This is a genomic window from Oceanobacillus locisalsi (genome assembly GCF_042675985.1).
GTDB classification, from domain to species: domain Bacteria; phylum Bacillota; class Bacilli; order Bacillales; family Amphibacillaceae; genus Oceanobacillus; species Oceanobacillus locisalsi.
In genome coordinates, this window is the sequence record NZ_JBHTKK010000008.1 from 1 (window position 1) to 57,671 (window position 57,671).

Annotated in this window: 50 protein-coding genes, 1 tRNA gene, 2 pseudogenes and 1 riboswitch (1 of these 54 running past the window's edge); of the genes and pseudogenes, 37 read left to right on the plus strand and 16 right to left on the minus strand. The window is 37.7% G+C overall.

From position 1 onward, the window contains the following. Nucleotides 1–253 precede the first annotated feature (253 nt). Nucleotides 254–473 (minus strand): annotated as a pseudogene (locus ACFQ19_RS08165) (XRE family transcriptional regulator); the annotation flags it as partial. A gap of 1,120 nt (nt 474–1,593) precedes the next feature. Here ACFQ19_RS08165 and ACFQ19_RS08170 point away from each other — a divergent pair. The 16 genes and pseudogenes from ACFQ19_RS08170 to ACFQ19_RS08245 all read left to right on the plus strand — a co-directional run bounded on the left by ACFQ19_RS08170 (nt 1,594) and on the right by ACFQ19_RS08245 (nt 22,115). Continuing rightward, a pseudogene (locus tag ACFQ19_RS08170) lies at nt 1,594–2,607 on the plus strand (dicarboxylate/amino acid:cation symporter). Nucleotides 2,608–3,509: 902 nt separating this feature from the next. Beyond that, a complete protein-coding gene (locus ACFQ19_RS08175; RefSeq protein ID WP_379591590.1) occupies nt 3,510–5,504 on the plus strand; it encodes an oxidoreductase in 1,995 nt (664 codons plus the stop codon). Between the two features lie 207 nt (nt 5,505–5,711). Further along, a complete protein-coding gene (locus tag ACFQ19_RS08180) occupies nt 5,712–6,140 on the plus strand; it encodes a GlcG/HbpS family heme-binding protein (protein ID WP_379591591.1) in 429 nt (142 codons plus the stop codon). A 653-nt stretch (nt 6,141–6,793) separates the two neighbouring features. Beyond that, a complete protein-coding gene (locus ACFQ19_RS08185; protein ID WP_379591592.1) occupies nt 6,794–7,876 on the plus strand; it encodes a zinc-binding dehydrogenase in 1,083 nt (360 codons plus the stop codon). Between the two features lie 130 nt (nt 7,877–8,006). Further along, the gene (locus tag ACFQ19_RS08190; RefSeq protein ID WP_379591593.1) at nt 8,007–9,983 is read left to right on the plus strand and encodes an oxidoreductase; all 1,977 of its coding nucleotides are present in this window, start codon (nt 8,007–8,009) and stop codon (nt 9,981–9,983) included. A gap of 547 nt (nt 9,984–10,530) precedes the next feature. Next, nucleotides 10,531–12,090 carry a BCCT family transporter gene (locus tag ACFQ19_RS08195; protein WP_379591594.1) on the plus strand — a complete coding sequence of 520 codons (1,560 nt, stop codon included), beginning with the start codon at nt 10,531–10,533 and terminating at the stop codon, nt 12,088–12,090. 135 nt (nt 12,091–12,225) lie between these two features. Continuing rightward, nucleotides 12,226–13,683, plus strand: coding sequence for a Na+/H+ antiporter NhaC (nhaC, locus tag ACFQ19_RS08200; RefSeq protein ID WP_379591595.1), 1,458 nt, complete (start codon nt 12,226–12,228; stop codon nt 13,681–13,683). Between the two features lie 93 nt (nt 13,684–13,776). Then, the gene (locus ACFQ19_RS08205) at nt 13,777–14,895 is read left to right on the plus strand and encodes a saccharopine dehydrogenase NADP-binding domain-containing protein (RefSeq protein WP_379591596.1); all 1,119 of its coding nucleotides are present in this window, start codon (nt 13,777–13,779) and stop codon (nt 14,893–14,895) included. 57 nt (nt 14,896–14,952) lie between these two features. After that, nucleotides 14,953–16,500 (plus strand): L-glutamate gamma-semialdehyde dehydrogenase, encoded by a 1,548-nt coding sequence (pruA, locus tag ACFQ19_RS08210; protein ID WP_379591597.1) that lies wholly within the window; start codon nt 14,953–14,955, stop codon nt 16,498–16,500. A 97-nt stretch (nt 16,501–16,597) separates the two neighbouring features. Beyond that, the gene (locus tag ACFQ19_RS08215; RefSeq protein WP_379591598.1) at nt 16,598–17,356 is read left to right on the plus strand and encodes an aspartate/glutamate racemase family protein; all 759 of its coding nucleotides are present in this window, start codon (nt 16,598–16,600) and stop codon (nt 17,354–17,356) included. A gap of 188 nt (nt 17,357–17,544) precedes the next feature. After that, nucleotides 17,545–18,312 carry an IclR family transcriptional regulator gene (locus ACFQ19_RS08220; protein ID WP_379591599.1) on the plus strand — a complete coding sequence of 256 codons (768 nt, stop codon included), beginning with the start codon at nt 17,545–17,547 and terminating at the stop codon, nt 18,310–18,312. A 157-nt stretch (nt 18,313–18,469) separates the two neighbouring features. After that, nucleotides 18,470–18,676 carry an SDR family oxidoreductase gene (locus ACFQ19_RS08225; RefSeq protein WP_379591600.1) on the plus strand — a complete coding sequence of 69 codons (207 nt, stop codon included), beginning with the start codon at nt 18,470–18,472 and terminating at the stop codon, nt 18,674–18,676. A gap of 264 nt (nt 18,677–18,940) precedes the next feature. Then, nucleotides 18,941–19,330, plus strand: a complete 390-nt coding sequence (locus ACFQ19_RS08230) for a hypothetical protein (protein ID WP_379591601.1) — start codon at nt 18,941–18,943, stop codon at nt 19,328–19,330. A gap of 434 nt (nt 19,331–19,764) precedes the next feature. Further along, complete coding sequence (locus ACFQ19_RS08235) at nt 19,765–20,373, plus strand: GTP pyrophosphokinase (RefSeq protein WP_379591602.1); 609 nt, start codon at nt 19,765–19,767, stop codon at nt 20,371–20,373. A gap of 20 nt (nt 20,374–20,393) precedes the next feature. Further along, nucleotides 20,394–21,197: an NAD kinase gene (locus ACFQ19_RS08240; protein WP_379591603.1), complete on the plus strand. Its 804-nt coding sequence runs from the start codon at nt 20,394–20,396 to the stop codon at nt 21,195–21,197. 3 nt (nt 21,198–21,200) lie between these two features. After that, entirely contained in the window at nt 21,201–22,115 is a 915-nt protein-coding gene (locus tag ACFQ19_RS08245; RefSeq protein ID WP_379591604.1) for an RluA family pseudouridine synthase, read from the plus strand. On the opposite strand, the gene prpE is transcribed toward ACFQ19_RS08245, so the two are convergent. Further along, nucleotides 22,108–22,848, minus strand: a complete 741-nt coding sequence (gene prpE, locus ACFQ19_RS08250) for a bis(5'-nucleosyl)-tetraphosphatase PrpE (RefSeq protein ID WP_379591605.1) — start codon at nt 22,846–22,848, stop codon at nt 22,108–22,110. The genes ACFQ19_RS08245 and prpE overlap by 8 nt on opposite strands. Before the next feature lie 146 nt (nt 22,849–22,994). On the opposite strand from prpE, the gene mgtE reads away from it, so the two are divergent. Together mgtE and ACFQ19_RS08260 are read left to right on the plus strand one after the other, a co-directional pair. Beyond that, entirely contained in the window at nt 22,995–24,374 is a 1,380-nt protein-coding gene (gene mgtE, locus ACFQ19_RS08255; protein ID WP_379591606.1) for a magnesium transporter, read from the plus strand. 136 nt (nt 24,375–24,510) lie between these two features. Beyond that, the gene (locus tag ACFQ19_RS08260; protein WP_379591607.1) at nt 24,511–24,957 is read left to right on the plus strand and encodes a CotO family spore coat protein; all 447 of its coding nucleotides are present in this window, start codon (nt 24,511–24,513) and stop codon (nt 24,955–24,957) included. A gap of 81 nt (nt 24,958–25,038) precedes the next feature. On the opposite strand, the gene ACFQ19_RS08265 is transcribed toward ACFQ19_RS08260, so the two are convergent. Further along, nucleotides 25,039–25,509, minus strand: coding sequence for a CotY/CotZ family spore coat protein (locus ACFQ19_RS08265; RefSeq protein ID WP_379591608.1), 471 nt, complete (start codon nt 25,507–25,509; stop codon nt 25,039–25,041). Nucleotides 25,510–25,728: 219 nt separating this feature from the next. Between ACFQ19_RS08265 and ACFQ19_RS08270 the strand changes: the two genes are divergently transcribed. After that, nucleotides 25,729–25,977 (plus strand): hypothetical protein, encoded by a 249-nt coding sequence (locus tag ACFQ19_RS08270; RefSeq protein ID WP_379591609.1) that lies wholly within the window; start codon nt 25,729–25,731, stop codon nt 25,975–25,977. Nucleotides 25,978–26,027: 50 nt separating this feature from the next. Here the strand turns inward: ACFQ19_RS08270 and ACFQ19_RS08275 are convergent, their stop codons facing one another. The 5 genes from ACFQ19_RS08275 to ACFQ19_RS08295 form a co-directional block, all read right to left on the minus strand. After that, nucleotides 26,028–26,741 carry a YetF domain-containing protein gene (locus ACFQ19_RS08275; protein WP_379591610.1) on the minus strand — a complete coding sequence of 238 codons (714 nt, stop codon included), beginning with the start codon at nt 26,739–26,741 and terminating at the stop codon, nt 26,028–26,030. A gap of 111 nt (nt 26,742–26,852) precedes the next feature. After that, entirely contained in the window at nt 26,853–27,278 is a 426-nt protein-coding gene (locus ACFQ19_RS08280; RefSeq protein WP_379591611.1) for a GNAT family N-acetyltransferase, read from the minus strand. Between the two features lie 7 nt (nt 27,279–27,285). Then, the gene (locus ACFQ19_RS08285) at nt 27,286–27,798 is read right to left on the minus strand and encodes a YjcG family protein (RefSeq protein ID WP_379591612.1); all 513 of its coding nucleotides are present in this window, start codon (nt 27,796–27,798) and stop codon (nt 27,286–27,288) included. Between the two features lie 87 nt (nt 27,799–27,885). Continuing rightward, nucleotides 27,886–28,611 carry an alpha/beta hydrolase gene (locus ACFQ19_RS08290; protein ID WP_379591613.1) on the minus strand — a complete coding sequence of 242 codons (726 nt, stop codon included), beginning with the start codon at nt 28,609–28,611 and terminating at the stop codon, nt 27,886–27,888. 166 nt (nt 28,612–28,777) lie between these two features. Further along, nucleotides 28,778–28,849: transfer RNA gene (locus ACFQ19_RS08295), tRNA-Val, on the minus strand. Between the two features lie 1,061 nt (nt 28,850–29,910). Here ACFQ19_RS08295 and ACFQ19_RS08300 point away from each other — a divergent pair. The 4 genes from ACFQ19_RS08300 (at nt 29,911) to ACFQ19_RS08315 (ending at nt 35,304) form a co-directional block, all read left to right on the plus strand. Beyond that, nucleotides 29,911–30,897, plus strand: coding sequence for a sugar-binding transcriptional regulator (locus tag ACFQ19_RS08300; RefSeq protein WP_379591614.1), 987 nt, complete (start codon nt 29,911–29,913; stop codon nt 30,895–30,897). Between the two features lie 111 nt (nt 30,898–31,008). After that, nucleotides 31,009–32,583, plus strand: a complete 1,575-nt coding sequence (locus tag ACFQ19_RS08305; RefSeq protein ID WP_379591615.1) for an FGGY-family carbohydrate kinase — start codon at nt 31,009–31,011, stop codon at nt 32,581–32,583. An 80-nt stretch (nt 32,584–32,663) separates the two neighbouring features. Further along, complete coding sequence (locus tag ACFQ19_RS08310) at nt 32,664–33,758, plus strand: zinc-binding dehydrogenase (RefSeq protein ID WP_379591616.1); 1,095 nt, start codon at nt 32,664–32,666, stop codon at nt 33,756–33,758. A 310-nt stretch (nt 33,759–34,068) separates the two neighbouring features. Further along, on the plus strand, nt 34,069–35,304 hold the full coding sequence (locus tag ACFQ19_RS08315; RefSeq protein WP_379591617.1) for a dicarboxylate/amino acid:cation symporter: 1,236 nt from the start codon (nt 34,069–34,071) through the stop codon (nt 35,302–35,304). A gap of 186 nt (nt 35,305–35,490) precedes the next feature. Here ACFQ19_RS08315 and rpsD read toward each other — a convergent pair whose 3' ends face one another. Both rpsD and ACFQ19_RS08325 read right to left on the minus strand, forming a co-directional pair. Next, nucleotides 35,491–36,093 carry a 30S ribosomal protein S4 gene (gene rpsD, locus ACFQ19_RS08320; RefSeq protein ID WP_379591618.1) on the minus strand — a complete coding sequence of 201 codons (603 nt, stop codon included), beginning with the start codon at nt 36,091–36,093 and terminating at the stop codon, nt 35,491–35,493. A gap of 352 nt (nt 36,094–36,445) precedes the next feature. Beyond that, nucleotides 36,446–36,925 (minus strand): GAF domain-containing protein, encoded by a 480-nt coding sequence (locus ACFQ19_RS08325; protein WP_379591619.1) that lies wholly within the window; start codon nt 36,923–36,925, stop codon nt 36,446–36,448. Between the two features lie 149 nt (nt 36,926–37,074). Here ACFQ19_RS08325 and refZ point away from each other — a divergent pair, with 149 nt between their 5' ends. The 5 genes from refZ (at nt 37,075) to ACFQ19_RS08350 (ending at nt 42,711) form a co-directional block, all read left to right on the plus strand. After that, nucleotides 37,075–37,686: a forespore capture DNA-binding protein RefZ gene (gene refZ, locus ACFQ19_RS08330; protein ID WP_379591620.1), complete on the plus strand. Its 612-nt coding sequence runs from the start codon at nt 37,075–37,077 to the stop codon at nt 37,684–37,686. Between the two features lie 173 nt (nt 37,687–37,859). Continuing rightward, complete coding sequence (gene ezrA, locus ACFQ19_RS08335; RefSeq protein WP_379591621.1) at nt 37,860–39,560, plus strand: septation ring formation regulator EzrA; 1,701 nt, start codon at nt 37,860–37,862, stop codon at nt 39,558–39,560. A 137-nt stretch (nt 39,561–39,697) separates the two neighbouring features. Continuing rightward, a complete protein-coding gene (locus ACFQ19_RS08340; RefSeq protein WP_379591622.1) occupies nt 39,698–40,840 on the plus strand; it encodes a cysteine desulfurase family protein in 1,143 nt (380 codons plus the stop codon). Nucleotides 40,841–40,845: 5 nt separating this feature from the next. Next, nucleotides 40,846–42,048, plus strand: a complete 1,203-nt coding sequence (thiI, locus tag ACFQ19_RS08345; RefSeq protein WP_379591623.1) for a tRNA uracil 4-sulfurtransferase ThiI — start codon at nt 40,846–40,848, stop codon at nt 42,046–42,048. Nucleotides 42,049–42,513: 465 nt separating this feature from the next. Beyond that, a complete protein-coding gene (locus ACFQ19_RS08350; protein ID WP_080874946.1) occupies nt 42,514–42,711 on the plus strand; it encodes an alpha/beta-type small acid-soluble spore protein in 198 nt (65 codons plus the stop codon). 66 nt (nt 42,712–42,777) lie between these two features. On the opposite strand, the gene ACFQ19_RS08355 is transcribed toward ACFQ19_RS08350, so the two are convergent. Further along, nucleotides 42,778–43,575, minus strand: a complete 798-nt coding sequence (locus ACFQ19_RS08355) for an NAD kinase (RefSeq protein ID WP_379591624.1) — start codon at nt 43,573–43,575, stop codon at nt 42,778–42,780. Between the two features lie 217 nt (nt 43,576–43,792). Here ACFQ19_RS08355 and ACFQ19_RS08360 point away from each other — a divergent pair, with 217 nt between their 5' ends. The 3 genes from ACFQ19_RS08360 to tpx all read left to right on the plus strand — a co-directional run bounded on the left by ACFQ19_RS08360 (nt 43,793) and on the right by tpx (nt 45,502). Then, nucleotides 43,793–44,359 (plus strand): DUF2953 domain-containing protein, encoded by a 567-nt coding sequence (locus tag ACFQ19_RS08360; RefSeq protein WP_379591625.1) that lies wholly within the window; start codon nt 43,793–43,795, stop codon nt 44,357–44,359. Then, the gene (ytfJ, locus tag ACFQ19_RS08365; RefSeq protein WP_379591626.1) at nt 44,356–44,907 is read left to right on the plus strand and encodes a GerW family sporulation protein; all 552 of its coding nucleotides are present in this window, start codon (nt 44,356–44,358) and stop codon (nt 44,905–44,907) included. Before ACFQ19_RS08360 ends, ytfJ begins: the two co-directional genes overlap by 4 nt. A 94-nt stretch (nt 44,908–45,001) precedes the next feature. After that, nucleotides 45,002–45,502 (plus strand): thiol peroxidase, encoded by a 501-nt coding sequence (gene tpx / locus ACFQ19_RS08370; RefSeq protein ID WP_379591627.1) that lies wholly within the window; start codon nt 45,002–45,004, stop codon nt 45,500–45,502. A gap of 50 nt (nt 45,503–45,552) precedes the next feature. Here the strand turns inward: tpx and ade are convergent, their stop codons facing one another. Both ade and ACFQ19_RS08380 read right to left on the minus strand, forming a co-directional pair. Further along, nucleotides 45,553–47,325 (minus strand): adenine deaminase, encoded by a 1,773-nt coding sequence (gene ade, locus ACFQ19_RS08375; RefSeq protein WP_379591628.1) that lies wholly within the window; start codon nt 47,323–47,325, stop codon nt 45,553–45,555. 37 nt (nt 47,326–47,362) lie between these two features. After that, a complete protein-coding gene (locus ACFQ19_RS08380; RefSeq protein WP_379591629.1) occupies nt 47,363–48,679 on the minus strand; it encodes an NCS2 family permease in 1,317 nt (438 codons plus the stop codon). A gap of 360 nt (nt 48,680–49,039) precedes the next feature. Continuing rightward, nucleotides 49,040–49,143: riboswitch (purine riboswitch) on the minus strand. 181 nt (nt 49,144–49,324) lie between these two features. Between ACFQ19_RS08380 and ACFQ19_RS08385 the strand changes: the two genes are divergently transcribed. After that, the gene (locus ACFQ19_RS08385; RefSeq protein ID WP_379591630.1) at nt 49,325–50,317 is read left to right on the plus strand and encodes a class I SAM-dependent methyltransferase; all 993 of its coding nucleotides are present in this window, start codon (nt 49,325–49,327) and stop codon (nt 50,315–50,317) included. A gap of 20 nt (nt 50,318–50,337) precedes the next feature. Continuing rightward, nucleotides 50,338–51,522: an acetate kinase gene (locus ACFQ19_RS08390; protein WP_379591631.1), complete on the plus strand. Its 1,185-nt coding sequence runs from the start codon at nt 50,338–50,340 to the stop codon at nt 51,520–51,522. A gap of 298 nt (nt 51,523–51,820) precedes the next feature. On the opposite strand, the gene ACFQ19_RS08395 is transcribed toward ACFQ19_RS08390, so the two are convergent. Both ACFQ19_RS08395 and ACFQ19_RS08400 read right to left on the minus strand, forming a co-directional pair. Continuing rightward, complete coding sequence (locus ACFQ19_RS08395) at nt 51,821–52,249, minus strand: universal stress protein (RefSeq protein ID WP_379591632.1); 429 nt, start codon at nt 52,247–52,249, stop codon at nt 51,821–51,823. 223 nt (nt 52,250–52,472) lie between these two features. Beyond that, the gene (locus ACFQ19_RS08400) at nt 52,473–53,570 is read right to left on the minus strand and encodes an aminopeptidase P family protein (RefSeq protein ID WP_379591633.1); all 1,098 of its coding nucleotides are present in this window, start codon (nt 53,568–53,570) and stop codon (nt 52,473–52,475) included. Nucleotides 53,571–53,761: 191 nt separating this feature from the next. Between ACFQ19_RS08400 and ACFQ19_RS08405 the strand changes: the two genes are divergently transcribed. The 4 genes from ACFQ19_RS08405 to ACFQ19_RS08420 all read left to right on the plus strand — a co-directional run bounded on the left by ACFQ19_RS08405 (nt 53,762) and on the right by ACFQ19_RS08420 (nt 57,251). After that, complete coding sequence (locus tag ACFQ19_RS08405; RefSeq protein ID WP_379591634.1) at nt 53,762–54,430, plus strand: PspA/IM30 family protein; 669 nt, start codon at nt 53,762–53,764, stop codon at nt 54,428–54,430. A 94-nt stretch (nt 54,431–54,524) separates the two neighbouring features. After that, a complete protein-coding gene (locus ACFQ19_RS08410; RefSeq protein WP_379591635.1) occupies nt 54,525–55,211 on the plus strand; it encodes a metal-dependent hydrolase in 687 nt (228 codons plus the stop codon). Between the two features lie 431 nt (nt 55,212–55,642). Continuing rightward, nucleotides 55,643–55,870: a hypothetical protein gene (locus tag ACFQ19_RS08415; protein ID WP_379591636.1), complete on the plus strand. Its 228-nt coding sequence runs from the start codon at nt 55,643–55,645 to the stop codon at nt 55,868–55,870. Nucleotides 55,871–55,943: 73 nt separating this feature from the next. Next, on the plus strand, nt 55,944–57,251 hold the full coding sequence (locus ACFQ19_RS08420) for a DRTGG domain-containing protein (RefSeq protein WP_379591637.1): 1,308 nt from the start codon (nt 55,944–55,946) through the stop codon (nt 57,249–57,251). A gap of 130 nt (nt 57,252–57,381) precedes the next feature. On the opposite strand, the gene ACFQ19_RS08425 is transcribed toward ACFQ19_RS08420, so the two are convergent. Next, nucleotides 57,382–57,671: the 3' portion of a YtpI family protein gene (locus ACFQ19_RS08425; RefSeq protein WP_379591638.1), read on the minus strand. Its footprint extends 4 nt past the window's final position; only the last 290 of its 294 coding nucleotides appear in the window; its start codon lies beyond the right edge, outside the window; the stop codon is at nt 57,382–57,384.

Here is a 57,671-nt window from a genome sequence, read left to right on the forward strand (position 1 = left end):
GCAGCTTGCATACCACTAGCTTTCCAAGCATCATATCTTGCTTTCCATTCTGTTCTTTTTTCTGCATTTGTCATCGCATAACCTCCGTATGATTTTCTATGGAGATTATCTCATGCGTGGTTTATAAAGAGTAGGTGGGAATTATTTGACGCTTACATTTAAAGTAACTGTAATAACAGAGCCAGACGCAAAGACGCAGAGCCAATAATTTGAGGTTTTTATATCTCATTTTATCGGCTCTTTCTGTTATGTATTATTCTTCGATGTATCTAACTTCTTTGATATTGTTCACCAATGCTTCTATGATCATTAACTCTTTATCCATAAAACTATCCATTTGCTTTTCCTCTTGTATACTTCTGGTACTTATTTGACAGACCGTTTGTAGGTAAGAAAAACTCATCTACAGACACATTGAGTAACGATACAAGATAATAAAGAACCTGTATACTTGGGTGCTGCCCCTTATTTTCTTACTGAATTAGGCGAATCCATTATCCCTATTTATTAATGGAATGTATGAGTGGAGAGAGAACAGAATGAAACAATTAAAAATTAAAGCTAATTTTAATATTAATACGTCTAAAAATAGATTTTAATATCAATTAATAATTAAGGAGTACTCTCACATATAAAATGTGAACTCACGGAATTGTAATACAGTAAAATCCATTAAGTTACAATGATGAAAATGATGCCTATCGATTAACTATTTAGAAGGGGACAATCGAATACTGTAAAATAAGGGCCTGTTATCATAACAAGTGCCTTATTTTTTGTGTAGATTTAATTGTTAGAGAGTCGTAGTAATGAAACGGCTGAGAATATAATAAATTATAGTTGATTTGTTTATTACTTTTCTTGTTTTTGGATTAGGGCTTCATCACGTACTTCAAAATGAATTGCATCGATAGAGATAATTCCATTTGCGATAAACCGTTTCTGTGATGGCTGCCAGCGTTACATGTTTGAAGAATTTTTCTAAAGTATCCATTTCGTTACCAGTCAGGGATAGAGAACCTCTGATAGCGGAGAATCAGATACAAGAAATTCGCGGTTCAATTAAAAAATAAATCCATTATTAGGGTAGAAATTATTGCATGTAAATAAAATTTATATTGTCTATTACTTTGAATGGTTTCTTAAATTTATCATAAATTAATATATTCTTATTTCTTAAAAGATTGAGGAATTAAAATGAATGATAATATTATAGATGTATTAGGTGAAGAATTAGTATAAGGAAACTATTTTTGTTTAACATTATCTGGTAAATTTGACAAATAATTATTTACTTTAAAATTATTCATTTTTCGAATTATTTAGAATATAAGAAGCTTAGTAATCAACGATATTAATGGAGGCTAAAGTATGAATCTAACTATAAAAGTTTTGATTGCTCTTGGTCTTGGTGCCGTAGTGGGCATAACATTATACCATTACATTATTTATCTCCGAATCTGTTTGCTACACTTGAAAATTACCTGTTTGGTCCGCTTAGGGAAATATTTCACAATTTAATTCAAATGATAATTATACCTCTAATATTTTTTCTCTTGTCTTAGGTGTATCTTCTTTAGGTGATCCGAAAAAATTAGGAAGAATTGGAGTGAAAACAGTCACTTTTTTCTTGGTACAACTATTTTTGCGATTGTGGTAGGAATAAGTTTAGCATCTATTTTTCGGCCGGGAAATGTGGATGTTGATACTTCTGCATTAAGTTTCAGCGGGGAAACCACTAATCTAAAAAGTAACTATTTAGATTTAATCCCATCTAATCCAATACAAGCGATGTCTGAAGGAAATATATTACAAGTTCTAATGTTCTCCATTTTTATTGGGCTTGCAGTGGCACTGCTAGGGAAAAAAGTGGAAGGACTAAGAAATTTAATGGAACAAGGGAACGAAATTGTAATGACTTTGGTTAATCTGATTATGCGATTTGCTCCGTATGGTGCCTTTGGTTTGCTAACTTCATCGATAGGTCAGATGGGTTTAGATGGTGCAAGAGCTATGGTTTCTTATATGCTGGTTGTTATACTAGGTTTACTTTTGCATGCTCTTGTTTTCTATGGGGCAATTATATATTTTCTGGGTAAAATGAATCCGATACGGTTCTACAAGAGTTTTTTACCTGCAATACTAATTGGGTTTAGTACGGTAAGCAGTGTTGCGGCACTTCCTGTCTCTCTAAAAATGGCCCAAGAAAAAATAGAGATTCCTAAACAAATCAGTAGGTTTGTTCAAACCTTAGGGGCAACGATGAATATGGATGGAACTGCTATTATGCAAGGGACGGCAACAATATTTATAGCCCAAGTGTATGGAAGTAATTTAACTTTCTTTTAGTTATCCATGATTGTTATATTTGCAGTATTAGCCAGTATTGGTACGACAAGTGTTCCGTATTCTGGATTAATTATGTTAACCATGATTCTTAGTCAGGTTTCTTTGCCAGTAGTAGGTATTGCACTTATTATTGGGATTGATCGCCTTCTTGACATGATGCGTGTTTCCGTAAATATTTCTGGTGATACAGTATGTGCCCTGGTAGTTTCGGAATCCGAAAAGAGACGTCAATTAAAAAAATCTGCAAAAGTAGGTTAAAGCTTTTATTTTTAAATTATGAATCATGTGGCTATACGTAAAAATGTATCAAATTTTATATTTTAAGCACAATCCAAGAAGCTTAATTTCGAACAGTTTTATGCAAGGTATCGAAATAAATGATACCAAATATTAAGTAGAAGGACTTCTAATAGTAAAATAATGCATTATAAAATGAAACGGTAATAATAAAAAATAACATTAATTAAGACAACATTAATCAGCAAAAAATATCAAAAAGACTAAAAAACAGCCATTGCTATTTTTTAATATTTATTGTAACATAAGTCCAAACGGGACTAAGTCCTAAAAATGTTCGTATGAAGTTCAAACACATGTTTTACGTTTCCTGTTTGAAATTCTAAATGTTCAGAAGTGATTAATAGCGACTTTAATAAGGAGGTGTTCAGAAAGTTGATAATACACTTTTCGTAGCAGCCATCTGTAGAGTTTATTACAAATTCATATTTAAATGAATATACGGCGGAATTAGTTTCAAATCTAAACCAGATGTTGTAATTAATTGGACAACGTGCCAAGTCTGGCATTAGATTATTTCGAATCATTAAAAATAACAAGTATGAAAGATGAAGTTTGACTATTTGGACACATAACAGAAGTGTCAATAATATTTATTATCTTTTTATGAAAACGCTTAAATAAATGAATGAGTGAAATCTTGTTTCTAGTCGTTTTAAATGTATTATTTTGTTTGAAAATCAGGTTGCATCACAGAGTTGATGACCAATGAGGTCCTGTTATAAGTCTATAAATCTGAAAGGTGATGGTATAAAAATATGAATTAGAAGGTAGTAACAAAATATGATTATTACAGTATTTCATGGGAAAGAAGGTATTTGTGATTCTGTGTGTACTACTAATTTTTATAGGAGGCTTTTATAATGGCAAACGTTAATAGTGAGAAAAAAACAGACTTTAAAAGCTTATTTAGCACACTAGATATTGGTAATCGCACTGTGAAAAACCGAATTGTAGTTTCTGCACATGCAACAGGATTTGAAACGGATGGGATACTGAGTGATCGACATGTTCGTTATTTGAAAAGAATGGCAGTAGGAGGGGCAGGGTTAATCATGACTTTTGGGTCGGCGAGCGTTTATAAAGAATCGTCAGCTTCATATGGCTCTATAGATTTGTGGAACCCCAAAAATGAACCGAGGTTAAGGGAACTTGCGGAACATGCTCACGAACATGGAGCGCTTATTATGTCTCAGGCTACACACATGGGAAGACGTGGTGATTCAGCATTAAGTGGAAGGCCCTTACAGGCTCCATCTGCAGTTCCTGAAGGAGTTCATCGTGAGATTCCGCATGTATTGCGTACGGAAGATATACCACCTATAGTTGATGCTTTTGCAGAAGCGGCCGCACGTTTAGAGAGATGCGGATGGGATGGAATTGAAATTACGTCCTTTGGAGGACACTTGATTGAACAATTTTGGAGTCCAACCATTAATGACCGCACGGATCGTTATGGAGGAGATTTGGAAGGCAGGATGCGCTTTTCTGTTGAGGTTGTTGAGGCAGTAGCTAAAGCGGTTTCTGATGATTTTATCATAGGCTTTCGGATGACTGGAAATCCGCTGACTGATAAATTAGGTCTTGATAAAGACGATATGATTGAAATAGCAAAGGAACTTGATGAATTAGGACATATCGACATGTTTAATATTGCTGGAGGAACCAAGGTTGACATGATTGTTCAAGCAGCAGGAGTACCAGGGGATACTTTCAAACGAGGCACTTATGTTGAGGACGCCCGTAGAATGAAAGAACACCTTTCTGTGCCTGTATTAGTAGCAGGAAGGATCTTGGATCCAGACCAGGCTGATGAAGCTTTGAATCAAGGTAACAGCGACCTTGTAGCTATGACTCGGGCAATCATGGCTGATCCAGAATTACCACGAAAAGCAGAGGAAGGGAGAGTTTCTCAAATTCGTCCAGATATCGCATTAACTGAAGACAGTATTGGGAGACTTTATTCAGGGAGGCCGATTGTTTGTGCTGTTAATCCAGCTGTTGCAGATGACTCATTAGCCCATTTTGAGAAGGCGAAAAATAAACGTAGAGTAGTTGTTATTGGAGGAGGACCTGCAGGAATGGAAGCAGCGCGTGTGGCTGCTGAACGTGGACATGAAGTTATTTTGTTGGAAGCTGCCGAACATCTCGGAGGACAGGTTGCAACTGGAACAGCTGCATCTGAACGTCCACACTTTGGAAGGCATATAAAGTGGCTTGAACGAGAATTAAAAAGATTCCATGTTGATGTACAATTAAATGAGAAAGCTGGAGTAGAAGAAATATTGAATCTTAATCCAGATGCAGTAATTCTGGCAACAGGGTCAAATGCAGAAATTCCACCTGAAGTGAAAGGTATAACAGCCCGTTGTACGACAGATGTTGAACTTCTTGATGGGCAGATTTCTATTTCGCCTGACTCTCGTGTTTTGGTGTACGATCGTGAAGGCAAATTCCGTGGGGCAAGCATCGCTAAATTTGCAGCCGAAGCAGGAGCGTCACAAGTAGAAATTGTTACCCCATTATGGTCGGTTAGTGAGGATCTAGATCAGATGCAAAAGCCGCGATTATATCTTTTATTGGCGAAAAATAATGTGATATTGACGCCAAACCAGACACTTGTTGGTCAAAAAAATCAAAATTTTCTGTTGGAAGAAGTATGGTCCGGGCGTGAGCGAGTTGTAGAGGATGTAGATGTTATTGTTTTTGTCGGTTACCAAAAAGCCCAAGATGAACTTTATGAACAACTTTTGAAGGCTTCCCCCAATTTAGATGTTCACCTTATTGGCGATTCGATTGCTCCAAGAAAACTTAGTGACGCAGTTGCTGAAGGGGTTCGTATTGGGAGCATTCTATAGTTTTATTTGCGACAGATTGTCTATATCAACTCTATAAATGATTAGCCTTATTGAATCAGAGAACTGCAAAATAAAACATCAATCTTAATTAGTTAAAATGATTCAACTGTTAAAAGATTAGACTGCGATTTTAAAATAAGGTAATAATTAACTAGCCTAAAATGAGGCTGCTAATATCATTTAAATTTACAAAAGAGGTGGAAAATAATGAGCAAAATCAACTTGGAAATTGCAAAAGAAGTTATTAGTGGAGCAGAGGATGAAGCTTCAAAAGTCGGTGTCCAGATGGTGATTTCTATTTTAGATGAAGGTGGAAATCTCATTGCAACGCATCGTATGGATGATGCATGGCTAGCGAGTATTGATATCGCACAAAATAAGGCATGGACCTCTGTAGCTTTAAAAATGCCTACTTCTAATCTTGCTGAAGCGACTGTACCTAACGCCGAACTATACGGTTTAAACACAACAAATCAAGGACGTTTAGTTGTTTTTGGAGGTGGTATTCCTCTCGAAAAAGACGGCAGGGTAGTGGGCGCTATTGGTGTGAGTGGAAGTAGTGTTCCTAATGATGTACGAGTAGCCGAAGCAGGAGTTAAAGCATTCGAAGAACTTGATTTAGAAAAGGTTAAATAGGTACTACCATATCTAAGAAAATATAGTAACTGGAAATAGAGAATGGCAATAAGCGGATTCGGTGTTTATATAAGTTGTAATGCTTAAACATGTGCTGCATATTTATGTAACTGTGGCAGAAAGATTTATGCTCATTCATAAAGTGAATCATAAAAAAGAAGAGATTGTCTCCAATGAAATCGTAAAACAAATTTCATTGGAGACATTCAATAAATTTCATTTGTGGTAATTTTATAAGATTACATATTGCAAAGAGTATTATTTGATACATATTAATTCCTTGTTTATAACAGTTATTGCAGATTCTAATTTTATTTTAATGAATTTTCAAACCATTTACAAATTTAAAAAAATATGGTTGACGTTTCTGGATGATTATAGTAATATTTTAAAAAATGGGACTATGTACTAATATTTTGAAGTTTGATTAAACTTAGTGTTTTACAAGAAATATTTGATGGGAGAGGGTTTATATGTTCCTTAAATTTACTCAAAAAATATTTAATTAATAAAGACTATTTGAGTAATTTTGAAAGCGGTTACTTTTGTAGGTACCAAACTATTTCCAGTATATGAGTATTAATTATAGTAGGGTTATTACTACAGAAAACAGAATTGAAATTATTAATGAAAATATGAGGGAGGAAGTTTGTATGAAAGGAAAAATAGCAGTAATGAATCAACCGGGAGAGTTAACAGTTAAGGAGTATACTTTGCCAAAAGCAGAAGAAGGGTCTGTTTTAGCAAAAATTCTGCGTACTAATGTTTGTGGATCTGAAGTGCATATTTGGAAAGGAACCGATCCATCAGAAACATCAGGTTTATTAGGTCATGAAATGGTTGGTGAAATTATGGATTTGGGAACTGATGTCTATACTGATAATGCAGGCACTCCAATAAAGGTTGGTGACCGCATATCCGCTCTTTATTATTTGACATGTGGCAGATGTTATTACTGTACGAATCATCAGGCGCATCTCTGTGAAAACGCTCATAATTTTTATTCTAAGTTACCGGATGAATATCCACATTTCCATAAAACATTTGCTACTCATTATTATATTCATCCTGATCAGCATTTTTACAAAGTACCAGATAATATTCCGGATTCCGTTGCTGCAAGTGCAAACTGTGCTATATCACAAGTATATTTTGGAATTGAAAAAGCAAATCTTAAGTATGGTAATTCAATAGTCATACAAGGAGCCGGTGGTTTAGGACTAAATGCTTCAGCTCTCGCTAAAGAATTTGGTGCCAAGACGATAGTAATTGACAGCGTGCAAAATCGTTTAGAAATGGCAAAAAGATTTGGCGCGGACTATGTCATAGATATGAATGAGTACGATACAGTTGAAAAACGTTCAGCCTTGGTTTATGAATTGACAAATGGTAGAGGTGCAGATATAGCAATGGAATTAACCGGTGTAGCTCCTGCTTTTAATGAGGGCCTTCATTTAATTAGAATAGGGGGTCAATATGTCAGTATTGGAAATCTGGCAGAAGGATCGATTCCTTTTGATCCAAGTTTGCCTATAAAAAAATCAATCCAGATAATATCACTTTCTCGTTATGATCCTCAGTATTTAAATAAATCCTTGCAGTTTTTATCTGAAAATATTGACAAATATCCATTTGAGGAGATAGTTGGTAAGCCATTCAAATTTGAAGAATTGGAAACAGCTCTTAATAAGTCTGTGTCCAGAGAAATAACAAGAGCTTCTATAATTATGAATTAAATACATTTTTACGTGTTTTCAAGAAAGTTCTCTATTCAAGAAGTAGTAAGTGATAAATAGTTCGCTAGCTAGTATTATTTTATTTTTCTTGATAAAAATTTTAAACAGATAGAGGGAGGCATATACAAAGATGAATATTACAACAGAAACAAAGTTAGAGAAGTTATTTAGTCCTTTGACAATCGGTAAAAAAGAGTTGAAGAATCGAATTGTTTCTGCTGCACATGCAGTAGGGTGGGAAGCAGATGGATTGTTATATGAAGAACATACCCGTTATCTCGAAAGGAAAGCGGAAGGAGGAACAGGGCTTATTATTGCATTTGGATCCGCTTCTGTACAAAAAGATTCTTCAGCTTCTTACGGTTCAATAAGTCTTTGGGATGAACGAAATGAACCAGCGTTTAAAGATCTTGCCGATCGTGTACACAATCATGGTGCGCTACTTATCTCTCAAGCAACTCATATGGGAAGACGTGGAACATCTGTTATTGACGGAAAACCCATTTCCGCTCCCTCATCAGTTCCAGAAGGAGTTCACAATGAGATCCCACATGTTATGCGTACGGATGAAATTCCTTCTTTGATTCAAGATTTCGCAAACGCAGCCAAACGTTTAGAATCGTGTGGATGGGATGGTATTGAAGTTACTTCTTTCGGAGGACATCTGATTGAACAGTTTTGGAGTCCAAAATTAAATAATCGTACCGATCGTTATGGTGGGGACTTCGAAGGAAGAATGCGATTTAGTATTGAAGTAGTTGAAACTGTGAGATCTGCGGTTTCTGAAGATTTTATTATTTGTTTTCGTATGACTGGAGATCCTATGACTGATGCATTGGGCCTTGATCGAGAAGATATGCTAAAAATTGCCACAAGGCTGGATCAATTAGGATGTATCGATTTGTTTAATATTGGCAGAAGTACAAACGCAAATTATAAAACACAGGCTGCAACAGTGCCTGGAGATACTTTTGAACGAGGACTTAATAATGAACTTGCTGAAATGATGAAAGAGCATCTTTCCGTTCCTGTAATGGTAGCTGGAAGGATTCTTGATCCGTACCAAGCAGAAGAGGCATTGCTACAAGAAAAATGTGATTTAGTCGGAATAACACGAGCAATCATCGCAGACCCAGACATGCCAAAATTAGCAGAACAAGGAGAGTTTTCCCGAATACGCCCATGTATTGCTTGTAGTGAAGGATGTATTGGAAGGTTATATTCAGGAATGCCTATGATTTGCACAGTGAACCCTGCTATTGCAGATGATTCTCTCGAAATTAAAAAGACATCTGCGCAAAAGCAAAAAGTAATAATTATTGGTGGAGGACCTGCAGGTATGGAAGCCGCACGTATTTCAGCTGAAAAAGACAATGAAGTTATCCTCTTAGAGAGTTCTGATCAGTTAGGTGGAAAAGTATTATTGACTTCCGTTTCTAAAGAGAGACCGCATTATGGATTACATGTAAATTGGTTGAAGGAAGAACTAGTCAGACTAGGAGTTCAAGTAAAAACAAATTTTAATGGAACAACAAAATCTATCCTTGATTATAATCCAGACGTGGTAATATTGGCAATTGGTTCAATACAATTTAATCCATTCCAGAAAAACACTAATGTTGTGACAGAAACAGAAATATTAAGTAGAAAAATTCCTATTTCTTCTGATAAGAAGGTAATTGTTTATGATCGTGAAGGGGTTTATCGAGGTTCGAGTGCAGCACTTTTTGCAGCAGAAGAAGGGGCTAAAAAAGTAGAAATTGTTACACCACATTGGTCTATTAGCGATAAATTAGATGATATGCGAAAAGCTGAGATGTATAGTCTTTTAGGGAAGAATAAAATTATGCATCTTCCGAATAAGGAATTAACTGTTGATCAAAATGATCAGCTTGTGATAAAAGATATATTTTCGAATGAGGACAGAATAGTAGAAGATAATGCACTCGTTGTTTTAGTTGGTTTTGAAGAAGGAGATAATATCCTGTATGAAAATATAAAATCTTCTTTACCTGAAGTGAAATTACACCAAATTGGAGACAGTGTTGCTCCGAGGCGATTACACGATGCTATTAGTGAGGGAGCGCATGTTGCTGCAAATTTATGATAAATTTGTTGTAATGGATATTCAAGTATGATAACCAATAATCTCAAGTGAATCATTCAAATACAATTTTTAATCAATGGTAAATAAAGTAAAATAATACGGATGGTTTCGAATTCACAAAATATTATTTTCTGTTTTGATTAAATAATAATGAAATTTCGTTCTCATGGCTTGGGGATTGAGCTGTTACCTACAAGAAACAAGGGAAGATTGATATGTAAATTATTGATTTCCTCATAAATCTCCGAGCCTTTATAAATTATAGAATTAAGAATATTCTATTCAATTTTACTTAAACGGTTTATTTTCTATGAATCAATATTTTATATAGTAACTTTTTCCTTTCTGTTTCATAAGACTATTGGACTTTGGTAAGTATCTTGAAACCTAGATTTCGAATGATAAATAAGAGGAGAGAAGATTTAATAAATTAGTTTACTCCCTGTGTGTTGAATATGTAAATCTAAATGTGGTTTGACAATTACCTGTCAGTACCAATAATAACTAATACTGTCACATACTAAAAGTCAAAAGCTGGAGGCTTTCGATGAATAAAAAAGTAGATGTAAGAAGTAGAAAAGGGATATCAGACTATAGGATTCTTGTACCTTCTATTTTAATTATTTCTATTGTAAGTATACTTTTTTCAATATTTGAATCTAAATCTCTTAACATATTAAATAGTATTTTTGATTATATTGTACAAGTATTTTCTTGGGGTTATATTTGGTACGCAGTTATATTATTCATTGCTACTTTATTCTTTTCATTTTCTAAATATGGAAATGTTGTTTTAGGTAAACCTCAGGATAAGCCGAGATTTACCCTCTTTCAATATGCTTCTATATTAATAGCCACTGGTTTGGGGTCTACCGTCATGCGTACGGGTATAATTCAATGGACGGATGTGACATTGGATCCGCCAGCAGGGGTTACCCCCGAGTCAACAGAAGCACTCTTGTGGGGAAGTTCATACAGTATGTTTATTTGGAGTCCTTTAATCTTTTCTATCTTTGTAGTGGCTGCGCCAGCCATAGCCTATGTATTACATGTTCGTAAGAAGCCCCTATTGAGAATTTCTGAAGCTTGCCGTCCTGTTTTAGGAGATAAAATTATTGACGGAATAGGAGGAAAAATTCTTGATATAATTTTTCTTTTGAGTATTTTATCCGGAGCTTCTGTTACTTTAGGGTTTTCGACTCCACTTGTTACTTACAGCTTGGCTTCACTTTTTGATGTGGAAGTAACATTTGGATTAACGTTACTGGTAATTATTGTATGGGTCCTATTGTTTACTATAAGCGCTTATTTGGGGATTGATAAAGGAATTAAAAAATTAAGTACTTTTAATATGTATCTGGCTGGTGTTTTTGCATTGTGTATCATGATTGTAGGTCCTGGCATTTTCATTATCAATTATTTTACAGAAAACATCAGTTTTTTATTTAAACATTACATTGATATGTCTCTATATACAAATTCATTAAATTTAGGAGAAACTTCTTTTATGGAAAGAAATACAGTGTTTTGGATTGCTTACAATTCAACATGGGGGATGTTAGGGAGTGTATTTATAGCGAAAATATCCCGAGGCAGGACAATTAAAGAGATGATTTTAACGTATTTATTAGCACCAACTCTTGTTTCTTGGGTTGTTACTGGAGTGCTTGGAGGCCTTGGTGTTCATAGATATATAAATGGAGATATCCCCGTCTTAGATATTGCCAAAGAGGATCCAATGTTAGCTATTCCAGAAATCTTATCTTCTTTACCATTAGGAATAATAGCTATTATTGTCTTTATTTTTATAACAACCATTTTTTTAGCTACAACTTTAGATTCTACAACCTATACAATCGCATCGTACACAAGTACTAAAAATATGAGTGAAGAAGAACCTTCGAAAACATTAACCATTATCGTAGCGATCATTTTAACAATGGTTACGTTAATTCTTATGAGAATAGGTGGTTTAGCTCCGCTTGAAGTTCTATCAGGTCTAATGGGAATCCCGATTATCTTTGTACAGTTTTTAACTATTTATTCTGTAAAAAAAATGATGGATGAAGATAAAGCTTGGAAATATAACATAAGAGATAAACAATAGGTCGGTGGAAAAATATAAATTAAAATAAGGGAATTTTTTGTGATTTTTTAGAATTAGTATTGTAAGTTAAACAATCAGTTATAAAATATATGCTTGAATATTTGAGAATAAAAAACATAGGCAGGTGTAATAAACATGAAGTCACCTAAAAAAGAGGCACGTATACCAAACGGTTTAGAAATCATCGGAATGTTATTGGTTTTTACCGCCATAATGCTTTTATCGATAATGGTTTTTGAAATCCCGGTAGCAATGGCTTTGATACTCGTTTGGACATTTATGATACTGTTTGGGTTATATCTCGGAAATAATTATGATTCATTACAGGAAGGGATACAAGAAGGAATTTCAAAAGGTCTCCAAGGTGTTTTGATATTAATAACCGTTGGGGCTTTAATTGGAACTTGGATTATTGGTGGTATAGTGCCTACTCTCATTTATTACGGAACCAATTTCATTCATCCATCAATATTTCTTTTCGCGGCGATGATATTATGTATGGTTACCAGTATTGCTACTGGTACGTCTTGGGGGACGTTAGGTACTGCTGGTATCGCAATGATGGGAGTTGCCCAAAGTTTCGGGATCCCTCTTCCACTTGCTGCTGGGGCACTGATATCGGGTGCTTTTATGGGGGATAAAATCTCTCCGTTATCTGATACAACCGTTTTAACATCCAGTTTAAGTAATGTAGATATCATAAAACATATTAAGTCAATGTTTTATGTTACCATTCCTGCATTCGTTATAACTAGTATTCTATTTATAATCGTCGGCTTTTTTTATGTCGACGGATCGGTGAGTATGGTACAAGCTGAAGAAACTCAAGCGGCTCTTCAGGAGTTTTTTAACATTCAATGGTATATGTTAATACCTGCGCTGATTGTTATCGTTTTGTTAATGATGAAAAAACCATCAGTTCCAACAATCGCTTTTGGTGCATTATTAGGATCCATATGGGCTGTACTGTTTCAAGAGAAATCAATAAATGAATCATTCATGGCTATCTATGAAGGCTATTCAGCAGAATCTAATTATTTAATCATTAATGAGCTTTTAAACCGAGGTGGGATTATGTTCATGCTTGATGTAATATTAATTATCTTATTAGCACTTGGGTTAGGAGGGTTAATGGACAAGATAGGTATTCTTCAAGTGCTTACTAATATTATGTCATCATGGATTAACAAGCGTAAAGGAAGGCTAACAACAGCAACTATGAGTACTGCATTATTCGGAACTGCTTTCGGAGGATCTACTTATGTGGGAATAATAACTGGCAGTAAGATTACAGAAAAAAATTATGAAGAAATGAAAATAGATAAGACCGTGTTGTCTAGAAATACAGAAGCAGGAGCTACAGTTACATCTCCACTATTTCCATGGGTGGACGGAGGGGTATTTGTATCGGCTGTACTAGGTGTTAGTACTTTATCTTACTTGCCTTTTGCCTGGTACAATCTTTTAGTTATCTTTATTTCCATTGTATATGGGTATACAGGTTTGTTCATGTGGAATACAAATGAAGTAAATCAAACAGATAATGAAATGCAGAATGTGACAGAAGAAACTGAAAAAGTAAATATTAATTAACAGAAATAAATAAAAGACTTGCTATTTTCGGAAAATTATTGTAGTATAAAATAAAAATAGGACGCTGTCCTAAAAATAAATGGAGGTTAAAAAATGAGTAAAGTAATGCTTTTTGGATTGGGAGAAGTTGGAACTCACATACTGGAATTTTTAGTAAGAGATCCCAAATGCCCAGAATTAGTAGTTTGTGATGTTAATAAGGAAGTTAGTGAAAGGAGAGTCAACAATGCTGTAATTGGAGCGGCAGTATTTAAGCTATATCCTAAAGTAACATTTAAACAAGTGGACTTAGTAAATGTTGATACTACTGCTGAATTGATTAAAGAAGAAAAGCCAGATCTTATTATTAATTGTGCTGTTTTACAGACGTGGCATGTAATCAGAAAACTTCCAGAAGAGCAATATAAAAAACTTAGTTCAGCAAGTCTTGGTGCATGGCTGCCTGCTCAACTCGGTTTAATTCATCAATTAATGAAAGCGGTTAAAAAATCTGGTGTAAACCCTCATGTTATCAATACAGCTTTGTCCGATATGACAAACCCTGCTTTAGATAAAGTAGGTTTGGCGCCTACTATTGGTATAGGGAACGTTGATGTAATTGAAGCTGCCGTACGTACAAAAGTATCTCGTGATTTAAATGTATCCATTGATGTTGTAAAAGTATATCTGGTAGCTCATCATGTTTGGTGGGTTTATCCAAGAGAAGCTGGATATAAAAAAGGTCCTTATTATGTAAAAGTACTTGTACAGGATAATGATGTTACAGAGCAATTTGATACAGATCAGTTATTATGGGATGCCGTGAAGTTATATCCTCCTTACACGGAATTTACAACTGTATCTGCAAATTCAACAATAAGAAATATGTATGCGTTACTTAATCCAACACCGACATTTATGCATGCACCCGCACCACATGGACTTCCAGGCGGTTATCCAGTTATGTTAAGTAAAGAAGGTGCAGAATTGGCACTGCCTGATGATATTACAGTTGATGAAGCAATAAAAATTAATGAAGACTGTAATAAAATTGATGGAATTGAACGTATCGAGGATGATGGAACAGTCGTTTATCCGGAATACACACAAAAAATTTTAAAAGAGATGTTAGGTTTTGATCGTGCCTCTTTTAATGTGGAAGATAGTTTAGAAGTAGCGTTTGAACTGATGGGTAAATATAAAGAATTCTCGAAAGGACTCATTGTAACTTGATGGAATAAAAGGCTAAAACAATGTAAATAGATTATTATATTCTGAAGGAGTGATCTTATGGTTGCCCCATATACTGCGGAACCTTCAACAGACTTTCAAGATGCCAAAAATATAGAAGCATTTGAAAATGCATTGACTTATGTAGCGAGTGAGTTAGGTAAGGATTATCCATTGATTATTGGAGGAGAGCGCATTACAACAACTGATAAAATTACATCCGTCAATCCAGCTAAACATGATGAAGTGATTGGTACAGTATCCAAAGCTACGCAAAATCATGTAGACCAGGCGATGGAAGAAGCAGAGCGTGCATTTAAAAAATGGAGTGCATGGGATCCGGGCGCTCGAGCCAATGTATTGTTTCGTGCAGCAGCAATCACCCGTCGTCGTAAACATGAAATTTCTGCATGGATTGTCTATGAGTTAGGAAAACCTTGGAAAGAAGCAGATGGTGAAGTATCGGAAGCCATTGATTTTATGGAGTATTATGGACGGCAAATGATTCAATATAAAGATGGAGTAGATGTTAAAAATCGGCCGATTGAAAATAATCAGTTTACTTATTTGCCTATGGGAGTAGGCGTTACAGTTTCTCCATGGAATTTTCCTTATGCCATCCTTGCGGGAACAACCGTTGGCCCGATGGTAGCTGGAAATACAATCCTTTTAAAACCAGCTAGCTTAACTCCGATTACAGGGTTTAAATTTATCGAAATACTTGAAGAAGCAGGCATGCCGCCGGGTGTTGTAAACTTTCTTCCTGGCAGTGGAGGAGAGATTGGAGATTATCTTGTTGAACATCCTAAAACTCATTTTGTTAACTTTACCGGTTCAAAAGAGGTGGGCATAAGTATATATGAAAAAGCGGCAAAGGTTCAACCGGGACAAAATTTCTTGAAAAAAACAGCAATTGAAATGGGCGGAAAAGATACAATCATAGTAGATCGTGAAGCTGATTTAGATCTTGCTGCTGAATCAATTGTTCAATCTGCATTTGGATTCAGCGGCCAGAAATGTGCTTCTTGCTCAAGGGTTGTTGCTCACGAGGATGTTTATGATACAGTACTTGAGAAAGTAAGAATATTGACAGAAGAGTTGACGGTCGGTGTCCCTGAAAGTGTTGATATTTATATGGGACCTGTATGTGATGTTGGAGCTTTTGATAAAATCAGTAATTATCTTGAAGTTGGAAAGCAAGAATCCCGCCTTGTATTTGGGGGAACCAGCGATAAAGAAAAAGGATATTTTATTAAACCAACAATCTTTGCAGATGCAGATCCTGAATCACGTATTATGCAAGAAGAAATATTTGGACCAGTAGTCGCTTTTACAAAAGGGACTTCTATCGATGAGCTTATTGACATTGCAAACAATACAGATTATGGATTGACAGGGTCTATTATATCTAATAATCGCACCAATCTTGAAAAAGCACGCAAAGAATTCCATGTAGGAAATCTATATTTTAACCGTGGATGTACAGCAGCAATAGTAGGCTATCATCCATTTGGCGGGTTCAAATTATCTGGTACGGATTCAAAAGCAGGTGGACCAGGTTACATTCTTCATTTTATGGAGCCTAAAACAGTCTCTGAACAGTTTTAAAGCATTATAGAATATAAATTTGTGTGAATAATGTAGATATCAGGAAAAATCACAAAAGATTAAAATTTAAAGTTTTATAAAAAGGCGGGGTGTAAAATTGAAATTACTCGTAATTAACCCATTTGCTACGGATGCTTATGATGAGAAAATATCTAATGTTATAGAGAGTGTTACACGTGAAGACACTTCCATTGTTGTTGAACATTTAGATAGGGGTCTTCCTTTTATCCGGCATGCATACTTTCAATCATTAATAGTACCTGATATTGTAGAAAGAATTTATCAAGCAGAAAAAGAAGGTTTTGATGGAGTATTTGTTTCCTGCATTTTTGAACCTGGGGTAAAAGAAGCTAAAGAACTTGTTGATATACCAGTTATAGGCGGTTCCGTCCCTAATATATTTTTGGCCAGGCAATTGGGGCAACGCTTTGCATTCTTAACAGATACACCACGAGCTGATGCAATAACGTATGATTTATTTAAACAAAATAAATTAGATACGGAATGTGTTGGAATAAAATCTGTTGATATGGGAGTAGAAGATATTAAAAAATACCCAGAGAAAAGTCAAGAACGTATTATAGAGCATATTAAAGAATTCAGGAGTCAAGGAGCAGATGTAATCATCAATGGATGCACGGTTTTAGCAGCATTTTTTGAAAAAGAAAATATACCAAGTGAATTGCAAAATATACCTATCATCGATACAAATGTTGGGTCAATTAAAACATTAGAAATGATGGTTGATTTACATCAGAAATATAATTTGACAGTAAGCAGAGATGTTTCTTATCAAAAACCGCAAGATTTGGAACCGTCAGCATTTGAACAAGTAAGAAAGACTTATGGCTATTAGTATAAAGAGGAAACTTAATGCTACTTTCTAAACTTGCTTAATTGAGTTTATACACTGTATACTAACCCTTATAAGGAGTGGTGTTTCACTGCTTAGAGTTTCCCTTGGTAATTCTTTTCTTGATGATATTTATAAAGATGGGCCAAGGGAAACCGTGGGGGAGTATGTTTTGAAAAGGGTGATAATCTATGAGTGTAAAAAAAGAAAAACAAACAACTGTATCCTCCGTAGATAAGGCGATAGATATATTAATAGCATTAGGTCAGTCAGATATTAAAACAATAAGAGAGTTAGGTCAGCAATTAGATATTACAAAAAGTACATTACATCGATTATTACAAACCTTAGAAAGCCGTGGTTTGGTAAAGAAAGATATTACTACAGATAAGTATTCATTGGGCTATAAGATTCTTGAGTTAAGTTCTAATTTGAAAAAAGAGAATGAAATAAGAGAACTTGCGATAGGACAAATGGAAGAGTTAAGCAGACTTACAGGAGATACGGTTCAGCTAGCTATTTTAGAAAATAATGAAATTATAATTATTGAAACAGTAGAAGGGACAAATACGTTGAGAGTATTTGCTCAGCCTGGGCAAAAATACCCGATAACATATGGTAATTTCGGAAAAGTTTTCTTAGCTTATCAATCTACATCAAATATTGTTAATCATATTAACGCTACCCCGTTATTGAAGTATGCTTCAGCCACGATAACTGATCAAGAAAAATTCATAGATGAAGTAAATGAAGTCAAAAAAAATAATATTTCAGTTGGAATAGACGATCCGATAGAAGGTGCTATAAGTATGGCAGCACCAATAACAGATTCAAATAACAATATCGTAGCTTCATTATCTATAGCAGGCGTTAAAACCCAACAAAAAATAAGTGAAATTGAAAAGTTTAAAATGTATATAATGGATTATGCAGATAAAATTTCAAACGAATTAAAATAATGTTGGCTACCCTATTCAATATTTTGAGTTGTGTATAATAGATGTATCGATGAATATCCGTATAAATTGTTTGTCCATATCGTGTTCAACAATTCTCGTTTACCAAAAAACTACAATTTAAATATAATAATTCGGTATTTTCTGGAGGATCATCCGCATGATTTTAATCACAGGAGCGATCGGGCAAATTGGCAGTTTAGTTGTTGAACATCTCTTAAACATGAATGTGCCTGTACGAGTTTTTGTGCGAGATAAAAATGCTTTTAAAGATTTTCACAATTCATCACTAGAGATGACAGAAGGTACATTTGAAGATAGGAAAACTTTGAAAAAGGCAGTTAAAGGTGTGGAACTTCTTTTTTAGCTGGCCGGGATAATCCTGACCAAGTTGAACAACATGAAAACGTAATAAAAATCGCTGAGTTATCTGGCGTCAAGCATATAGTGAAATTGTCAGCTTTTACTGCCTCTGAAGATTCGCCAATCAGTTTAATGTGCTGGCACGCAAATATAGAAAAAAATTAAGAAATTCAAAGATGGATTGTACATCCCTTCGTCCGCAACTGTATATGCAAAATTTGTTGCGTTCAAGTGATTCAGTTGCAAAAAAGGTGCTTTTTCAGCTCTTATGAGTTCTGATAAATATGTTTTAGTTGACATACGTGATATTGCAGAAATAGCTGCTAAAGTTTTAACGGAAGACGGTCATATTTCAAAAATATATACATTAACAGGATCTGATGCAGTTTGTTATGAGGAAATTGCAAAATATTTATCGGATATTCTAAATCAGTCAATTTATTATAATCAAGTCCCACAAAAAGAATATTATGAAATTCTTCTGGAAAGAGGGACCCCATCATGGCGAGCATATGACCTTGCTAATATTGCAGGTGCATACCTAGAGGACAGCAATAAGCTTGTAACAAACGATATTAAAAACTTGTTAAATCGTTCCGCTCTTAGCGTTCAAGTTTTTTTAAATGATTATCAAGCAAACTTTGAAGGAGATATCTAAATTCTCTAAAGTAACCAAAGAGAACTGCACAGTAACTGTTTTAAAAATAAATAAGTTCATCATTAAGCATCGTAAGAGTATTAGGAGGCTATTTTGGAAATAAAATTTAAAAATAATACCTGCTATCGAAATTATTACGATTGAGCATTTTTTTATAGTTACTTATTATGGAATGGATTTACAATAGACATTTTGAGGCATTTTGTAATGAATCTTAAAATCTTATGGTTAGTATTTTCAACAAAAGTATACAGAGGACATCAAAAAGTAAAGAATTATTTTATATTTGATTTTTACTATGCAGTAATTAGTCATATAATATTTAATTGAAGCGGGAGTATTAAATAAGAGGTACTGTCGCTTTTCTTTGTTGTACGGGCACTCTGTGATAAAATAAAGAAGATGATATTAGTTTACATATAGGGTGATGTTCGATGGATTGGGGAAAAACGTTGGCGCCGTATAAACAGGCGGTCGAAGAATTAAAAGTGAAGTTAAAAGGAATTCGATCAGAATATGAGAGAGAATCCAGTAATTCACCAATTGAATTTGTTACAGGAAGAGTCAAGCCGATACCGAGCATTATTGAAAAAGCGCGTGAACGGCAAATTCCTCTTGAGAATTTAGATACATTACAAGATATCGCAGGAATTAGAGTGGTATGTCAATTCGTTGATGATATTTATCCCATCGTCGAAATGCTCAGAAAGCGTAATGACTTTCAGATTATTGATGAGAAAGATTATATTTTTCATAAAAAGGAAAGTGGCTACAGGTCTTATCATATGATTATTGAATATCCGGTAGAAACAGTAACCGGAAGAATTATTGTTCTAGCAGAAATACAAATACGTACACTTGCGATGAATTTTTGGGCAACCAATGAACACTCATTAAATTATAAATATGAAGGGAATTTACCTTCAGAGGTTAAGCTGCGGCTGCAAAAAGCTGCTGAAGCTGCATTTAAGCTGGATGAAGAAATGTCAAAAATCAGAAGTGAAATCCATGAAGCGCAACGTGTTTTTCATCGGAAATCATAGATAAAGGACGGGAAAATATAATGAAGTTTAAAATTGTTGCCAGAGGAGACAAGCGGTCCAATAAATTAAAAAATATGATGCGCCATTATTTGGAGTCTTTCGGATTGGAGTATCATAAAGAAGAACCTGACCTGGTTATTTCTGTGGGCGGTGACGGTACCTTTTTGGAGGCTTTCCATCGCTATCTCCATCGTTTGCAAGAGACGGCTTTTATCGGTGTGCACACCGGGCATTTAGGATTCTATACAGATTGGACGCAGGAAGAAGTAGAGAAGCTCTTGGTTGAAGTTGCCAATACGCCATTCCAAACAGTGGAATATCCATTAATGGAAGTCATTATCCGTGATGATTTAGGCAAAAAAGAAGACAGGCACCTTGCTCTGAATGAAGCAATGATTAAAACAGCAGATGGTTCTTCTGTTGTCTTGGATGTGGAATTAAAGGGAGAACATTTCGAAACGTTCCGGGGAGATGGTATATGTATATCCACGCCATCTGGAAGTACTGCTTATAATAAGGCCCTTGGAGGAGCGATTATTCACCCGTCTTTGGAGGCAATTCAAATAACGGAAAACGCTTCTATTAATAACCGTGTTTTCCGTACAATCGGTTCGCCGTTAGTTTTGCCGAAACATCATACATGTTTTCTAAAACCGATGGTGGACAATTCCTTTTTAATTCAAATTGACCATTTCACGAAAAATTATCATGAAGTAAAATCCATACAATGCCGTGTAGCAGATGAAAAAATCCGTTTTGCCCGTTTTAGACAGTTTCCTTTCTGGCATCGTGTGAGAGATTCCTTTGTGACCGAGGTAGAATAAATAATGACAGCAAATATACAAAAAAGCTGGGTGATTGATGATGCAGGCGCCCAGATGACAATGAAGAATTTTTTACACAAGAAACTGCATTTTTCAAGAAGATTGCTGACTGCTATAAGAAAACAGGGCGGCAAATGTTTGCTCAATGAAAAAGAAGCGCATATGAAAGAAATACTTCATTTACATGATCAATTGACGGTCATTTTTCCGGATGAAACTTCCGGCCATATTGAAGCAACGGAGATGGAGTTGACTATTGTTTACGAGGATGACGACTATTTAGTTATTGACAAACCTGCCGGTCAGGCTTGTATGCCAGGTATGAATGACCGTTATACTTCTTTAGCAAATGGTATTCAAAGCTACTACAATGCTTCAGGTCATCCAGCCACTGTACACATCGTGACAAGGTTGGACAAAAACACGTCTGGTCTTGTTCTGGTTGCAAAAAATCGCTATGCCCATGCTTTATTATCAGAAGCGCAGAAAAAGCACCAGATTCATCGTGTCTATGAAGCAATGATAACAGGAAAAATAGAGCCTTCTGCCGGAACAATCCAAGCACCGATTGCCCGCAAGGAAGCTTCCATTATTGAACGGGAAGTGAATAAGGAGAAGGGCAAGGAGGCCATCACCCATTACCGAACCGTTTCTTCACATACAAGGGCTTCTTCCTTACGTGTGCAGCTGGAAACTGGAAGAACACATCAAATCCGTGTTCATTTCAGTCATCTTGGTCATCCGCTTCTCGGAGACGACCTCTATGGGGGCAAAACAGATGACATACAGCGGCAAGCTCTCCATTGTGCAGCATTGGAATGGGTACATCCATTTACGAAAAAAAGAATGCGTTTTGATTGTCCACTCCCATTAGATATGGTCAACTGTATGAAAAAACTGACTGTTCCTCCTACGTAAAATCCGTAAAACGATCAGACTGAAACGGCTGTTTAGAAGGTACGGAAACAATGTTTTGTTTTGGAAATTGAAAAGCGGTCAGCCTATTTCCAAAGACACAGCCTGTATCTATATTGATGGTCTGGTTGATTTGACGCGGTTCTAAAACAGGTGTATGCCCATAAATAATCCAGAATTCTCCATGATAATGCTTAGCCCAGTCCCGGCGAACCGGTTTCCCGTGATGATCCGTTTTACCGGTAACGTCTCCATAGAGAACAAATGACTTTACGCGGGAATTGTTCTGTCCGATAAAGCCTTCTTTTATTCCAGCATGGGCAACGATAAACTTCATATCTTTACAATATAAATATAACGGTGCTTTTTCATAAAGGGTCATAAACTTCTCCTGGACATCTTCTTTTTGATTTATATCCAATTTCTCCCATTCAGCGACGGTTGTTTCCAGCCCATGTTTTTTCTGCACTTGATTTCCTAAAAAATAACGGTATAGTTTATTACAATGATTTCCCGGTACATAATAAGCTATTTTTTGTTCGATGACTAACTGATAGACAAGCTGGATAACTGCGATGGAGTTTGGTCCGCGGTCTGTCAGATCTCCTAAAAATACAAGCTTATTTCCTTCCGGATGAGAATATTGCCCATTTTTCTGCTGATAGCAAAGCTGCTTGAGCAGATCCAAAAGTTCATCGTAACACCCATGTATATCACCGATTATATCAAATTGCATCGTAGATCCTCCTTCATTTTGTGTGTAAGTAACAGTATAACGTATTCTTTTTCATATTGCTTGGACTTGCTATTTGTTTCGCATCTTGTAAAATAGGGTAGGATGTGTAAGAATAAACAAACCGTTGAAAGAAAGGAGGATTTGCGATGAGAACCGATCAATACGATGCTCAATATAAAGAGCAATTTCAGGAACATATTGATAAAGTGCAAGAAGCACTGGATATGGAGAACTTGGAGGAGTTTCGGACAGAATTTCTGGAAATTCATCCATATGATCAGGCTGTATTTTTCCAGCAGCAGGAGGCAGAATATAGAGCGCAGATATACACGTATTTATCTCCTGAAGAAATGTCAGAGATATTAATTAATATTGATTTAGATGATGTAACGGCGTTTTTTGAGGAGATGGATCCGAGATATGCTGCGATGATTTTTGCAGAGATGCCTGTCGATGATGCCGTCGATATTTTAAATGAATTGGATAAAGAAAAAGTGGTCAGTTATTTAACCATCATGGATAAAGAATCTGCGGATGATATTAAACAGCTGCTGCATTACGAAGAAAAAACTGCCGGCAGTATCATGACCACAGAATATGTTGTCCTTTTTGAAAAGCAGACCGTTGCTGAGACAATGGGGCAGTTGAAAAAAGAAGCGCCAGATGCAGAAACCATTTATTATTTGTTTGTCCTCGATGATGATAAACATTTAGTCGGTGTTTTATCTATCCGGGATTTGATTATTGCGGATAGCGATACACAGATTAAAGAAATCATGAGTACAAAAGTGGTTGCTGTATCTGTTGCAAAAGACCAGGAAGATGTTGCACAGATGTTTAGAGATTATGATTTTCTTGCACTTCCAGTAGTTGATTTTCAAGACCATCTTCTTGGTATTATTACTGTCGATGATATTTTAGACGTTATGGAAGAAGAGGCAAGTGAGGACTATTCCAAATTGGCGGCGGTATCTAACACGGATATTAAAGACGACACAGCGATTCGTTCTGCAAGAAAAAGATTGCCTTGGCTGGTTATCTTGTTATTCTTAGGTATGTTAACGGCTACTTTGATTGCCAGTTTTGAAGAAACCTTAGAACAAGTAGCTATTTTAGCTGCTTTTATACCTTTGATTGGAGGAACAGCTGGTAATTCAGGAACACAGGCACTTGCTGTAGCTGTACGCGGAATGGCAACTGGTGAGTTTGAAAACACAGGTAAATGGAAACTTTTGGGCAGGGAAGCTTTAACAGGGTTAATCAATGGATTATTCTGTGGACTTATTCTTGCTGCTATTATTTTTATCTGGCAAGGCAATATTTATTTAGGCATTCTTTTAGGTTTATCTATTACGGGTTCTCTTTTAGTAGCAACATTGGCAGGTGCAGTGATTCCGATGATAATGAATCGGTTGCATATTGACCCTGCGGTAGCGTCAGGACCTTTTATCACAACTATTAATGATCTTATCTCAACCCTGATTTACTTTGGAATGGCAACAGCATTTATGAGCTATTTAATTTAAACGTTTCGTTGAAAAGGATTGTCCTGTATTGGGCAGTCCTTTTTCTCTGGAAAAAAGAGCAATGACGCGTTTGACACAAAACAAATTATAGGTTCATACACTATACAAGATAAGCTGAGAAAGGGTGTCAGGACCGATGACCAATAAAAATAAAGCGCAATCTCCTTTACTTTATATTAGTCAACCTCAATTGAAAGAATCTGCAGCACCAATGCAGGAGCATTATTTTGGTGATTCCGGAAGAGAAAGAAAAACAGATTCAAGTCATGTACCGCCTGTAAAAAAAGCTCCTTCCAAACCTAATAGAAGCCATGTTGATAACGCTAAACCAAAAGAGGAACAACAATCAAGTAAGAAGAAATTTATGGAAATGACAATCAGCGAAAAAATTGATTATTTAACAAACCGCTCTGAGTTTGCTCCGCCAATAAAATGTGAAGTCACTGTAAATTCTAAGAAGAAATATCGGGGAATTATCCGAGAAAAAGAAAAAGATATTTTGCTTTTGCAATTAAGTACCCGGAAAAACAGCATTAAAATCCCGATGCAAGATATTGAAAATATTCAATTATTGGGTTTTTAAAAGACACCGTCCAGGCTGCTATTACCTGGATGGTGTCTTTTTCGTTTTACTATTGTCTGTTACAAACATGTTTCCTTGTGTTTAGTGAAATGCTCTGATTGCCGGCAAGCAGGTAACATGGCAGAAACAGTTTAGATCGACAGTAATACAAATACCTGTTGCTTCCAAATCCTCTGTATTTTGCTCTGTCGGATCCTTCATTTGGTCATAACCGCAGCTTTCCCCATCACTGAGTAATAATTCAAGAATAGCACAATTATCTTTATCTACTTTCTTTACTCTGAAAATAAAGCTGGATAAGATTGGATTCATTTTGTTGTGATGGTTTTTTGTTGTGCCGAAACCTTTAAAAGGTTTACAATCCTTGCAGTATAAAATAACAGGTACGGTGTCTAAATCATTGGTTACCTCATTGGTACATAAAAGGTCGTTAATTGATTGTTCGCAGCTCGTATCACAGCAATTTTCTACAATGTCATTTTGAGCATCAACAATATCTTTTAAAATATCTACAACACAACTTCCGGTATCGTAACTTTTTCCACAACCCATGAGAAATTGCTCCTTTCACAATTTGAATTTACTTTCCTTACAGGATATGTGTCTTTACTATGTTGGTGTGGGCGTGTGTAGCCAAGGTGAATAACTAAATCAATTAAAATAAAATTCTGACTATACAAACGGAAAATATTTGTATATAATATATAAAAAACGGTTTCAATTTTCTGAGAAAGGGTATATATAGGTGACTACACGAAGGAGGTGGAGAGGATGGGATATATACTTCCGGTCCAGACTTCACAGTATGTTGATTATCATCAGAGAATACAGCCGGCCCAGAAAAAAGCTGATCATGTGGAAGCTCCTTTTAAAGTTCAACTTGAACGGAGACATCAAGAATTAAATGCAACTTACGACCGTTTTTACCGCAATCGGCCTGAGCCTCAGAAACCTTTGAATGTACCATTGGATGCATCATTGCTTACCGGAAAAGGAAAACATGTTAATAAATATGTATGATAGAAGCACTCCTTTATAGAGGAATGCTTCTTTTTTAGCAAAAAACCACATCAGTCAAGATCGTCATACTTGAGGTGGTTTCGATTATAGAAAGGAACAATGTATAAGGGTTCTCCTTTTGCGTATTCCGCATAAAAAATTTCCGAAATATCATTGTATCCCTGTTCACGAATCGTTTCTTCCAGCCAGGATACAGGCAGGTTTTTCTCTTCCAGATTGTCTTTAATGATTTCTCCGTCATTGATAAGCGTGATTGGTAAAGTGACATCGGTAGGAGATAATTTTAAATCTTTACGTGTAGGGGTTTGATAATCTGCTTTTTTCAGAACCGATACTGTTCCATTTGCTTCCAGGACGGCAAATTCGACCTCACTGATAGAGAAGACTTCTTTTTCTCTCAACAGATGCTGCAGCTGGTTAATGTCCAATTTGGTTTTTTTCATCATGTCACGAACCAACTTTCCACGATGAATAACAATGGTTGGACTTCCTTCAAGCATATGACGGGTTCGTTTATATTTTTGGGAAATAATTTCAATCACATATAAGAAAAAGCCGTAAATGACTACAACAAATGCTATTTCCGGTATACCGGCATTGGGGTCAAATAGCGCATTCCCGACTAATTCTCCCAACAGCAGGGCAGAAATAAAATCAAATGGGGTGATTTGTGAGATTTGTGTTTTCCCTAATATCTTTGTGATGATAAATAAAGCAAATAAGCCGAAAATTAGTTCTGCAAACATACTTAAGTAACTAGACATATGATACGCTCCTTTTTCATTTCAACTATATTCTATATTGTGTACAGAAGGAGCGGAAAAATGTAAAAAGGACGCTTATCCTTAAAGAAATAAGCGTCCTCATCCATAACATTATACATTTTTAATCATGGTGACATGGGGAATACCTGCATCCATAAATTCTCCAGATGTCACCTCATAGCCCAGCTTTTGATAAAAATCCTGTGCATGTATTTGTGCATTTAGTTTTGCTTTATGAAAGCCTTGCTGGTTTATTTCCTGTTCCATTTTTTGCATGATCTTTTTGCCAATCGACTTCCCGCGATGGGATTTCACTACACAGATACGTTCTAATTTTCCATAACCTTCATCTGTGATTCGCAGGCGGGCGGCAGCAACCGGTGTTTCTTCATCATAAGCGATAAAATGCGTTGCTGATTGGTCAAATGCGTCGATTTCTAATTCTGGCGGGACGTTTTGTTCTTCAACAAAGACCTCCTTGCGAATTCGGTAGACGTCTTGTAATTCTTCTGGTGTCTTAGCTGTCTTCACGAGCATGAATATGTTAATCCTTTCCTAATAAAAATGTTTCATACACTGTCCAGGAGCCATTTTCTAATTCATATAACAGTTGGAAGCGGTCAATATAATCTTGAAGTGCAAAGCCTTCCATTTTTAATCTGCCTACGATATCCGAGAACTCATCGTGCTCTAAGTCCTGTGCAATGGTAATATGCGGTACAAATGAATGTGTTTGATTATTTTCAAAAACTCCTTGCTGCAGCTGCTCATTCAGTGCTTTTAATTGTTCGACTGGTTCAATTTTTAAATAAATGGTGTTTGTTACCGGTTCGAAAGTGCTGACTTTGTTGATATGAATATAAAAAGGATCGACACTTTCGGCAATGTGATGCAGTGTCTGCACAACTTCATCTACTTCCTCCGGGCCGGTCTCGAACGGGTACTTCAATGTAATATGCGGAGGGATTAAAGAGTACCTTGGATCGTAACGCTTTCTTAATGCATTGGCTTGGTCCTGCACAGTTTTTGAAGGAAAAATAGCGATTCCGTATTTCATTCACACAACCTCCCAGTATATGTTTTGGTATAAATGATATAAACTGCATTTACATTAGTATAGCAAAAGAAAAAGAAAATAGAAATTTTAATCAAATAACGTGGTAAGCAGACGGCGCATGTCATTCTGCCAATACTTCCATGTGTGGATACCATCCGCTAACTCATAGTAAGTATAAACGGCATCTGATTTTTCCAGTGCTTGATGTAACTTACGGTTCGGTTCGACAAAATCAGCTGTCTTTCCGTCACTCATATGCACGTCGGTTTCTTTTGTTCCGATTGTATGATAAATATCCAGCGCAGACAAAGAAGAGGTTTCCTCTACATAAGTTAAGACGGTATCATCAACATACGGTGATTGCAGTCCTGCTTTTTTAAATAGATGCGGATATTTCATAGTTGTCATCAATGCAAGCGTTCCTGCTAACGAGTCCCCGATAATCGAACGGGTTTTTCCTGCCTGCGGTGTCGGAATTAATTCATCTAAGTATGGCACAACTTCACGTACGAGAAATTGGATATAATCCTCATTCTGCTCACCAGACGGGTGATATTTTTTTCTGCGATCATACTTATCTTTGTAATGAATCCCCACAAAAACAACATTATGCAGTACTTCTTCATCATGAAGTTTATCACTTAATGTAGCGACTCTTCCCATCTGAAAGTAATCTTTTCCATCTTGCATGATACAGATATCATATTTATGCGTTTCCGAAAATGTTTCCGGATGATAAATCTGTAAGGTCATCGTTTCTTCTAAAAAGGAGCTGTTTATTTCTTTTTCAAACATCTTTCCTTTTCTGCCCAAATTTTCCACCTCCGTTTTCTTGTTGTATAGAAACAGTCTATCATTGTATGTTTATACTGTCACTTGAAGAAGGAAAAATTTGAAACTTATTTTCGCGTAGAAGCGGGTGGAGGAAGAGGGGATAATAAAAAGCCATCTTCAAAATAAATGAAGTGGCTTCATAGGATGAGCCGTACAGGATTTGAACCTGTGACCCCTTCCCTGTCAAGGAAGTATTCTCCCGCTGAACTAACGGCTCGTTGTATAGTAAATAAATATGTAAGCTTCTTAATAAATTAATTATACACTGCGTTAGATAGATTTGGCAAGGGTGATTCAAACCTTTTATATCACTACGAATGAAAACTTTTCGAAAATAGTCATAATAACTCAACTTTCGCACCTTAAAAAGTAGTTTCATTTCCAGAGAAACAGGAGTTGATCGTTCCTTTGTTAACTCCCTTAACAAGAATAGAAGGTAAGGTGTAAGGCTACCGCTGCGTCGGACCGTTTTGCTTTCCTAGGGGCACGCTCTTCAGCTAACTTTTGCCAAGAAGAGCGCTTGGCAAAAGTGGATCTTCAGATGGTGCTGATCCCTCAGGAGTCAAAACGGTCCGCCTCCGCTAGCGAGATTTTCTATGCATGAAAAAGATGAACAAAAAAGTTAGATCAGACAGAACAAATTTTTCGAGCTGCGTGGTAAAAATAATCAGCAATCATTCCTTTCTGTGCATGAAAGCCATTATTCATCTAACTTCATCAGGTTGTTATTTCTGCTAAGCGCTGTAGCGTCCTATTAGAGCGCAGGCCAACCACGGAGACTCCTATGGGAACAGGGCGAGCTGAAGATCCACTTGAAAAGCGGTCTTCTTTTCAAGTTAGCTGAAGCCGTCCCCATGGAAAGCGGAGTGGTTGGCCGGAGCGGCGCTATGCACAATCACCAATTCCAAAATGGCCGGATATTTAACTAAAAGCAAGCATGACAATGGAAATCATGTTCATCCTGAGATAGCAAGATATATATGCTTATTCTTAGGTGCGAAAGTTGAGTAAAAAGAAATTAGCATTATATTCTTTCCAAATGATAATTACAAGCATGTTTTTTTCAATTAATTTGGAAAAATTAAATTAAAAATTTAAAATGAAAGCGTTGACATTTAAGCGCCATTCTTTTATACTGATGAAAAATGAACAAATGATTATTAATTTGCACATTTGTTCAAATTGTATATGATAATAACCTCGTTCAAAAAATAATAAAGGAGTGATATGATTAAGAAAAAATGAGTATTTCATATAAGCAGGAGGCTGTATTTCATTATGTCTAAAGTAGATTTGAGGTTATTATCAAAAATTGCATATATGTATTATAACGATAATATGTCCCAGCATGGTATTGCACAGGAAATCAATGTTTCAAGAAGTAAAATATCAAGGCTGTTAGTAGAAGCGCGGGAACAAGGTATTGTTCAGATAAATGTGAGCATTCCTGTTACACGTTGTTTTGATTTAGAGCAGCAATTGGAAGAAGCTTTTGGAATAAGTGAAGCCATTGTTGCCCCAGTATATTCGACCAAAGAGGAAAATATATTAAATTCCTTGGGGCAGGCCGGAGCAGACTACCTTTTGAATCATGTGAGGGAAGGGATGACTGTTGGTTTTTCCATGGGGGAAACATTAAAAAAACTAACTTCTTATTTGGGAGATGAGCAGCAAATTGACTGTGAAGTTGTTCCAATTATGGGAGGTAATTGGCCGAAGATGGGATATGGCCTGGATGCGAATACCATTTCCCAGAGAGTTGCGGAGAAATTGGGAGCGAAGTGTTTTCCTTTATATGCGCCCGCAATTGTGTCCAATGAAGACTTAAAAGAGTCTATTCTGAGTGATTTGACGGTTCAAAATGTATTTCAAAAATCCTTGGAGACAGATATTACCTTTATTAGTGTAGGAGTGGAATCATCTTCTCAAGCCCATATTCATTTATTAACAGATGACGAAAAGAAACAATCTAAAGAAGCCAATGTAATTGGAGAAGTGGCTTTCTGGTTCTTTGATTCAGAAGGACGCATTCCCGATATTGATATTCATAACAGGGTAATTGGACCAAGTATTGAACAAATCAGTCAGCATTCCAAAATTGTATTATTATCTGGAAACAGCCATAAGAAAGAAGCCATTGCTTCAGCGCTTGCAGGGGGATGGGTGGATACGCTTATTACGGATGAACATGTGGCAGCTTATTTGTTGAGAAGCCTAAAGGAGGATGGAAAACAGCAGGTAGAACCGGAGATAGAGTTGAAGTAGCTGAATGCGGGTTATTTTTGATATTTATCAGTAAAAATATCTTGAAAGTGCAGCCCGGTTAGTGCCTATATAAATACGCTTTAAAAAGCTGATACAGAGGAGAGGTTCATTGTGAAAAGAGAGCTTGTTATTGGTATTGACGGCGGGACAGAAAGTGTTCGGGCAGGAATTTTTGACTTGAAGGGGAATGAAGTAGGGGAAGGAATCACCTCTTATAAAACCTATTACCCGAAACCAGGGTGGGCTGAACAGAATCCGAATGATTGGTGGGCATCTTTAGCAGAAAGTATTAAAAAAGCAATGCAAGATGCGAATGCTACAAAAGAGGAAATTATTAGTATTGGTTTGGATACGACTTGTTCCAGTGTTGTGTTCTGCAAAAAGGATGGAAGCCCCGTAAGAAAAGCGGTTATCTGGATGGATATCCGTTCTTCAGAGGAGGCAGAAGAAATAGCGGCAACTGGTCATGAAGCATTGAAATATAATGGTTTTGGAAATGTTTCTGCTGAATGGATGCCGAGTAAAGTATTATGGGTAAAAAAGCATGAACCGGTGATTTACCATAAAACAGAAAAAATTATGGATTATGTGGATTGGTACACGTTTATGATGACTGGAAAGAATACAGGTTCCGCAAGTACGACAATTTTTAGATGGTATTATGATGAAGAAAAAGGAGGCGTTCCTGCAGATTTTTATAAAACAATCGGTTTAGAAGATATTTTTGAGAAACTGCCGGAAGAAATGAAATACCTGGGCGAATATATAGGCGGTCTTTCCCCCTATGCAGCAGAGCATTTAGGATTAGCAGAAGGGACACCAGTTGGCCAGGGCGGAGTAGATTGCTTAAATGGAATGATTGGTCTTGGTGTGACCAAACCCGGGAAAATGGCACTTATCACAGGTTCCTCTCATTGTAATTTAGCATTTACAGATAAAACGATTCATAAAGAAGGCATATTCGGAACGTACCCAGGTGTTGTCTTCCCGGGGATGAAGTTGGCTGAGGGCGGTCAGGCTTCTTCGGGATCGGTTTTGAAGTGGTTTAAAACACATTTTGGGAAAGATATTGAAAAAGAGGCTGAACAGCAAGGCGTCAGTATTTATGACTTATTAAACAAAGAAGCGGCAGAACTTCCGCCGGGATCAGAAGGACTGCTTGTATTAGAATACTGGCAAGGTAATCGTACCCCTTATGTAGATGCGAATGTCCGCGGATTTATTTCCGGGTTAACCTTAAAGCATACCCGTACGCATATTTACCGGGCAGTTATGGAAGCGATTGCTTATGGTACAGAATTGAATATTAAAAACTTTAAAGAGAACGGCATTCCAGTTGAAGAGCTCTATTTAGCGGGCGGAGCAACGAATAGTGACTTGTTTTTGCAAATTCACGCAGATGTAAGCAATTTGCCCATTAATGTGCCGGAATCAAATCAGGTAGCCTGCTTAGGATCAGCAATTATGGCAACGGTTACAGCTGGAGCTTATCAAGATGCGGATGAAGCCATCAATAATATGGTCCGCTATAAGAAGCGTATTGAACCAAATCCGGAAAACCATGAAATTTATAAATTATACAGTGAACAGTATGAGAAAGCTTATCCACAATTTAAAGAATGGATGCATGCTACAAGCAAACTGGATGGCATCGTTGCTGAAAAGACAGTAAAACAATCTGTATAATTACCTGAATAAATGAAGGAGCACTAAAGGGGATGTAAGGGATGTTATGTCAAAGTTAATATGCGAGGAGGATATTCACATTGAAAGCATTACGATTGTATGGACCAAAAGATATGAGAGTAGACGATATTCCTGTTCCGGAAATCAATGAGAATGAATTATTGATTAAGATAAATTCTTGTACCATTTGCGGCAGTGATTTTCGAAATATTGCAGCAGGCGGATCTGCTCATGGGATGGATTTGCCTCGGGTTATGGGACATGAAATTGCTTCAACGATTGTTAAAGTCGGGGAAAATTGGAAAGGTGAATTTGAAGAAGGCGAGCATATTATCGTCGCAGCAATAAGTCCTTGCGGCAAATGCGAATTATGTCTGGAAGGTTATGAAAATCAATGTCTGCATAAGCAAGCAACAGCATATAATTATGATGGCGGCTTTGCAGAATATATGCGGGTACCGGAACGTTCCATCCGTTCTGGAAATGTTTTAAAGGTTTCCAGTGAAAAGTTACAGCAAGTTGCCTTAAGTGAACCGTTATCTTGTGCTATTAACGGGCAGGAAATAGCGGAAGTCAAGCTTGGGGACAATGTACTTGTCGTCGGTTGCGGTCCGATGGGACTATTTCATATTCAATTGGCTAAATTAAATGGCGCCAAGCAGATTATTGCGAGTGATTTTGATAAAAATCGTTTAGAAATTGCAAAACAGCATGGAGCGGATATTACATTTTCTCCACAAGAAGAGGATCCGACAGAAAAGATAAAAGAAATCACCGACGGATTAGGGGTAAATGTTGTTATTGTTGCCGTACCGGTTCCTGGAATTGTTGGGGATGCGTTGCAATGGGTGAGAAAAAGAGGCAGTATCAACGTGTTTGGAGGCATGCCGAAACAAAGGCCGGAAGCGACACTGGATTTAAATACCATTCACTATAATGAAATCGCAATTACGGGAACTTCTGATTCAACAGCCAGGCAACTGCGTATCGCTTCAGATTTAATTTCAACCGGAAGAATAGCAACAGATTTTATGATTTCTAAAGTTGTTGATCTAGAAGAAGCGAGAGATATATTAATAGCCGGTCCGCAGCCGGAGCATATTAAAATCGTGGTGAAACCGGAGTTGAGCAGTGAAACATCGAAAAATAAAGAAGACGCTGCTTCTGTAAAATAATCAAAAACTGACATATTGGCCTGGAATAAGACGATTGATTCCACTCTGCCATCTCTCCAGACCAATATGCCAGTTGATTCATTTTAGCATGCCTGAAAATAAAATACAACGGAGGTCAGATGACCGCTATTTCTAGTATGAAGCTGAAATGGCGGTTTTTTAAAGTTGTTTTATTTGGTGTAATAACACAATAAGAAGGTCGAAATAAACAATTGAGTGAATATTACATAACTTTTCTTTATTTCATCATTCCTGTAAAATAAAATAAGTTCTATTATTATAAGTTTGCAAAGGGAAAGGATATAAAAAGATGTTAGAAAAATTAAAAGCATACCGGTTTCCGCTCATTCTTTTAACTTCTATAATTATTGGAGCACTTATCGGATTATTTTTTGGGGAAGATGCAACCATTGTTCAACCGCTTGGAGATTTGTTTATTAATCTACTATTTATGATCGTTATTCCGCTTGTATTTTTCTCCATTTCTTCAGCAATTGCTGGTATGGACAGCATGAAAAGGTTAGGGAAAATTATGGGCTCCATGCTGACGGTGTTTATCGTAACAGGGGTTATTGCGTCCGTATTTATGCTAGTAGCTACAGTGATTTTCCAACCCGGGTCAGGAGTTGATATTCCATTAAGCGCCCCGGAAGACATAGAAGAACAAACCATAGGCGACCAAATCGTCAATACATTTACCGTACCTGATTTTGTTGATTTGTTCTCCAGAGAAAATATGATGGCGCTGATTGTCATGTCCATCTTAATTGGAGTGGCGACTGGATTGTCAGGTGAGAAGGGAAGGACATTTGGCAGGTTCCTGACAAGTGCTTCCGAGGTATTCATGAAGTTAATTAAGATCATTATGTACTATGCACCAATCGGACTGGGCGCATACTTTGCCTCCCTGGTCGGAGAATTCGGAGCAGAGCTGATCGGGGATTATGCAAGAGCAGTGATTGTCTATTACCCGGTGGCCATATTGTATTTTGTTATAGGTTTTACGCTCTATGCATTCCTGGCCGGCGGCAAAAAAGGAGTAAGCCGTTTTTGGAAAAATATACTTGGATCGGCTGCTACTTCGCTGGGAACAGGAAGCAGTGTAGCAACCATTCCTGTTAATCTGCAGGCAGCAGAACGAATTGGAGTTCCTAAAGATATCCGTGAAACGATTATGCCGCTCGGAGCTACTATTCACATGGATGGTTCCTGTTTGTCAGCGATGTTAAAGATTGCCTTTATTTTTGGTGTATTTAACCAGGATTTTATGGGAATGGACACATTTTTAACTGCTATTGGTATTTGTTTACTATCCGGTATTGTGATGAGCGGTATTCCGGGAGGCGGATTCACCGGAGAATTGATGATTATTTCATTATATGGTTTTCCAATCGAGGCTCTGCCAATCATTACAGCTATTGGTGTCGTTGTTGATCCGCCAGCTACCATGGTTAACGCAACCGGTGATACAGTTTCCAGTATGTTAGTTTCCAGACATATGGATGGGAAAGACTGGATGGAGAAAGCAGATACTGCTAAAATTTAAAAGTTAGATTCCAGAATGATCGAAAGTGCTGTGCTTCCGTAAATGGAGGGGCGGCACTTTTTATTACGCTATTTTTCAGATTCCTGTTGTTTCTTCCATTATGAAATCACACAAAAAAAGCCTAGAAACATTGAAATCATCAACATTTCTAAGGCTTTTTTGTATGTTACATAACGCTTGTCTTTATTAACGAGAGTAGAACTCAACGATAAGTTGTTCGTTAATTTCAGCTGGAAGTTCAGAGCGTTCAGGGAAACGAGAATACGTTCCTTCCTTTTTCTCTGCATCAAAAGTAGCGTAGTCTGGTACAAAGTTATTTACTTCAATCGCTTCTTCAATGATATCCATTTTTTGAGATTTTTCACGAAGACCGATTGTTTGACCAGGTTTTAAAGTATAAGATGGAATATCTACGCGAGTACCATCAACTGTAACATGACCGTGGTTAACAAGCTGACGTGCTTGTCTGCGCGTACGAGCCAGTCCCAAACGGTAAACAAGGTTATCAAGACGAGATTCAAGAAGAATCATGAAATTCTCACCGTGGATACCTTTCATATTACCAGCTTTATCGAATAGGTTACGGAATTGACGTTCGTTCAATCCATACATGAAGCGTAATTTTTGCTTCTCTTGCATTTGCATGCCATATTCAGATAGTTTCTTGCGTTGGTTCGGTCCATGTTGACCAGGAGCGTAAGGGCGTTTATCTAATTCCTTACCAGTTCCAGTTAATGAAATGCCAAGACGACGTGATTTCTTCCATACTGATCCAGTAAAACGTGACATAGGACATTTCCTCCTTTATGTTTTATTTGCATAAAATAAAACGCGCGTGATCGTTCCGTTGTTCATTTTGTTTTCATGTACCATCGCCCCAGTAGCAGAGAGTTACACGATACACCTTTTAAGAAAAATCTTATAAAGGAACAAAATGAGTGCAAGCGGCGACTCACTCAGGCCACTTTATTATTTTACACAAAAACTAGTATATAATTTACACGTACGCTTGTCAACAGCAAATGGAAGAAAAACAAGCATAGATATAAGATTCCATGAAGACAGGATTTTTTAAAGCAAAAATGATTCATCAAGCGTTTGTATCCGTTATAATGAATATATCGAATGAATATGTTTTCATTTATAAATGCTTTTCCAACTGGGTAACGAATTTCTCTAATCCTTCCTGGTCAGTGGCATCAAACCTGTCGTAAATCGGGCTGTCAATATCTAGAACACCGATCACTTCATTATTACTTGTGATCGGGATGACAATTTCAGAATTTGAAGCAGCGTCACAGGCGATATGACCAGGGAATTGATGCACATCTGCTATTCGTTGTGTTTTATTTTCGGAAAAAGCAGCTCCGCAAACTCCTTTTCCAAAAGCGATCCGAATGCAAGCGGGGAGACCTTGGAAGGGTCCGAGGACTAATTCGTTACTGTCTGATAAATAGAATCCGACCCAGTTTACTTCATCCAAAAATTGGTTGAGAAGAGAGGATGCATTAGCTAATAGTGCGGTTTGGTTTGTTTCTCCGTCGGATAAGGCCTCCAACTGTTTGCTTAGAAGCTCATAGTCTTTTATTTTTTCTCCGGAATAGTTCATTTGTTGAAACATATTGTGTTGCCTCCTGAAAGTAGAATAGTAATAAAGATGTTCTTTAAGAACATGACAAATACCGACATTTTAACATTTTTTGTCGACAATCGATTAAAGGATTTTTCCCCTTCTTTGTCGTATGAATAGAGTAAGGAGTTGAATGAAGAATGAAAAATAACGTAACAAAACAAAAAGTAGTTGACGCTGCTTCCTCCCTATTCTTTCAAAAAGGATTTCATGGTACTTCTGTACGCGATATTGCCGATCGGGCCTCTGTGAATGTCTCCTTAATCAGTTATTATTTTAAAGGTAAACAAGGCCTGCTGGAATATGCTGTTACAAATTATTATGAAGCATATTTGGAAAAAATAGAAGAGTCACTTGAAAAAACAAGCGATGAATCAGCTATGTATCGATTAAATGAATTAATTTTTACTATTATACATTATAAGCAAATGCATCATCAATTGACATGTTTTATTCAACGCGAGTTATCTCTTGATTCTGTGTTCGTCAGAGAAATGACGGTTACATATTTAGCAAAAGAAAATTATTATTTAAAAGAATTATTTCAAGAAACAATTGGAAAAAGTGTCAGTCATGACGAAAAAATGTATTTATTTATGCAGCTGAAGGGGATGCTGATAACACCTTATATTTTGCATTCGGATTGGAAAGGGCAGATCGTAGGGCAATTTGCGCACGAGCAATTTGTGAAAAAATATACCAAAAGTATACAGAAATGGATTCAATTTAATGCTACTATTACACAACAATGATTTGAAATGGCTGGATTTTTTCGTATAATAAAGAAAAAATGTAGAATAAGCAAGAAAAATGTATTTTTTTTAGCCAAAAGAGCGTAATACATGGTATTATAAAGGATATATTACTGTGATTTTATTGTTATTGATATATTTATGATTGATGTTTATTGGTTGGGAGGCAAAGTATGGCTGTCGTAGTAGGGATTATTTTAGCGGTTATTGTATGTTTGACCGTTGCTTTAATTATCAGGAAGCGAGTTTACGATCAGGTAGATTATTTAGAAAACTGGAAATTGGACATCACAGATAGAGATGTCGCTAAACAAATTGCGAAGATAAAAACATTAAATCTTTCCGGTGAGACATTGGAGAAATTTGAAACATGGAAAGAGGAATGGGAAAAAATCGTAACCAAATCCTTGCCTGATGTGGAGAAATATTTAATGCGTGCTGAAGAAGCAGCGGACCGTTTTCTGGTGCCGAAAGCAAAGAAAATTTTAAAGGATACAGAGAGTCATCTGGAGAAAAACGAAGAAGAAATTAAAGAAATTATGGAAGAATTGGAAGAACTGCTCCGTGCAGAAGAAGCCGGGCGCGGCGGTGCGGAGGAGCTGAAACCAAGGATTAAAGGATTAAGAAGTATGCTTTCCCAATCCAGATACCAATACGGCAAGGCTGAAAAGGAATTTGATAAAGACATTGACGCATTGGAATTAATGCTAGATCAGTACTATGCTTTTGTGGATGATGGTGATTATTTAAAAGCAAATGAAAACATTCAGGAGCTGAAGGATAGTACAGAGAAAGTAGAGAACAAATTAGAAGTATTTCCCGACCTGTTTAAAAAAGTAAAGCAAGAATTGCCATCTCAATTAGCAAATCTTTCCGCTGGTATGAAAGAAATGCGGGAAGACGGTTATCGCATTAAACATTTAGGTTTTGAAAGAGAAATGGTTACATATCAGGAACAGTTGAAAGACTTGGAATCTCAGCTTGAAGCGGCAGACATAACGGATGTAGAGGAGCAGCTGCAGCAGATTGAAGCGCGCATTTCCGAAATGTATGAAGCGCTGGAAGAAGAGGCAGTGGCTAAAAATTATGTGGAGCAAAAAAGTCAGGAGTACGAGGATTCTGTTCAACAGATCAGTGCTACATTTGAAGCTGCAAAGGAAGAAGTAGAAGAGATCCAAAAAGCTTATTATTTAGAAGAAGATGATATGGAACGTTTTCAAACCATGGGCAAAGCGATCAAAGATTTAAAACAGCACGCGGAAGCAATAGCAAATAATATGGAAGACGATAAACGAACTCATTTAGAACTGAAAAAAGAAATGGAAGAAGGCTTTAAAAAGATTGCAGAGCTGGAAGAGGAACATGAAGCATTCCAAAAGTCGATTGCCAATTTACGGAAAGATGAGCTGGAAGCAAGAGATAAATTAGAAGAAATGCGCAATCAGCTGACAGAATTGCATCGAAAATTGAAAAAGAGTAATATACCGGGAGTACCGAGTTATATTTGGACCAGTTTTGAAACAGCAGTACAAAAAAATAGTCAGGTAATAGAAGTGCTAGAAACTTACCCGTTAGATATGAGTAATGTACAATATGCATTGAACGAAGCCAAAAAAACCATTGATCAAGCTTATGAGCAAGTAAATCAGATGTTAGATCAGGCCTTTTTGACGGAACAGGTTATTCAATACGCCAACCGCTACCGGAGTAATAATTCTGACCTGCATCAGAAACTGAAAGAAGCAGAGCGGTTATTCCGTAACTATGAATATGAACTGTCATTAGAACATGCTGCCAATGCAGTAGAAGAAGTGGAACCGGGCGCTTTAAAGAAAATCGAATCGTATCAGGCGGAAAGAAATAAGGAAACGTAACCTCCCTGGAGATTTTCGGTTATGTTGACATAAGAAATAAAAGGAGAAGGCTGTCACTAAGCATGAGATACTCATTACTTAGGCCAGCCTTACATTTTTGTTTTACCAAGTTTTTTAGAAAGAAGAAGGTGAAAACCATGATATATTTGGACAACAGCGCAACCACAAAACCGCATCCAGATGTGATTGACAGTTTTACAAAAGTATCAACCCATTATTTTGCCAACCCCTCATCGATCCATCCTCTGGGCGGACAAGCAGAAAAATTATTAGAAACGGCCAGACGGCAGGCGGCTGATTTAATTGGTGTTCCCAAAGAAGCAGTCATTTTTACTTCTGGAGGGACAGAAGGAAATAATACAGCTATTAAAGGTGTGGTTCTGGAACATCAATCACGCGGAAAGCATATTATCACAACCGGAGCAGAGCATCCGTCGATTCATGATACATGCAAAAGTTTGGAGAAATTGGGTTTTGAAATCACTTATTTACCTGTGTCGACAGATGGTACAGTTACTGCTGCAGAAGTAGAACAAGCCATCCGGAAAGATACGATTCTTGTAACGATGATGCATGTAAATAATGAAATAGGCTCTATTCAACCAGTTGAAGAAATTGGAAATGTTTTAAAAAAACATCCGAAAGTATTGTTTCATGTAGATGCTGTACAGGGATTAGGCAAGGTTCCATTAACACTTGATGATACAGGAATTGATCTATGTACTTTTTCGGGTCATAAAATTCACGGGTTAAAAGGGACAGGCCTCTTATATGTTAATCATACAGCGAAATTATATCCGCTTCTTCACGGTGGCAGCCAGGAAGCAGGTATTCGTTCCGGGACGGAAAATGTAGCTGGGGCTGTTTCTTTTGTGAAAGCATTGCGTTTAATAAAAGAAAAGCAAAATAATCCGCAAAATTATATTTTAAAAAGCCTTCATGATAAATTGATGCAGGCACTTTCTCAAATGGAAGACATTGAAATCAATAGTCCGGAACAAGGTGCCAGTCATATTGTTCACTTTTCAGTTCCGGGCGTGAAACCAGAAGTTATTATTCACAGCCTTAGTCAAAAGGATATATATATTTCTACAAAGTCCGCGTGTTCCTCTCGTGATCAGACAGAGAGCCATGTACTGGCTGCTTGCGGAAAAACAAATGAGATTGCTTCTTCCGGCTTGCGGGTCAGTTTTTCTTATGAGAATACTGAAGCAGAAGTGGATGCTTTTGTAGAAGAGTTGCAACAAGCAATTCAACAATTTAAACAGGTATTGAGGTAGATAATATGCAATATGATCATATATTAATTCGTTATGGAGAGTTAGCTTTAAAAGGAAAAAATGCAAAACAATTTATATTGACACTTCATGATAACATCTATCAAAAAGTGAAAGAGTTTGAGGGAGTGAAGGTGGTAAGAACTCAGGGAAGAATGTTTGTTTTACTGAATGGCAACGCGCCTGAACCGATTATCGAGAAATTACAGAATGTATTCGGCATTCATAGTTTAAGCTTGGCTGTCCGTGTTGAAAATGACGTGGATGCGATAAAAGAAGCTTCTCTTTTTGCTTTGCAGCAAGAAGCAGATGCAAAAACATTTAAAATGAGTGTTCGCCGCACGAAAAAAGATTTTCCGAAACGTTCTAGTGAAATGAATCATATCTTGGGGAGCCATTTATTAACAAATACAGAAAGGATTACAGTAGATGTACACAATCCTGATCTGGAAATAACCGTAGAGATAAGGAAAGAAGCAACGTATATTACCAGCGGAACGATTATGTGCCGCGGCGGTCTTCCGGTGGGGACATCCGGCAAGTCGATGCTCTTGCTTTCAGGCGGTATCGATAGCCCGGTAGCCGGTTTTTTAGCCATGAAAAGAGGGGTTCATTTAGAAGCGATTCATTTTCATTCTCCGCCGTTTACGAGTGAACGCGCCAAGCAGAAAGTGTTGGATTTAGCGAAGCAGTTGACGAAATATGGAAAATCCATCAATGTGCATATTGTTCCGTTTACCAAATTACAACAGGAAATTTTCAGGGAAATGCCAAACGATTATGCGATGACCATTATGCGGCGTGTTATGTTCCGTGTCAGTGAAGAGCTTTGTCAAAGAGAAGGTATCTTGTCGCTAGCTACAGGGGAGAACCTTGGTCAGGTCGCTAGCCAAACGATGCAGAGCATGCATACGATCAATGAAGTTACGAACTACCCAATTATTCGTCCGTTAGTTGCGATGGATAAAGGGGAGGTCATCCAGGTTGCGCAGGACATCGGGACGTATGAGACGTCGATTTTGCCTTATGAAGATTGCTGTACTATCTTTGTGCCGAAGTCTCCAAAGACAAAGCCAAAACGGGATAAAGTCAATTTTTATGAATCAAAACATGATTTTACGCCTTCGATTCAAGAAGCGGTAGATGGCATCGAGACAATAAAAGTAACAGAGAAATCATTGTTCAATGAAGATTTTACAGACCTTTTATAATAAGCTCAACTTCCGCACCTAAGAATAAGCATATATATCTTGCTATCGCAAGATGAACATGATTACCATTTCCATGCTTGCTTTTGGTTAAATATCCGGCCATTTTGGAATTGGTGATTGTGCATAGCGCCGCTCCGGCCAAGCAAAACGGTCCGCCGCAGCGGTAGCATATCAGCGGTAGCTTGACACCTTACCTTCTGTTCTTTATCAAGGGAGTTAACAAAGAAACGATCAACTCCTGTTTCTCTGGAAATGAAGCTACTTTTTAAGGTGCGAAAGTTGAGTAATAAAGGAAATGCAAAGTGTATCTAATTAATAAACGATAAACACTCTACTGCGATGACTAGTCATTAGATGCTTTTGAATATCCTTTTATCATACAAATAAAGCAAAAATTACCATTAACGTTATTGCATGATTTCCCCTCTATCCGTACATTCTATAAGTACCAAGGAGGTGAACAACATGGCTAACAATAACTCAAATCAATTAGTTGTTCCAGGAGTGCAACAAGCACTTGATCAAATGAAATATGAAATTGCTCAGGAATTTGGTGTTCAACTTGGTCCTGACTCAACTTCCCGTTCTAACGGATCAGTAGGCGGAGAAATCACAAAAAGATTAGTAACAATGGCTGAGCAACAATTTGGCGGAACTAAATAATAAAATACAATGGCTAGCTGCCTCTGCTGATGCGGAGGCAGCTTTTAAATTGTGGCAGAACTTTCACTATAAGAAAGTACGCTGCACCCGGTTCCAGAAAGTGTTGTTTGTCATTTTTACAGTTTTAATCACGGTATCATCCATTTCAATATCCACCTTGTGTATCCGCTGTACCGGCCATGCTTCATTATCTAAACTGATAATAGGGTAGTCATTTCCATCTTGAACCACCTTCAATTGCAGTTTTCTATGGTGGCTAAGGATAAAAGAAGAACCGAGCGTACGGTAGCTGTTGTTATTTAAAGAAGCAACTTCAGAAACCTGGAATCCGGAAAGCAAAGGATCAATGACTGCGCCACGTGCGGATTTGGAATAACCGGTGCTTCCTGTAGGAGTGGATACAACCATACCATCACCACGAAATGTTTCAAAGTGTTCCCCGTCTATTCTGACATCGACAACGATTGTCTTAATAATACTCGAGCGTAAAGATACCTCATTCAAGCAATAGAAAGTCTTCTCGTCATTGATACTTCCTTTTATAGTCGGAAAACGGCGGACTTCAATTTTATTATTTTTCACAGCATCAATCATTTCTTCAAATCTGGTTATACTAAAATCACAATATAATCCAATTTGTTCATCGTCTGTAATACCGGTATAGATACAGTCTTGGCGAAAACCTGTTTTGCGGACTGCCTGCAGAAAGGTGCCATCTCCGCCTAAGCTGACAATAATCGATGCATTTTTGGAGTCGGGAACAACATGCAGCCCATTTTGTTCTGCAAGCGATTTTAAATAATTTGTTTTTTCACCTTCTTGCCGGGGATGATAATAAAAGAAAATATGATTACGATTTTGCATAAGATAACCTCCAATAAATAATATGACAATATCCGTTTCCGTTAAGCTTCATTTCGTGATGCTGCTTGGCAGGAGTACCTCAGACGCGCTTTTTCTTGGAGATAGAAGCTTTGAATCAATACATTCTTATTTTCTTTCATTTTAACATTTTTTAAACGGTATATCTTTATGGACATTTGAACAGATAGTGAAAGAATGCAGAAGAGGAGAGCTGATCATGCATAGTATGTACCTTATTTTAATTCTTATCGCGGGGATTGTTTTAATCTTTCTCTTTTTCTTGCAAAGCAAATGGGCGATTCAAGTGGATTACCAATTTCCAGATAAGCAAGTGCTGCAGATCTCTGTCTTTTTGTATCGATGGTGTGTCATCAAGGAAAAGTGTTTGCGCCTACCACGATTTGATCAGACAGAAATGGAAAAAAGCTACCTTGATTATTATAAACTTCTGCGGCGGAGCAAACAGCAATTATTAAAAGAACTGCGACTCCCGTCTTTGTTACAACCATTCCATGTGCTTGATTTCAAATGGCGAACCCGCGGAGGAACGGGAAATGCATTTACCACAGCTGTTTTTAACGGCACAATCTGGGCTATGAAAGGCTGGTTAATCGGTTACCTTGGGCAATATCTAAAGTTCAGCAAAAACCCGCAAATCCAAGTGCAGCCGGATTTTAAAAACAACCGTTTAGAGATGGATTTTTCATGCATGATTTCCTTCCGCTTAGGAAAAGCTATTGTCGGAATCATACGTGCTTTAAAAATGAAGGAGGTTAGAAAATGACAGAACATCCGATAGAAGGTTTAATGTCCAGTGCGATGAAAAGTATACAAAAGATGGTGGAAGTAAATACCATTATTGGCGACCCTTTAAAAGCTCCCGATGGAACAGTTATTATTCCGGTATCAAAGGTAGGTTTTGGCTTCGCAGCTGGCGGAAGTGAATTTATGCCGGGTGAATTACAGTCAAATGAGTTGGAAGAACAGGACATCCCGTTTGGAGGAGGAAGCGGCGGAGGTGTATCCATTACACCGGTTGCTTTTTTAGTATTGAAAGAAGGTAATATGGAGCTGGTGCATATGGATCAGCACGCGCACCTATATGAAAAGATAATTGATTTAATCCCGGAATTACTGCAGCGGTCTGGCAAGCCGGAAAAAGAAAATCAGAAAGAAAGTCAAATGGAACAACCACCGCTAATGCAGGAAAAGGATGCCAAAGAGCAAGAAAAAGCATCTGAGCATGAAGCCAAGGAAGAAAATAAAGAAGAGAAAGACAAGAAGAAAGAAAAAGAGGATCTGGAGTCTATTCTTACCCGTTTTGAAATTTAGACAAACGGCACAATAGCTATAATTGGACAGTTTACCGACTAATCCCCATAATAGGAATGGAACGAGAATTGTAAAGATGGGGAGGAGAAATATTATGACAAGACAAGCTACATTTAAACAAGAACCTGTTACACTATTAGGAGAAGAACAAAAAGTAGGTACTAATGCTCCTGACTTTACCGTGCTTGCGAATGATTTATCGGAGAAGTCGCTTGCTGATTATGATGGAAAGGTAAAATTAATCAGTGTGGTGCCTTCTTTAGATACCGGCGTATGCTCTGAACAGACTCGTCGTTTTAATGAAGAAGCAGCCAGTCTGGACAATGTATCGGTACTGACACTTAGTATGGATTTACCTTTTGCCCAAAAACGCTGGTGCGGCGCAAATGGTATAGAAAACGTTGAAACGTTATCTGATCACCGTTCTGCAGATTTCGGGGAGAAATACGGGGTGCTTATTAAAGAACTTCGGTTATTAGCCCGCTCTGTTTTTGTGGTGGATGAAAACAATCAAATTACGTATGTGGAATATGTTCCTGAAGTATCAGACCATCCTGATTATGATGCGGTACTGGAACACTTAAAATCAAAATAAATAAGCTAAAAAAGCATGGCTCCTATGCATAGGAGCCATGCTTTTTTAGCTTATTGTTCTGTTTCAAATAACGGAATGAATTCTTGAGCTGCAACGTCCAGCAAGCCTATATCGGTGATACGTACCTCAGGGATGACAGATAAAGTCAAAGAGGATAAAGCCATAGAAGGGGAGCGTCTGCCAACCTTTACTCCCATAGAACTGGCTGCTTGATTAAAAGCATCAATTTTGGGGGCAAGTTCTTCTACAGGCTCTGCTGCCATTAAGCCGGCAATGGGAAGATCCACTTGTGCTTTTACTTCTTGATTAGAAACAAGGCAAAGTCCGCCGCCGGAAGCTTCTAATTGCTTTGCCGCTAACAGCATGTCTTTTGTGTTTTTTCCTACAATGACTAGGTTGTGACTGTCGTGGGCAATGGTTGTTGCGTAGGCTCCTTCTTGTAATCCGGCATTTTTCAATATGCCTACAAATGGTTTTCTGCCTTGGCCATGTCTTCCTGTCACCGAAACATATAAATAATCATCTGGTAAGGAGGAAATTACCCCGTTAACAACGTCCAGATCTGTCGTACTTTTTTGTGTCGTGCCAATTGGCAGCATCTCCATCGTATTAACCATTACTTTGCCATTCTGTACAGGGGCAGGGATTTGAAAATCTTCTTCTGTTAATGCCGGGATAGAAACAGTGTTTTTGGCTAATGGCGGCACTTCACTTGCAATTGTTTCCATTACTTGCTTTTCTTTTACCATCTGTTTTCCTTCTACAAATACATCATTGATATCCATATCTTCCATGGTATTTACAAGAGAGAAGCTGGCGATATACCCAGGAGCAATCGCGCCTTGATCCCGCAATCCGAATCGGACAGCGCCGTTTAAGCTTGCATAACGAATAGCGAGTGGTGCAGGAATCCCTTCTTCGATACAGCGGCGCACAACCCGGCTCATTTGCCCGTTTTTCAACATATCACTCGGTTCCACATCATCTGTACACATCGCAATATTTGAAGCATAAGGAAGTGTTTTCCAAGCTTCCGCTGCGATATCAGCAAATTGGCTGACACTGGATTCACGGATGTAAACAAGCATGCCGGCTCTTAATTTCTCGATAATTTCATCAGATTTACGGCTTTCGTGATCTGTGTTTACCCCGGCAGCCAGATAAGCTTGTAAATCTTTTCCATACACTCTTGGCAAGTGTCCTTCATTCAACATATTTTTTTGAAGGCCAGCTTCGACAATGCCGGCCATGCGGTCATCTTGATTAATGACGCCGACATAATCCATGACTTCTGCAATACCGACTGCTTCCGGTAAATCTAACAATTCGTCAATATCTTCCGGTCCAAATGCAGCACCGGCTGTTTCCACACCCGGTACAGCTGGTACACAAGAAGGAATGGTAAGCAAGATTTGCACCGGCAGATTTCTGCTGGCAGCTGCCATATATTCAACGCCTTCTTTACCAAGTACATTGCCAATTTCGTGAGGATCAATGACGGCTGTTGTTGTGCCATTACGTAAAACTTCGCGAGCAAACATATCCGGTGTAACCATTGTGCTCTCAATATGCACGTGACAGTCAATCAATCCTGGAATGGCATATTTTCCTTTGGCGTCTAATTCTTTTTCTCCTTCCATATGAAAGGAAGGCATATCATTTTCATAAGCAGCAATAGCACTGAACCGGTTCTCTTTGATTCCAATGTCAGCAGTATATATTTCTGCCGTAAACACATTCACTAATTGCGCGTTCCGAATAACCAAATCCATTTTTATATCTCCGCGTGCTGCAGCGACAATACGATTTCGACTATATTTCATTCTTTTTTCCTCCTTGTGTGCTTTCTGTCAGGTTACTTTATTCTGCTAAGGTTATAAAATAAATAAGCAATGGAATAACTAAGATAAACAATCCCGGGTGCACTTCTTTTATTCTTCCGGAGAAGGCTTTTACAAGAACATACATAATAATACCAGCCGAGATCCCATTTCCGAAGTTGAATGTAAATATGGTAATAACAATCGTTATAAATGCTGGAAGTGATTCCGTAATATCTGTAAAATCAATGTTTTTTACAGAAGAAAGCATCGTTAATCCGACTAATATCAAGGCTGGAGCTGTTGCTTCGGTAGGGATGATCATGATAACCGGTGTCACAAACAGCGTTGCTAAAAATAAGATACCTGTGGAAACGGCCGTTAATCCGGTACGTCCTCCTGCTTCGACACCAGCTGCCGATTCCACATAAGTAGTCATGACAGGAACGGAAAAGAAAGAACCTAAAGTAGTCCCGCCCGCATCTACCATAAAAGGCCTGTCTATATTCGGCAGGTTGCCGTTCTTATCCAACATATTTCCTTTTCCAGCCACACCCAGCATGGTACCGAGGGTAGAGAAAAAATCGGGAACAAAAAAGGCAAGCATAAATGGGAAATAAGCGAGCTTTAACGCATCCATGATATCTAATTGAAATAAAACAGGTCCGGGACTTTCCGGCAACGAAAATATGGAATCTGGAAGCTGTGTTACCCCCATTGGGATACCAATAATCGTTACAAGCACAATACCGATGAGTAAATGACCACGGACATTACGGGCGAGAAGTACACTCATGATAACAAACCCAATAAGCGCTAATATTGAGCTGGGTGAACTGACGTCTCCCAATTGCAGGGAATTAGCACTTTCATCTGCTACTACGAGTCCCGCATTCCGGAAACCAATAAGCGCAATAAATAAACCGACACCTGCGCCGATGGATAGTTTGATTGCCGGCGGGATGAGGCGGACAATCATTTGTCTTAAACCAAAAACGGTAAAGAGTACAAATAATATACCTGAGATAAAAACCATTCCCATAGCAGTTTGCCAAGGAATTCCTTCAGCAAGAACCAGGGTGACGGATAAAAATGCAACGGATCCAAGCCCGGGAGCAAGCGCGAAAGGACGGTTGCTGAATAATCCCATCAGAATAGTTATGACCCCTGTCATCAGAATAACTGATACTGTAATAGGACCTACCGGCATCCCCGCTTCTTCCAGCATGCCGGGAACGATAATCAAGACATAAAGCATCGTCATAAATACGGTTAATCCTGCTGTCAGTTCTGTCCGCGTATTGGTTTTATGTTCGGATAAATGAAAAAATTGATTGAGTTTATTAGTAAACTTCATGAATGGAACTTCCCTTCTGATTAATAGTTAAATGACAGTTTAAAAGAACAAAAGCGCAAAGCGCCTGCTTAAAAACGTAGAGACTGGAGCGGCGTAACTGAGATAAAGGAATCACGGTGAGGTGACGAACCGATGATGACTTATCGTAGGGCACGACGTGAAGTCTCCTAGTTTTTGGCGCTTGGAGCTGGACGTGGCCATTTATCTGTACCCAGTTATCCACAAGCAATTAATTTTATAATTTCCTAGACAATGAAAAAAAGTCCGGAAAATAGGGTGATTTTCCCCTTCCGGACTTGAACAGCTAAAGTTATGTATAACAGAAATGTATTGATATAAATCAAAAGGAAATAGTAAATGTTAACATAGACTTTAACTTCGTAGTCCGGCTCTTTGACGGGAACCAGGTAGAAACGCTCAGACCATATTACTGAGAATATACGAGTTAAAACACGACAACTACTATAGCAGATAGATGAGAAAATTTCAATATAGAAAATGAACGTTTTAGAATAATATCTCTATAATGTTCGTGTTTTCCGAATAACTTGTGAAAACAAAAAGGAATGCCAGTGAACTTCCTTTTACAACTGGTATAAGTATTGTTAAAATAGTAAGTTGTTAGATTGGATTGGAGGACGTGCCATGGAGCAATCAAATGTCGAGAAATTATTTACATGTATGGATGAAGTGACCGAAATAATACAAAATTCAAAGAATGAAATTTATTTGGAAAGTTTGATTATAGCATTAAACATCTTTTTAGATGACAGCGCACAGGAAGAACTGGACGACGAAACCAAGCAAAAGGTTATTGAGCCGGTTAAAACGTTCAATGAAGAGGGATATGATGCAGAAACGTATCGAAAAGCGCTCGGCCTTGCTGTTCTAAAAGGAATGAAGGGCGGATCACAGCAGCAGCACCTGATGACACCTGATACGGTAGGTTTTTTAATCAGTTACTTAGTAAATAAATTAATTGATAAAAAAGGGCAGGTTAGTATTTTTGACCCGGCAGGCGGAACAGCTAATTTACTTACCATTGTGTTGAATCAATTGGAGAATCCTTTTAAAGCATATGCTTCCGAAGTAGATTCAACTTTAATCGAACTGGCTGTATTAAATGCTGATTTGCAAAAAAAAGAAATCAGTTTTTATCAGCAGGATAGTTTAAGGCCATTTTTAATTGAACCCGTGGATATGGTTGTCACGGATTTGCCGGTCGGGTATTATCCGGATGATGTAACAGCAGAAGAATATCAATTAAAGGCGGATGAAGGACATTCCTATGCACACCATCTGTTCATTGAACAGAGTTTAAAATATGTTAAAGATGGCGGGTACTTTATTGCTGTTATCCCGGAATTTTTATTTGATAGTGACCAGTCGGATAAACTGCATGCATTTCTGCAAAAAACGGCCCATATTGTCGGTGTTATCCGGCTTCCGGAAACCTCTTTCAAGTCAAAAAACCAAGCGAAAAGTATATTAATCCTTCAGAAAAAAGGAGAAGGGACAAAGGAACCGAACCAACCGTTACTTGTTCAATTACCTTCATTTAAGAATGCCCAGGCAATGGCAGATATTATTAACCAAATCAATCAATGGTTTACAACTTATCCGGACAGGTTGAATTGAGATAGAGGAGTGGAATGACAATGAGTAATATATTAGCAATTAATGCCGGCAGTTCATCTTTAAAGTTTCAGTTAATTAAAATGCCGGAAGAAGAAGTAGCTGCAATTGGTATTGTAGAACGAATCGGTATGCCGGAATCTATTTTCAAAATAGAGGCTGATGGAAAGGAGGATAAAACTGTTATAGATATCCCTGACCACAGCGTAGCAGTAAAAATGCTATTGGATGCATTGATTTCACAGGGAATTATTCAATCATTTGATGAAATTGATGCGGTGGGGCACCGTGTTGTCCACGGCGGAGAATTCTTTTCTGATTCGGTTCTGTTAAATGATGAAGTTATTCAAAAAATCGAAGAAGTATCCGAACTGGCTCCATTGCATAACCCGGCAAATTTAACAGGAATCAATGCTTTTAAAGAAATTTTGCCAAACGTTCCAATGGTTGCCGTGTTCGATACGGCTTTCCATCAGACAATGCCGGAGTCATCCTATTTGTATAGTTTACCGAGAAATTATTATGAAGACTATGGAATTCGTAAATACGGTTTCCACGGCACATCTCACAAATATGTTTCTGAACGTGCGGCAGAGCTTATCGGAAGACCGCTGGAAAAACTTCGTTTAATCTCGTGTCATATTGGTAACGGCGCTAGTGTGACAGCCATTAAAGATGGGGAATCTATTGATACTTCCATGGGCTTTACACCGCTTGCCGGGGTAACCATGGGAACGAGGTCAGGAAATATTGATCCGGCTTTGATTCCTTATATTATGGAACGCACCGGTAAAACAGTGGACGAAGTCTTGCATGTATTAAATAAAGAAAGCGGCATGCTGGCTTTATCTGGATTCTCCAGTGACTTACGTGACATAGAAAACGAGGCAGAGACAAATCATCGTGCAGAATTGGCATTAGATGTATTTGCAGGCAGAATTCATAAATATATCGGATCTTATGCTGCGAAAATGAATGGGGTCGATGCGATTATTTTCACTGCAGGTATTGGAGAGAACAGTGTTACTATCCGCGAAAAAATTCTTAAAGGATTGGAATTCATGGGTATCTATTGGGATCCAAGATTGAATGACGTCCGCGGAAAAGAACAGTTCGTGAACTACCCGCATTCTCCGGTAAAAGTCCTCGTGGTTCCAACCAATGAAGAGGTCATGATTGCCCGGGATACGATCCGTTTAAGTCAATAAATATGGCGATAATAGTGTATGATGTCGTATTTAGTGATGCTTTTAAATGAATGGATTATTGGTTTGTAACCACCTCTGAAAATAGGCTTGTTTCTATGTGAAAACTGCATGGAAAGGAGCCTGTTTTTTTATGCCAATCCATAGATGAAGGTATACCAGCCTTATTATAGGATGAAATGATAGAAAGTACTTTAAAGTACTGCTAAAAAAAGCCTTTCCCCGTAACATTTTTTAGGGAAAAGGCTTTTTGGTACATTTTTAGTAAAAAAATAAGGATTTTCACCGTGCTGTTTCCGTTTTAGCGGACCACAAGCACATCACAGCTGGCATATCTTGTAATGCTTTCAGAGACACTTCCAATCAGGAAACGTTCGACCGCATTCATACCGGTTGCACCACAAATCACTAAATCAGCTTCAAAATTACCGGCGATTTCTTTAGCAATTTTTACTTTAGGAGATCCGTACTCAATACAGCGGACAATATCTGTTACCCCAGCTGCTTCAGCTTGTTCCACATAATCATCTAATAATTCTTTTGCATAGGTTTCTGCTCTTTCCGTTAATGAACGGTCATATGCTTCAGCTGTTGAAAAAGTACGGGAATCCACCACATGAGCAAGAATGAGGCGGGCACTGTTTCGTTTAGCGATATCGAGTGAATGGCTGAATGCCTTTTCAGCAGCTTTCGATCCATCTACTGCCACAACAATATTTGTGTATTCCATGATTCATCTCCCCTTTCTATTATTATTATATACCTATTTTGAAAGCGATACAAATAAATTCCTTGCAATTACATTAACATTCGGAAAATAGTCAAAAAATGAAATGAATAAACACTTTTTATATGAAAAATCTTGACAATAGCGAGGTGCGTAATATTGAAAAAGAAAACCCCGATTTTAATTAAAAAATCGGGGCAGATATGGATACAGCTAGTAAGCGGTATTAAGTAATCACTTGTAATGTTTTAGGATATTTTGTCAGTTCTAAAGGCATGTAGTTGGTGGTGAACAGCATATCTTCAATTCTTACACCACCAACATTCGGTACATAAATACCCGGTTCAATCGTAAAGCACATTCCAGGTTCGATGGGAAGTGTATTTTCACGATGCATGGAAGGAAATTCATGTGTTTCGATGCCTAATCCGTGCCCAAGTCTGTGTGTAAAATATTCTCCGTATCCTTGTTCGGTAATATAGTCTCTTGCAATCTTATCCAGTTCGCCGACAGCAGTACCTGCTTTACTGGCTTCAATCGCTTTTTCATTGGCTTGCAGTACGGTATTGTATATTTGTTTCTGTTCATCACTAATATCCCCATAAGCAACTGTCCGGGTAATGTCAGAACAATATCCTTGATAAATCACCCCTAGATCAAAAAGAACAAGGCTGTTTTTTTCTAAAGGTGTTTTGTCAGGATTTCCGTGTGGAGAAGCTGTTTTCGCACCAAATAATGCCATTGTCTGGAATGACATTTCACGAATTCCTTGTTTTTTCAACGTATGCTCGATTGTTGCAACAACTTCCAGTTCAGAGACGCCTTCTTTTAATGCTTCAACGCCGGTTTTAACGCCTAAATCAGCTAATTCTCCAGCGGTTTTTAAATACTCATGTTCTTTTTTGGACTTAATCAGACGCAGATTTTGAATGGCGTCTGTCGCATCGATATAGGTTGCATTTGGAAAGATTTCCTGAAGTTGATTGAAACGCCGGATTGTTAAATGATCTTTTTCCACAGCCAGGACAGAAGGATTTTTTTCTTGTTTTTTCAAGAAGGCCTGCAGCGTCTGCCAAGGGTCTTCATGGTCATAATAGCTTACAATCAAATACTCCCAGCCGGCATTTCTTGCATCTTCTTCTTCCATTTTAGGTAATAAGAAGATAGGATCGATCCCGTCGATAAGTATAATGCCGATAACCCTTTCATGCGGATCGGTGTAATATCCGCTTAAATAATATACATTTGCTTTGGAACTGATGAAACAACTGTCTGCCTGTTGTTTTTTGAGCTCGGCAAATAAATGGTTCATTCTATCTGTCATTATTATTTTGCCTCCTAATCTATTTATATTGTTAATTTCCCTGGATGACGGATATAATCGTGTTCTCTAAAAAATTATAGCAGATATAAAGAAAAAATCCGATAAAAATGAAACTTTTTGCGAAATCAATCGTATTTCTTATTGTACAGGAACCGTACACTACGATTACTTATTCTAAGAGGAGGATTAGTATGTTTCAATTTTTTAACAGAATGAAAACCATTGTCAGTTCAGAACTGAATGCAATGATTGATAAGGCGGAAGATCCTGTCAAGATGTTAGAACAGTACTTGCGGGACATGGGTCAGGATATTGAAGATGTCGAAGCTGCTGTAGCAAAACAGATGGCCAATGAAAAAATGCTGAAGCGTAAAGCTAATGATGCAAAGGCTATGGTGGAAAAGCGGCAGGAACAAGCTGAAAAAGCAGTAGAAGCAGATAATGATGAGCTGGCCAAAAAGGCATTAGAAGATAAAAGAAATCAGGAAAAATCGTATACTTCGCTGCAAGCTTCTTGGGAGCGTGCCGATGGAGATGTTCAAGTACTGAAAGAAAAATTAACAGAAATGAAAAAAGAATACCAAGAAATGAAATTGAAAAAAGACTCCTTGAAAGCTCGTGCAGAATCGGCAAAAACAAAAACGAAAATGAATCGTACGATGTCTTCCATTGGCAGCGATCAATCCCGTCAAGGTTTTGAAAGAATGGAAGAAAAAGTACTTCAATACGAAGCAGAAGCAGAAACTTCAGAAGATTTAAATGAAAGTGCGCGCACGCTGGATGAGGAATTTGAAGCGCTAGAGGATAATAATGATGTGGATGATGAACTGGCTGCGTTGAAAAAGAAATTTAATAAATAAATCTTGAAAAAAGATGCATGAAAATAACGGGCAGCGGGAAAACACACTATATAATCTAATAAACATTCAAGCTATGTAAAAGGAGAGATTTGAAGTGAAAGTATCTTTTCATGGACATTCTGTAGTAAAAGTAGACACTGGAAATCATCGTATCATTATTGACCCGTATATCAATGGTAATGAGGCATGTGATTTGAATCCGAGTACGGAAAAAGTAGATGTTATTCTCCTGACGCATGCTCATAATGATCATGTTGGAGATACAGAAGAAATAGCGAAGAATAATGATGCGCTGGTAGTAGCGCCGACAGAACTCGCTAACCATCTTGGATCCAAAGGGCTCAACACACATCCTCTGCATATTGGTGGATCCCGTGATTTTGAATTTGGTAAAGTACAATTGACACAGGCATTTCATGGATCTGCCTATAATGAAGAGGATGGAACAGTTGTTTATGGCGGTATGCCTGCCGGGATACTCCTTACAGTAAATGGAAAAACGATTTATCACTTGGGGGACACAGCATTATTTAGCGATTTAAAAATGTACGGTGAATTAAATGACATCGATATTGCCTTTATCCCAATTGGAGATAACTTTACAATGGGGCCAAGCGATGCACTGCTTGCAGCTGAATGGGTGAACGCCAAGAAAGTGGTTCCTGTGCATTATAATACCTTCCCGCCAATTGTTCAGGATCCGGAAGCCTGGGCATCTAAAGTGAAGGGCGGTAATGCACACGTTATGCAGATCGGAGAAACCATTGATTTATCCTCTTAAAAGAGATTGCTAAAAGTGTGTGTTCAAAAAGTCCGGTAAATAGGACCAAGTCGGCTGAGTTCGCGACATCCTGGGGCCTTAGATTACTTACCCCACCGAAGTGCGTTGTCTCAGGCGCCGACACTAGCACGTCCTGGGACTGCGTTTACTCGTCTCACCGAAAACATTTGTGCGTCGAAAGTTCAAGGTGACGAGACTTTTTCGAACAGACTTCTCGCGTGTTGTGGTGACTTCTACGCCCGCCACACCGACGTGGGCGTTCTTAGTAGAAGTTCCTTTTCTCGCCGTGTCATTTTTATTGGACTTTTTGAACATCCTCTAAAAATAAAATAAACGTACGCACAGAAGAAGACCACAGAGTTGTATTACTCTGTGGTTTTTTGCATAGAAACAGGCCTCTCTCATACACTTATAAAAAGGGGGATGCCGTTTTGAAAACCAATATTATTTTAAGATTATTATTAGCTGCTTTTTTTGTTTACATTGCTTGGCCGATGATTCCGCAATCTTCCAGCTCGTTGGAATTTTTATTTTGGGGATGCTGGTTATTATTTGCGTTTATCTTCATAGCCGCCAATTTTGCAACACTACTCCAAATGTCCCGGCCTCCAATTATGGAACAGGAGGGAATAAATAAGAAGAAATTGCGCAGCCATTGAGATTCGCCTGTTATAATTGTATAATAAAACTAATATGTTTTATATAGTACAGTTGAAAAGAAGGTGATGGCAGATGGCAACAAAGCATGAACAAATTTTACAGCATATTTTATCCTTACAAATAGGAAGCAAGATATCTGTCCGTCAAATTGCAAAAGAATTGAATGTGAGCGATGGAACGGCTTACCGAGCAATCAAAGAAGCAGAGAATCAGGGGATTGTCAGTACGATCGAGCGGGTAGGGACCATCCGGATTGAGAAGAAAAAGAAAGATAATTTTGAGGAACTGACCTTTGCTGAGGTCGTCAATATTATTGATGGACAAGTATTGGGCGGCAGAGACGGTCTGCATAAAACGCTCCGCAAATTTGTCATTGGTGCCATGCAATTAGACGCAATAAAACGCTATACACAAGCTGATTCGTTATTAATTGTCGGGAATCGCCTTGAAGTACATCGATTTGCTTTAGAAGCCGGAGCGGCAGTGCTTATTACAGGAGGATTTGATACAGATGATTCTGTAAAACAGCTTGCCAATGAAAAACAACTGCCTATTATTTCAACAAGTTATGACACGTATACAGTTGCAGCAATGATTAATCGTGCCATTTACGATCAATTGATTAAGAAGGAAATTGTTTTTGTAGGAGATATTGCAACGCCGTTTGAATCGGCTTATTATTTAACAACCAAACAGCAAGTCAAAGATTGGTATATTAATAATGAGGTTTCTTCCCATACACGATTTCCAGTAGTGGATGACCGCATGAAAGTAGTAGGCATGGTTTCCTCGCGTGACATTGTCGGAAAAGAGCAAGGTACGTTTGTTGATCGTATCATGAGTCGTAAACCGATTGTCGTGCAGGAAAAAACGTCTTTAGCCTCTGTGGCGCACATGATGGTATGGGAAGGAATTGAACTTGTTCCAGTAGTGGACGAGTCGCAAATACTGAAAGGTGTTGTTTCCAGGCAGGATGTATTGAAGGCAATGCAGCAAATCCAGAGACAGCCGCAAGTTGGAGAAACCATCGAGGACATTGTGGCTACGAATATGTCAGAGGTGCCAAGTGAAGATGGTTTATTTGAAGCGCATGTTATACCGCAAATGACCAATCATTTAGGAACGTTATCGCATGGTGTATTTACAGCTTTAATTGCCGAAGCATGCGAAAAAATGATGAAAATAGAAAAAGATGCGGAAATCTCGATTGAAAACATTACCGTTTATTTCAGCAAACCTGTACCTATTGACAGTATGTTATATATTAAACCGACGCTGCTTGACGTCGGCCGTTTATATGCCAAAATAGATATAGAAGTTATGCATGAACAGACGATAGTGGGACGGTCGTTAATTATGGCTCAACTGATTAATCGTTAGCCGCTTGATGAGATGTTGCGAAGAACGGGGAACAGACCAAGAGAGTATACTGGAAGGCAGTGAAAACAATAGGGAATCAACTAAAAACAACTGGAACCTTATGGAATCCAGTTGTTTTTAAGCAGCGTATTCATTGTGGATACAATCGTCTCCACTCTTTTTGATAATGACGCGCTTCCTTTAAGCCGCGGACAAGCTGCAAGACGCCAAAAGCAAAGATAACCAGACCAACAAATAAACTGATTTGTGTAAGCAGTAATGCATATTGATTGATGGCAAAAGCTATCAAGAATGCTCCCAGGCAGGATCTGGCCCGGCCATTGAAATATTTTTGCGTTAATGTACTTTTTTCTCTCAAAATTGCTACTTTATAATAGATATAAAAAACAGCTGAAATTATAATTAATATTGGAAAGATAA

Excerpts from the sequence above, each read along its gene's own strand:
- ACFQ19_RS08175 (WP_379591590.1), top strand. The coding sequence starts at position 3,510 with ATGGCAAACGTTAATAGTGAGAAAAAAACAGACTTTAAAAGCTTATTT.
- ACFQ19_RS08180 (WP_379591591.1), top strand. The coding sequence starts at position 5,712 with ATGAGCAAAATCAACTTGGAAATTGCAAAAGAAGTTATTAGTGGAGCA.
- ACFQ19_RS08185 (WP_379591592.1), top strand. The coding sequence starts at position 6,794 with ATGAAAGGAAAAATAGCAGTAATGAATCAACCGGGAGAGTTAACAGTT.
- ACFQ19_RS08190 (WP_379591593.1), top strand. The coding sequence starts at position 8,007 with ATGAATATTACAACAGAAACAAAGTTAGAGAAGTTATTTAGTCCTTTG.
- ACFQ19_RS08195 (WP_379591594.1), top strand. The coding sequence starts at position 10,531 with ATGAATAAAAAAGTAGATGTAAGAAGTAGAAAAGGGATATCAGACTAT.
- nhaC (WP_379591595.1), top strand. The coding sequence starts at position 12,226 with ATGAAGTCACCTAAAAAAGAGGCACGTATACCAAACGGTTTAGAAATC.
- ACFQ19_RS08205 (WP_379591596.1), top strand. The coding sequence starts at position 13,777 with ATGAGTAAAGTAATGCTTTTTGGATTGGGAGAAGTTGGAACTCACATA.
- pruA (WP_379591597.1), top strand. The coding sequence starts at position 14,953 with ATGGTTGCCCCATATACTGCGGAACCTTCAACAGACTTTCAAGATGCC.
- ACFQ19_RS08220 (WP_379591599.1), top strand. The coding sequence starts at position 17,545 with ATGAGTGTAAAAAAAGAAAAACAAACAACTGTATCCTCCGTAGATAAG.
- ACFQ19_RS08225 (WP_379591600.1), top strand. The coding sequence starts at position 18,470 with ATGATTTTAATCACAGGAGCGATCGGGCAAATTGGCAGTTTAGTTGTT.
- ACFQ19_RS08230 (WP_379591601.1), top strand. The coding sequence starts at position 18,941 with ATGAGTTCTGATAAATATGTTTTAGTTGACATACGTGATATTGCAGAA.
- ACFQ19_RS08235 (WP_379591602.1), top strand. The coding sequence starts at position 19,765 with ATGGATTGGGGAAAAACGTTGGCGCCGTATAAACAGGCGGTCGAAGAA.
- ACFQ19_RS08240 (WP_379591603.1), top strand. The coding sequence starts at position 20,394 with ATGAAGTTTAAAATTGTTGCCAGAGGAGACAAGCGGTCCAATAAATTA.
- ACFQ19_RS08245 (WP_379591604.1), top strand. The coding sequence starts at position 21,201 with ATGACAGCAAATATACAAAAAAGCTGGGTGATTGATGATGCAGGCGCC.
- prpE (WP_379591605.1), bottom strand. The coding sequence starts at position 22,848 with ATGCAATTTGATATAATCGGTGATATACATGGGTGTTACGATGAACTT.
- mgtE (WP_379591606.1), top strand. The coding sequence starts at position 22,995 with ATGAGAACCGATCAATACGATGCTCAATATAAAGAGCAATTTCAGGAA.
- ACFQ19_RS08260 (WP_379591607.1), top strand. The coding sequence starts at position 24,511 with ATGACCAATAAAAATAAAGCGCAATCTCCTTTACTTTATATTAGTCAA.
- ACFQ19_RS08265 (WP_379591608.1), bottom strand. The coding sequence starts at position 25,509 with ATGGGTTGTGGAAAAAGTTACGATACCGGAAGTTGTGTTGTAGATATT.
- ACFQ19_RS08270 (WP_379591609.1), top strand. The coding sequence starts at position 25,729 with ATGGGATATATACTTCCGGTCCAGACTTCACAGTATGTTGATTATCAT.
- ACFQ19_RS08275 (WP_379591610.1), bottom strand. The coding sequence starts at position 26,741 with ATGTCTAGTTACTTAAGTATGTTTGCAGAACTAATTTTCGGCTTATTT.
- ACFQ19_RS08280 (WP_379591611.1), bottom strand. The coding sequence starts at position 27,278 with ATGCTCGTGAAGACAGCTAAGACACCAGAAGAATTACAAGACGTCTAC.
- ACFQ19_RS08285 (WP_379591612.1), bottom strand. The coding sequence starts at position 27,798 with ATGAAATACGGAATCGCTATTTTTCCTTCAAAAACTGTGCAGGACCAA.
- ACFQ19_RS08300 (WP_379591614.1), top strand. The coding sequence starts at position 29,911 with ATGTCTAAAGTAGATTTGAGGTTATTATCAAAAATTGCATATATGTAT.
- ACFQ19_RS08315 (WP_379591617.1), top strand. The coding sequence starts at position 34,069 with ATGTTAGAAAAATTAAAAGCATACCGGTTTCCGCTCATTCTTTTAACT.
- rpsD (WP_379591618.1), bottom strand. The coding sequence starts at position 36,093 with ATGTCACGTTTTACTGGATCAGTATGGAAGAAATCACGTCGTCTTGGC.
- ACFQ19_RS08325 (WP_379591619.1), bottom strand. The coding sequence starts at position 36,925 with ATGTTTCAACAAATGAACTATTCCGGAGAAAAAATAAAAGACTATGAG.
- refZ (WP_379591620.1), top strand. The coding sequence starts at position 37,075 with ATGAAAAATAACGTAACAAAACAAAAAGTAGTTGACGCTGCTTCCTCC.
- ezrA (WP_379591621.1), top strand. The coding sequence starts at position 37,860 with ATGGCTGTCGTAGTAGGGATTATTTTAGCGGTTATTGTATGTTTGACC.
- ACFQ19_RS08340 (WP_379591622.1), top strand. The coding sequence starts at position 39,698 with ATGATATATTTGGACAACAGCGCAACCACAAAACCGCATCCAGATGTG.
- thiI (WP_379591623.1), top strand. The coding sequence starts at position 40,846 with ATGCAATATGATCATATATTAATTCGTTATGGAGAGTTAGCTTTAAAA.
- ACFQ19_RS08350 (WP_080874946.1), top strand. The coding sequence starts at position 42,514 with ATGGCTAACAATAACTCAAATCAATTAGTTGTTCCAGGAGTGCAACAA.
- ACFQ19_RS08355 (WP_379591624.1), bottom strand. The coding sequence starts at position 43,575 with ATGCAAAATCGTAATCATATTTTCTTTTATTATCATCCCCGGCAAGAA.
- ACFQ19_RS08360 (WP_379591625.1), top strand. The coding sequence starts at position 43,793 with ATGCATAGTATGTACCTTATTTTAATTCTTATCGCGGGGATTGTTTTA.
- ytfJ (WP_379591626.1), top strand. The coding sequence starts at position 44,356 with ATGACAGAACATCCGATAGAAGGTTTAATGTCCAGTGCGATGAAAAGT.
- tpx (WP_379591627.1), top strand. The coding sequence starts at position 45,002 with ATGACAAGACAAGCTACATTTAAACAAGAACCTGTTACACTATTAGGA.
- ade (WP_379591628.1), bottom strand. The coding sequence starts at position 47,325 with ATGAAATATAGTCGAAATCGTATTGTCGCTGCAGCACGCGGAGATATA.
- ACFQ19_RS08380 (WP_379591629.1), bottom strand. The coding sequence starts at position 48,679 with ATGAAGTTTACTAATAAACTCAATCAATTTTTTCATTTATCCGAACAT.
- ACFQ19_RS08385 (WP_379591630.1), top strand. The coding sequence starts at position 49,325 with ATGGAGCAATCAAATGTCGAGAAATTATTTACATGTATGGATGAAGTG.
- ACFQ19_RS08390 (WP_379591631.1), top strand. The coding sequence starts at position 50,338 with ATGAGTAATATATTAGCAATTAATGCCGGCAGTTCATCTTTAAAGTTT.
- ACFQ19_RS08395 (WP_379591632.1), bottom strand. The coding sequence starts at position 52,249 with ATGGAATACACAAATATTGTTGTGGCAGTAGATGGATCGAAAGCTGCT.
- ACFQ19_RS08400 (WP_379591633.1), bottom strand. The coding sequence starts at position 53,570 with ATGACAGATAGAATGAACCATTTATTTGCCGAGCTCAAAAAACAACAG.
- ACFQ19_RS08405 (WP_379591634.1), top strand. The coding sequence starts at position 53,762 with ATGTTTCAATTTTTTAACAGAATGAAAACCATTGTCAGTTCAGAACTG.
- ACFQ19_RS08420 (WP_379591637.1), top strand. The coding sequence starts at position 55,944 with ATGGCAACAAAGCATGAACAAATTTTACAGCATATTTTATCCTTACAA.